We start from the raw sequence: 54,352 nt of genomic DNA on the forward strand, positions 1-54,352 counted from the left end.
TCTGGGCCCGCCGCATCCGAAGCCGTCCCTCAAACCGGTGAAACAGAATGGAAACAGGACACCGAAGCCGCCGCCGTCCGCAGCGGCGACAAAGTCTTTTTCGCCGGCGACTCGCTGATGCAGGGCGTTGCCCCCTTCGTGCAAAAAAGCCTGAAACAGCAATACGGCATCGAATCCGTCAACCTCAGCAAACAAAGCACGGGGCTTTCCTACCCCTCATTCTTCGACTGGCCGAAAACGATTGAAGAAACCCTAAAAAAACATCCCGAAATCAGCGTGCTCGCCGTCTTCCTCGGCCCGAACGACCCGTGGGATTTCCCCGTCGGCAAGCAATACCTCAAATTCGCTTCCGACGAATGGGCGCAAGAATACCTGAAACGCGTCGACCGCATCCTCGAAGCCGCCCGCGCGCACCACGTCCAAGTCGTCTGGCTCGGCATCCCCTACATGAAAAAAGCCAAGCTCGACGGGCAGATGCGCTACCTCGACAAACTGCTTTCGGAACATTTGGAAGGTAAAATCATCCTGATTCCCACCGCGCATACCCTGAGCGGCGGGGAAGACCGCTACACCGACTCCGTCAACGTCAACGGCAAACCCGTCCGCTACCGCAGCAAGGACGGCATACACTTTACCGCCGAAGGGCAAAAACTGCTGGCGGCAAAAATAATGGAAAAAATCGTTTTTGAACCAAGTACGCAACCATCAAGTACACAGCCATGAACCCCAAACACCTCATCGCATTTTCCGCCCTGTTCGCCGCCACGCAGGCAGAAGCCCTGCCCGTCGCCTCCGTCAGCCTCGACACCGTTACCGTTTCCCCGTCCGCCCCCTACACCGATACAAACGGGCTGCTGACCGACTACGGCAACGCCGCCGCCTCGCCTTGGATGAAAAAACTCCGATCCGTCGCACAAGGCAGCGGCGAGACCTTCCGCATCCTGCAAATCGGCGACTCGCACACCGCCGGCGACTTCTTTACCGACAGCCTCCGCAAACGCCTGCAAAAAACTTGGGGCGACGGCGGCATAGGCTGGGTTTACCCCGCCAACGTCAAAGGGCAGCGCATGGCGGCCGTCCGCTACAGCGGCAACTGGCAAAGCCTCACCAGCAGGAACAATACCGGAGACTTCCCGCTCGGCGGCATCCTTGCCCGGACAGGCGACAACGGCAGCATGACCCTGAGCGCATCGGACGGTAAGACCGGCAAGCAGCGCGTTTCCCTGTTTGCCAAACCCCTGCTTGCCGAACAAACCCTGACCGTCAACGGCAACACCGTCTCCGCCAACGGCGGCGGCTGGCAGGTACTGGATACGGGCGCGGCACTGCCCCTGACCATACACACCGAAATGCCGTGGGACATCGGCTTCATCAACATCGAAAATCCCGCCGGCGGCATTACCGTTTCCGCGATGGGCATCAACGGCGCACAATTGTCCCAATGGTCGAAATGGCGTACCGACCGTATGAACGACCTCGCCCAAACCGGTGCCGATTTGGTTATCCTTTCCTACGGCACCAACGAAGCCTTCAACAACAACATCGACATTGCCGACACCGAACAAAAATGGCTGGATACCGTCCGCCAAATCCAAGACAGCCTGCCTGCCGCCGGTATCCTCATCCTCGGCGCGCCCGAATCCCTGAAAAACACGCTCGGCGTATGCGGCACGCGCCCCGCCCGCCTGACCGAAGTCCAACAGATGCAGCGGCGCGTCGCCCGTCAGGGGCAGACGATGTTCTGGTCTTGGCAAAACGCGATGGGCGGCGTTTGCAGTATGAAAAACTGGCTCAATCACGGATGGGCCGCCAAAGACGGCGTACACTTCTCCGCCAAAGGCTACCAACGGTCGGCGGAAATGCTTGCCGACAGCCTCGAAGAACTCGTCCGCTCCGCCGCAATCAGGCAATAATCGGACAGGGTTCGGACGGTATTTCCACAACAGGGGGATGCCGTCTGAAACGCATACCTTCACATTGCTTCAGACGGCATTCGCCTCAGACATCGGAAGGACGGGGGCGAACCTCCGGCATACGGCGCAAAGGCGGCGTTCGATATGCCGTCTGAAGGCAAAGATGATAAACTGCCGCCTTCCGTTTTCAGACGGCATATTGTTTTCAAATAAGGGCGTTCGCCGTCCGCAACCATAAAGGAAGTTTCATGAACCGGACTTATGCCAATTTCTACGAAATGCTCGCCGCCGCCTGCCGCAAAAACGGCAACGGCACGGCAGTGTTCGACGGCAAGGAAAAAACCGCCTACCGCGCGCTCAAGCAGGAAGCCGAAGCCGTTGCGGCGTATCTGCAAAATATCGGCGTGAAGTTCGGCGACACGGTCGCGCTGGCGGTTTCCAATTCCACAGAATTTATTACCGCCTATTTCGCCGTGTCCGCCATCGGCGCGGTCGCCGTGCCGATGAACACATTTTTGAAAAACAGCGAATACGCGTATATCCTGAACGACTGTAAGGCGCGCTTCCTGTTCGCCTCGGCCGGCCTGTCCAAAGAATTGGCGGGCTTGAAGGTGCAAACGCCCGTCGAAAAAATCATTTGGACAGGCCAAAGCCGGCCGGCCGGCGAAACGGCGGAAGGCGATGCCTTTTTTGAAGACGTGCGCCGCTTCCCTGAAAAACCCGACTTGGGCCGCCAACCCCGAATAAATGATTTGGCACACATCATCTACACCTCCGGCACGACGGGGCATCCCAAAGGTGCGCTAATCAGTTACGCCAACCTGTTCGCCAACCTGAACGGCATCGAACGCATCTTTAAAATCTCCAAGCGCGACCGCTTTATCGTTTTCCTGCCGATGTTCCACAGCTTCACGCTGACGGCTATGGTGCTGCTGCCGATTTATATGGCGTGTTCGATTATTTTGGTCAAATCCGTTTTTCCGTTTTCCAACGTTTTGAAACAGGCCCTGCTCAAACGCGCGACCGTGTTTTTGGGCGTGCCCGCGATTTACACCGCGATGAGCAAGGCGAAAATCCCCTGGTATTTCAGATGGTTCAACCGCATCCGCCTGTTTATCAGCGGCGGCGCGCCTTTGGCGGAACAAACCATCCTCGATTTTAAAGCCAAGTTCCCCCGCGCCAAATTGCTGGAAGGCTACGGACTGAGCGAAGCCTCGCCCGTTGTCGCCGTCAATACGCCCGAACGGCAAAAAGCCCGCAGCGTCGGCATCCCCCTGCCCGGTTTGGAAGTCAAAGCCGTCGATGAAGAATTGGTCGAAGTGCCGCGCGGCGAAGTGGGCGAACTGATCGTCAGGGGCGGTTCGGTGATGCGGGGCTACCTCAATATGCCTGCCGCCACCGATGAAACCATCGTCAACGGCTGGTTGAAAACGGGCGATTTCGTTACCATAGACGATGACGGCTTTATCTTTATCGTCGACCGCAAAAAAGATTTGATTATTTCCAAAGGTCAAAATGTCTATCCGCGCGAGATCGAAGAGGAAATCTACAAACTCGATGCCGTCGAAGCCGCCGCCGTCATCGGCGTGAAAGACCGTTATGCCGACGAGGAAATCGTCGCCTTCGTCCAATTGAAGGAAGGTATGAATCTGGGCGAGGACGAAATCCGCCGCCACCTGCGTACCGTGCTGGCAAATTTCAAAATCCCCAAACAGATCCACTTTAAAGACGCGCTGCCGCGCAACGCTACGGGCAAAGTATTGAAACGGGTGCTGAAGGAGCAGTTTGAAGGAAACAAATGAACGCCGTGCCGTCCGAAGCCCCGTCCGGCAAAAAAAATGCGGTGAATCTGATTCACCGCATTTTTTTGGCAAACGCCGGAGAAAAGGCATTTACTCTGCCAATTCCACCTGCTCGTGCGCCATCAGTTCCTGACCGACATCATCCAACAACATCAAATAACGTTCGTAATTTTTCAAAATGTCGGCAATCAGCTCGTCCTTGTTCATATACTGCACATCATACCCGACGCGCCCGTCGAAAAAATAAGCGTAGGGTTTGTAAGTTGTCTGATGCAGGATATGCGGCAGCTTGCCGTCGTTAATCAACTGGTCGGATACATCCTGCCCGACAGACTTAATCCCGTACATAAAATCGCGCATCGTCTCTTTCCGAATGACGAACTCGATTGCGGGCTCGTCCTGATGAAACATCTTATCGACCCGGACGCTCAAGCCGTATTCTTCCGAAAGCTCCCGTTGCAACTCGTGCATAGCGGGCGATGCGGTATGTTTGAGGAATTTTAAAATATCCTGCTCCTGCGTCTGGCTCATTATCCGCACCAGCCGTTCTTTCCACTTGCCGCCCGTCCAAAATACACTGGTAGGGTTAACCCGGGTCTCAAAATATTTCTTATCCGCACTCAAGCCTTTCCACAGGCTGAAACACATTATCAGCATCAGTAAGGCAAACGGCAGGGAAACAATCAGGGTCATAGACTGCAGGTTGCCGAGTCCGCCCGAGCGCATCAGCAAAACGGCAACGGCAGACATCAGCACGCCCCACATAACCGCCTGCCACCGTGGCGCGCTCAAGCCTTTGTCCCGAGAGGTAATATTGTTCAGGACATAAATCCCAGAATCGGCAGAAGTTACAAAAAACAGGGAAATGACCAGCAGGCTGACGATGCTCGTCAATTCGGGCAGGGGGAGGTAATTAAAGAATTTAAAAAGCAGCGTTTCCGGAGAGGAGGTCATCTTTTCGAGCATTCCCCCCGCAACCCCGTCATTCAGCCAAATCGCCGTATTGCCGAAGACGGTAAACCACAAAACGCCGAACAGGCCGGGGATGAGCAAAACCCCGAAGACAAACTCGCGGATGGTGCGCCCCTTTGAAATGCGCGCGATAAACAAACCCACAAACGGCGCCCAAGAACACCACCACGCCCAATAAAGCACCGTCCAAGATTCAAACCACGGCTTGTGTTCCCGTTCGTACGCATAAGTTTTAAAACTGAGGCGCACCAGATTTTCGAGGTAGTTCCCTATGTTGTCGCCGAATGCCGACAACAGGTAAACAGTGGGGCCCGCCGCCAAAACAAAAAACAGCAGCAAAAACGCAAGGCCCAGGTTCAACTCGCTCAACACCTTCACGCCCTTCCCCACCCCGGATATTGCCGAAACGACGGCGAGGGACATGACGGCGGCGATAATCAAAACCTGCACGCTGAAGCTGTTTTCGGCAATCCAGCCCATTTCCTGCAATCCGGCGCCCAGTTGCGAAGCCCCGAACCCCAATGTGGTGATGATGCCGAAAAAAGTAGCAAGCAACGCCATAATATCAATGGCATCGCCGAACCTTCCGGAAATTTTTTCTTTCAACAGGGGGTAAAAACAAGAACGCAGGGCAAGCGGCAGCTTGTAGCGGAAACCGAAATAAGCCAAAGCCAATGCAATCGTACCGTACACCGACCAGGCGTGAACGCCCCAATGGAACACCGTGTGCAGCAATGCCTGCTGCTGCCTGTGTTCCGGCGCGCCGGCCGTAATGTCCGAAAAATAATGCATCAACGGTTCTGCCACGCCGAAAAACATCAGGCCCACGCCCATCCCGGCCGCAAACAGCATCGCCAGCCACGACAGGAAGCCGAATTCCGGCACATCTTCATCCCGTCCGAGCCTGATGTTTCCCAAACTGCTGACCGAGAGTATCAGCAGGAAACCCAGAAAAATGGAAAACGTTAAAACATAAAACCAGCTGAACTCGGTAAAAATGATTTCTTTTGCCCGATCGAGCCACATCTGCACCTGATCCGGCACGGTTAAAACCAATACCACCAAAACACACACGAAAAACAAAGTCGTCAAAATAACCATCGGATTAAATGACGTTCGGCTTTCTATAAATTCAGACAGGGACAAACCTTCTCACTCCTTTGTTAAAAACAGACAAACCCGGTCATCAGGCAAAGCGGTCAAAACCTGCCGGCAAAATACCGGCTTCCGGATGACGAAATGCACAAACCGGCCGAAATTGTTATAATCGAAAAAATTAAAAATCAATACGGATTACTCTATCAGATTGATTTATCGATATTTATTATATCATTAATATAGTTTGATTTCAAACCGGCGGAAAATGCGCCGCCCGCCGCAGGCGTGCCCTCCCCGCCATCGGGGCGTTTAACGCCGGATTGCCGATGCGGTACAATGGCTGATATGAAGAAAATTACCCCTCAAAACCTGCGCCCCCTGCTTTCGGAAAGCCTCGGACATACCGATTTTGTCAACGTCCTCAACGCATTGATTAAATTTTTGCGCCGTGGCGGCAAAAAATACGCAGGGGAGCGTTTCGACCTGATCATCGACACATTCAAACAAAACAGGGAATTGCTGTCCCGCTTCAGCCGGTGTTTTTACATCTGGCTCGCGCAAATACACATTTATCCGGCACTTATCAAACTCGGCATCTTCTCACGCCACAGCTTTGCCCGGGAAATGGGCATACGCATCTACGAACGCTTCAGCCCGTCATATAAAGATTTTGCCAACTTGGGCGAAGTCTTCCTTTATCTTTTCCATTCCGAAAACGACGACAAATGGCTGCAAACGCTCAATATCCGCCAATGGCTGGTTTTATACGAACTCATCCGGAGCCACGCCGAACCGTCCAAATTGCAGACGGCAGGCATCCGCCTTGCCGATGCCCGTTTGCGCGCCATCGAAATGCTGTCTGTCTGGACGGCATCCGAAGCCATCGAACCCGACCTCATCCGCATCTCCCCGCGCCTGCTGGAAGCCGATTCTTCCTTCGTCGCCCTCCAGCGCGAAACCGCCAAACTGGTCGAACACTACCGCAACGGCACCGCGCCTTACGACACCGCCCACCTCGAAGTGATGTTCGACCAATGTTTCAGCCAGATTGACTATTTGCGCCGCAAAGGGACGGGTGCCGGCTCCGGTTCGTCGGTCAAAGTCGCCCACCTGCTCGAACGGCTCCGGCAGACCGTAGGCCGTCTGAAGCTGCTCACCGACATCCAAACCGGTGCCGGCAACAGCAACCGCCTGACCATCGCCCTGATGAACTCCCTCATCTACGCGGCGGTCGAACAATACAGCACCCGCCACCTGCGCCGCAGCAGCATCCGTATGCTTGCCCGCAGCATTACCGAAAACAAAAGCCACCACGGCGAACACTACATCACCCGCAACCGCAAAGAATATTTCAAAATGTTCTACTCGGCGGCAGGCGGCGGCATCATCATCGCCCTGATGGCGTTGCTCAAAATCCGCATCGGCACACTCGGCCTCAGCCCCTTCCTCGCCTCCTTGTCGGCGGGGTTCAACTACGGCATCGGCTTTATGATTATCCATATACTGCACTGCACCGTCGCCACCAAACAGCCCGCGATGACTGCCGCCAGCTTTGCCGAACAGGTCGATCTCAACGAAGGTGGCAAAGCGGTGGACAACAAACTCGCCAAGCTCCTCATCGACGTATGCCGCTCCCAAAGCGTCGCTGTCTTCGGCAACGTTTCCATCGCCATCCTTTTGGCGTGCGCCATATCGTTCGGCTATGCCCATCTGTACCGGCAGCCCATACTCGATGCCCACACCGCCGCCTACCAGTTCAAATCCATAGACATCATCGCTTACCCGACGCTGTGGTATGCCGCCATTGCAGGCCTGTGGCTGTTCTGCTCCGGCATCATCGCAGGTTTTTTCGACAACCGCGCCGACTACCTCAACCTGCGCCAACGCCTGCCCTTCAACCCCTTGCTGCGTAAAATCATGCGCCCCGGCCCCCGCCGCGTCCTCGCCGCCTATATCCACAAACACTACGGCTCGCTGGCAGGCAACTTCATTTTCGGGATGCTCTTGGGTATGACCGGCTATTTCGGACACCTCCTCGGGCTGCCACTGGACATCCGCCACGTCGCCTTTTCCTCCGCCAACCTCGGCTATGCCGCCGTCAGCGGCAACGTCGGTTTGGGCACGTTCGTACTCGGCATTTTCAGTGTCCTCGCCATCGGCTTGGTCAACCTCTGCGTCAGTTTCAGCCTCGCCCTCTTCGTCGCCCTGCGCTCGCGCGGCACGAAAATCGGCAGTATCCGCAATCTGATTAAGAGTTTTTGGAATCAGATTAAAAGCAATCCCTGCATACTTTTCCTCCCGCCCGCCAAAGGACAGGGACACCCTCCTTCGGACAAGCCTTGACCGGCAATGCCGTCTGAAGCGGGCTTCGCCCCGAATACCGCCCTGATGCGGGAAATCTCCATAAAAGGATGCAAAAATGCCGTCTGAACCGAAACGTGGTTCAGACGGCATTTTAAAAAACATTACAATCCCGGGCCGCCGAGCGAATTGGCAATGTCCCTGACCGCCGTTACATACATCCGGCTGTGGTTGTACTGCCATACCGTATAAAAATTGTTCAAGCCCAAATAATATTCAAACACGCCGGGTGCGGTTTCCAGTTTGAACAAAACTGCCTTTTCATCATCTGCAAGCTCTTCGCCGGGGATGATGCCGTACGCCTTCAAATCCGCCACCGTCCGCGTCAGGGCGGTTTTTTCGCCAATGATTGCCTGAACATCCGCACCCGGCGCCAATGTTGCAGACACCAGCATTTTACCGCCCGTGCGCCAACCGTGCTGCTTCATATAATTGGCAACCGATGCCGCGACATCGCCGACGTTGCCCCATATGTCCCGATGTCCGTCTCCGTCATAATCCACCGCCCATTTCCGGTAGCTCGAAGGCATAAATTGCGGCATACCCATTGCGCCCGCATAGCTGCCTTTAAAGGCGAAAACATCGCCGCCCTCTTCTTTTGCCAGCTTTAAAAGCTCGACCAATTCTTTTTGGAAGAACCCGGAGCGGCGGGGGTAATCGAAGCCTAAAGTCGCCAATGCGTCCGCCACACGGAAACTGCCCGTATTTTTGCCGTAATTCGTTTCAATCCCGATAACCGCCACGATAAGCTCGGCAGGTACGCCGTATTTTTGCGCCACATCATCGATAAGCGCGCGGTTTTCCGCATAAAACCGGCGCGCGCCGCGAAATTTCGCCTCGCCCGAATTTCCCGTGCGGAACACATACCACGGACGCGATGTGGAGGGGCGGTACATAATCTTGACGATGTCCGCCTTGTAAGCCGCTTTGTCAAAAAAATCCTGCCATTCCGCCCGGGAAAAATCCCCTTTCCCGACTTCATCGTCCACAAAACGGCGGACATTTGCATTGGCGGCAAACCCGCTGTCGGATACCGGTACGGCTGCCGCGTCAAACGCGGGGCGGCTTTCTTTTTTCATTTCATCCGCGCGGGGGGCTTGGGCTTCATCTGCCCGGGGCGGCGGCGCTTCCATTGCCGTACAGGCAGACAAAGCCGCCAAACAAATTACCGGGAGCAGTATTTTTCTCTTTTTCATAAATATGTTCCGAACAAATAGGGTAAGTGGGAAAGGCGGCACAAGGGTGCGGCGCGAAATGCGGCATCCGCCGCAATCGGCGGCTTTGCGGAATGCCGCGCGTTGCCTCTTGCACCGCCCGAAATCCGTATGCCGCCGCCGGCAATGCCGTATTTGCCCGCTATCCGCAATATCGGCAGTCCAATATGTCTTTGCGAATATCGTTTGACAAGAAAGCTGCGGTGTCTTCGTGTTCCGCCTGAACAAAGGTGAAAAGTCGGGCGATAATTTTGCCGATGAAGACTTTTTGTAGGGCGCAGGCATCGGTCAGGGTGCGTTCCTGCAGGAAGCTGCGGATGTCTTCGGGCAAAGTGTAGTCGCGGGCGACGGCGGCAAAGCGGGCATCGGTTTGCAGGCGGTCGAGCAGGGTTTGGTTTTTGTCCAACTTAATGCCTGCTTCTTTTTCTTCGGCGGTGGCGCGGACGAACTGGTCGTAAATTTCGGCATAAAGCATATCGTTCGGGCCTTCAAAAATCGTGAAGGGGCGGATGTCGATAGCGATATTGCCGGCGGTGTGTCCGCGTTCAAAACCCTTCGCGCCCAAGAGTTTTTGCAACATTTGCGCGGCGGCGTAAGTGTATTCCGTGGCAAGGGTTTTGATGATGTTTGCCTCCATCAGCTGATGGGCGACGGGAGCGACGGGCGAAACGGAATGGCAGACGTAGCGGTAAAGAATCTCGGAAACCTGATGACGGCGTTGGATTTCGCGGCGTTCGTAATCGACGAATCTGATGTCGTTGCGGACGTATCGGTTCAGGTTTTCAAGGATGTATTCCATAATGCCGTGCGTCATGCCGATCAGTTGCAGGCGGCTGCGGATAAAGATGTTTTGGAACGCGCGCAAACCGGCCGCGTCGCCCTGAGAGAGTTTCATCACGGCGGTTGCAGGCATTTCGGCATCGATGCGGTTGACGGCGTAACGGACGGCGCGCAGGCCTTCGGATGCGAGGGTTTCGCAGCGGATGTATGTTTTGGGGACGAGCAGCAGGTCGATGACTTTGGCGAGTTTGCCGTTTTTGCGCTCTTTGGCGGCAACGAGGAGGAAGTCGCTTTGCGAGTTGCCCTGCCAGTATTTCGCGGCGTTGACGTAAATGGTTTGTCCGTCGGTATATTCGTAGTAGGACTGCATTTCGCGTGCAATCGCCGCGCCGGAGGTTTCGGGTTCGGTAACGCCCAAACCGCCGCCCTCGCCTTTGAAAACCATGTCCAAACCCTGCGCGATTTGCGCTTCGTCGCCGAATTCTTGCAGGGGCTGCAACACCAGCGCGCCTTCGATGCCGGTACGCAGGGTAACGGGTACGCCGTAATGCCCCGCAATCCGCAAGACTTCCTGAATTTCAAACTGGCTGCCCTTGCGGCCGCCGTGTTTCTTGTCGAGGAAGGGCAACAGCAAACCAGCCTGCTTCAAGGCCAGCCATTTGTCTTCGGGCAGGTATCGCATCAGGTCGATGCCGTCTGAAAAAATGCGGCGGAATGCGGATTCGATGTGCTTTAAAAAAGCAGCCGTGTCCATGGTTGACGGCTGCGCGCTCGGTTCGGTGTGTATCATCGGCTTCCTCTGTCGGTTCCCATTAATCGGCGGCCGGTCAAACCGCCTGCCACGGTTTAGAGTTAATTTTCTAAGTTTTATACCATAAACTTACCTAAGCAACAATGATTATCGGACAGCTTTAATAACTCACAACGTAGCAGCTACAGCCATTTCCAAATTTAATTATGAAATATTAAAAGATAACATATTGATTTTTAATAAAAATTAATTATTTACATTATATATATATATATATATATAATGGGATTCTTAATGCTTTATTGAATCTTTCTAACCAATACTATGGAGTCTTAAATGCTGAATAAAAATCACTCAGTTGACCAAAAAATGCCTATTAACCACCCATTACTTTCTCGATTGATTAAAGAAGTTGAGAATGAGCAGAAAACAGCGATGATGTTCAAATATGACCGCACGCACAACCGTCATAATCGTGGTCAGTAATATCAGATTATGATTGATACTGTTTTATTGAAAGTCGCCAGTAGGTGCAATCTGAATTGCACCTACTGTTATGTGTACCATTTAGGCGATGACGGTTGGAAAGATAATCCAAAACTGCTTAGTGAAAAGAGCATTGACGATATTGAGAAATCTTTGTTTGACTTATACTCTTTTCAAGGAAAAAGTTTTGCAATTGTTCTTCATGGAGGCGAACCCTTTTTATTGCCAAAACATCGGCTTGAATATTTATTGAAAAAATTGCGGCATCGATTACCTGAATACACTACTGTTTCAATTCAAACTAACGGGCTTCTTCTTACAGAAGAATTGATTACACTTTGTTATACATATAACGTAACCATTTCTATCAGCTTGGACGGTCCGCAAAACATCAATGATGAAATGAGGCTGGATCATTTAGGACGTGGTTCATTTTACCGCATTATGGATAGTCTTCGCCTAATAAAAAATCATCCATTTTCAAATCAAGTTTTTACTGGTTGCTTGGCTGTTATTAACCCTTTAAGCAACCCTAAAGAGGTTTATAATTTTTTTAAAAAATTAAATATTCCAAGTGTTAATTTCTTAATGAGAGACGGCAATCATGACCGATACCCTTTTGGAAAATCAAGTTTTGAATCATTAGAATATGGAAAATGGCTGGAATCTTTATGGAATTTATATTTTTATGACCCCAACCCTATCCCTATAGCATTTTTTGATAACTACGTCAAACTGCTGATTGGAGGATTTAGTTCGAAAGAAGGGACGGGAACTGAAACTTCAGGCATTTTGATTATTGATACAAATGGAGATATTACCAAGAACGATACCCTAAAGAGTACAAAAAATCGGGCAGACAGATTCGAGTTTTCGTGGAATGTATCCAAGAATAATTTAATAGAACTAATCCAATCTAATGAATTTAAAGATTACCTGAAACTTCAAAATCCGATATCAAAAGAATGTAAAAATTGTCGATATTTATCAATCTGTGGCGGTGGGATGCCCCTATATCGTTGGAGTGATAAAAACGGATTTGATAATCCATCCGTATTCTGCCAAGACCACATACATATCATTGAAACCATATCAAGCACATTAGAAAAATACCTATGAAGATAAATACAAATAATATTCAATGCAATAAAATACCTTTTCCTCATGCTTTTTCTAAAAATTTTTTAGACGGGCAACAAGCAAAAGATATTTTAGAATGGTTGGAAATTGCCCCTTGGCATTTAACTATTACAGATTTCTACAGCCAGTACGAATTTTTACTTGATATACAGAATGTACCAAAAAACCTACAATTCTTGATTAGCGATGAAACAAAGCAAAGATTAAGGAATTTAATGGAGAATTTATTTTCATGTCAATTAAAGGATACTGTCGAGATAGTTGCCCATCGCTTATTAGACAATCAAATCATCAAAATTCACAATGATTACATTGAAGAAGCTGATTTTGAAACTGAATCGCATCGCCTGCTTATTCAACTAAACCACGGCTGGCCTGCTGATAATGGCGGATACTTAATGATTTTTAACAGCGAAGATCCACAGGATATAGCTAATATAATTTTACCGGAGCATCGAAGTATGTTCGCATTTGAAATATCAAGGGAATCTCATCACGCCGTTAGCAAAATTTATGCCGGTTGCCGCTACACCCTGATTTTTAATTTCTACAGAAATAAATAAATCTTATTTGATAAAACATGTTTCAACAAACAGGACGGCACATAAAAGCGTCGCCCTGTGTGCCGTCCTGAATGGGGGGCACTTTCACATCCGATTAGATTCTATTGCCATAAGTGGCAAGGCTTCAACCCAAAGCACTCCTTCCGATGAGGCGTAATATATAAGGAGTTGAGATAAAGATTATCTTCCCCCTTGATACTAATAATGCCGACATATTTTATATTTTCGTTTCTTAACCTCACTTTGCCTTGCCATTTGAAAAGCTGAAACTTACTATCCGGTAGCAAAGGTAGCGTTTTACACATCCTTTTTTCCCATAAAATCAAGTTTTCTTCGAGATACAAAAGCCGTTTAAAAAACCAGGCAAGTATCCTGTTCTTAATCTGTTAAAATTCCATCTATACAGCCTGACTAACCCCGAAGCGGCTCGAAATTTTTTCCGGCTGCCGCAAGCCATTATCCCTACGCCATGACCTACCCCATCCCCAAACCCCGTGAAAAATCCCGTTGGCTCAATCTTTCGCAAGGCTCGCTGCCCTTGGCTTTGGCGCGTTATCTGCCGCATAAGCGGCTCAAAGTCGTGCTGACCCAAGATGCGGAACAGGCGTTGCGCCTTCAGACGGCATGGCGGTTTTTCCGCCCGCACGACACGGCGGTGTTCCTGCCGGACTGGGAAACGCTGCCTTACGAGCGTTTTTCGCCGCATCAGGATTTGGTGTCGGAGCGGCTGTCGGCGTTGTGGCAGATTAAAAGCGGCGCGGCAGACGTGTTGTTCGTACCGGTTGCCACGGCGATGCAGAAGCTGCCGCCCGTGCCGTTTTTGGCGGGACGCACGTTTTGGCTGAAAACGGGGCAGACTCTGGATATAGGCCGTCTGAAAACCGATTTGGTGGATGCGGGTTATAACCATGTTTCCCATGTTGTCGCCGCGGGCGAGTTTGCCGTGCGCGGCGGCATTGTCGATTTGTTCCCGATGGGCAGCGAAATGCCGTACCGCATCGATTTGTTCGACGATGAAATCGACAGCATCAAAACTTTCGATACTGAAACGCAGCGCACCATTTCCCCCGTTTCCGAAATCCGCCTGCTGCCGGCGCACGAGTTTCCCACCGACAGCGAAGCACAAAAAATCTTCCGAAGCCGCTTCCGCGAGGAAGTCGATGGCAATCCGAACGATGCCGCTGTGTACAAAGCCGTCAGCAACGGACACTTCGGCGCGGGCGTGGAATATTATCTGCCGCTGTTTTTTGAAAACGAGCTGGAAACGCTGTTTGACTATATCGGCGAAGACGCGCTGTTTGTCTCTTTGGGCGACGTTCATGCCGAGGCAAACCGCTTTTGGAGCGACGTCAAATCGCGTTGCACCATGGCGCAGGGCGACGAAACCTATCCGCCTTTGCTTCCACAGCATTTGTATCTCTCTGCCGATGTGTTCGCAGGTCGTCTGAAAAACTACGGACAAGTGCTGCCCGATGTTTCCGGCAAGGAACACACCCTGCCCAACCTTGCCGTCAACCGCCAATCCGACGAGCCGTTGCAGGCATTGAAGGATTTTCAGACGACCTTTGAAGGACGGATTTTGCTGTGCGCCGAAAGTTTGGGACGGCGCGAAACTATGCTCGGTTTCTTGCAGCAAAACGGTTTGAAAGCCAAACCTGTGTCCGACTGGCAGGGCTTTTTATCGGCGCACGAGCCGCTGATGATTACAGTCGCGCCGTTGGCATACGGATTCAAACTGGGCGGTTCACAATCTCCGAGCCAACAGCAACCTACTCCCGCCGCCGAGGAAAAAGGCAAAACGGTTGCCGACCAAACCAAATTTCCCGCAGCCGCAACAAACCCTCTCCCTAGCCCTCTCGCTCAGGAGAGGAAACAAAGTGCAGCCGCCGTTTCAGATGGCTTGAAAGCAGCCGCCGTTTCAACCGAAAGCAGCCTGCCCCTCAGTACAAGTAGTCTGCACGGGCAAATCCAACAGCAACCTGCTCCCTCCCCCGTAGGGGAGGGTTGGGGAGAGGGCAAAGCAGTTGCCGCTCAAACCGAATTTTCCGCAGCCGCAACAAACCCTCTCCCTAGCCCTCTCCCACAGGAGAGGGAACAAAGTATCGCCGCCGTTTCAGACGGCCTGAAAGCAGCCGCCGTTTCAATCGAAAGCAGCCTGCCCCCCGGTACAAGTAATCTGCACGGGCAAATCCGACAGCAGCCTACTCCCTCCCCCGTGGGGGAGGGTTGGGGAGAGGGCAAAGCGGTTGCCGCTCAAAGTGCCATCGCCGTTATCACCGAATCCGATCTCTACCAATACATCGCCCATTCGCGCATCCACAACCGCCGCAAGAAACACGCCGCTGTTTCAGACGGCATGTTGCGCGACCTTGCCGAAATCAATATCGGCGACCCCGTCGTGCACGAGGAACACGGCATCGGCCGATATATGGGCTTGATAACAATGGACTTGGGCGGCGAAACCAACGAAATGATGTTGCTCGAATACGCGGGCGAAGCGCAGCTTTATGTGCCTGTTTCACAACTGCATTTAATCAGCCGCTACTCCGGCCAAGCGCATGAAAACGTCACCCTGCACAAGCTCGGCAGCGGCGCATGGAACAAGGCGAAACGCAAGGCCGCCGAAAAAGCGCGCGACACCGCCGCCGAGTTGCTCAACCTCTACGCCCAACGCGCCGCCCAATCGGGACACAAGTTTGAAATCAACGAGTTGGACTATCAGGCGTTTGCCGACGGCTTCGGCTACGAAGAAACCGAAGACCAGGCCGCCGCCATTGCCGCCGTGATTAAAGACCTGACGCAGGCGAAGCCGATGGACCGCCTCGTGTGCGGCGATGTCGGTTTCGGCAAAACCGAAGTCGCCCTACGCGCCGCGTTTGTGGCGGTGATGGGTGGCAAACAGGTCGCCGTACTCGCCCCGACTACGCTTCTGGTGGAGCAGCACGCACAAAATTTCGCCGACCGCTTCGCCGATTTCCCCGTGAAAGTTGCCAGCCTTTCGCGTTTCAACAACAGCAAAGCTACCAAAGCCGCGCTGGAAGGCATGGCGGACGGCACGGTCGATATCGTTATCGGCACACACAAATTGGTACAGGACGACATCAAATTCAAAAACTTAGGTTTAGTGATTATCGATGAAGAACACCGCTTCGGCGTGCGTCAGAAAGAGCAGCTCAAACGCCTGCGCGCCAATGTCGACATCCTCACCATGACCGCCACGCCGATTCCGCGCACCCTCAGCATGGCGCTCGAAGGACTGCGCGACTTCTCGCTGATTACCACCGCGCCGAGCCGCCGCCTTGCCGTGAAAACCTTTATCAAACCGTTCAGCGAAGGCAGCGTGCGCGAAGCCGTATTGCGCGAACTCAAACGCGGCGGGCAGGTATTTTTCCTGCACAATGAAGTGGATACGATTGAGAATATGCGCGAGCGGCTGGAAACCCTGCTGCCCGAAGCCCGCATCGGCGTGGCGCACGGACAACTGCGCGAGCGCGAACTGGAGCAAGTCATGCGCGACTTTTTGCAGCAACGATTCAATGTGTTGCTCTGTTCAACCATCATCGAAACCGGCATCGACATCCCCAACGCCAACACCATCATCATCAACCGCGCCGACAAATTCGGGCTGGCGCAACTGCACCAGCTTCGCGGGCGCGTCGGCCGCAGCCACCACCAAGCCTACGCCTACCTGCTCACGCCCGAATACATCACCAAAGACGCAGAAAAACGCCTCGACGCCATCGCGGCGGCAGACGAACTCGGCGCAGGTTTCACCCTCGCCATGCAGGATTTGGAAATCCGCGGCGCAGGCGAAATCCTCGGCGAAGGGCAGTCCGGCGAAATGATACAGGTCGGCTTCACGCTCTACACCGAAATGCTCAAACAAGCAGTGCGCGACCTCAAAAAAGGTCGCCAGCCCGACCTCGACGCGCTATTAGGCATTACCACCGAAATCAAGCTGCACAGCCCGGCATTATTGCCCGAAAATTACTGCCCTGACATTCACGAGCGCCTCGTCCTCTACAAACGCCTCGCCGTCTGCGAAACCGTGCAGCAAATCAACGCCATACACGAAGAACTGGTCGACCGCTTCGGCCTGCCCGAGCAATCCGTCAAAACCCTTATCGAAAGCCACCACTTACGGCTTATGGCAAAAGAATTGGGTATCGACGCCATTGATGCGGCCGGCGAAGCCGTAACCGTTACCTTCGGCAAACACCACTGTATCGACCCGACGGAGATTATCCTGCTGATTCAGACGGATAAAAAATACCGGCTGGCAGGGGCAGACAAATTGAGGTTTGCAGCGGAAATGGAAAACATCGAAGTCAGGATCAACACCGTCAAAACCGTGCTAAAAACCCTGCAAGGCAAACGCCTGCCCAAAGGAAATTGATGTAACGATGCCGTCTGAAGAACACCGTTCAGACGGCATACAATCCCCCCAATCCTCACCAAAAGGAACAATCATGTCGATTTTTCACCCCTATTTCCGACAACTGTCCACCGAAGGTTTTGACGGAGAAGAAGATGTCCTCTGGGAAGACGAGCTGACCGTCAAAGGCAATCTTGTCGAGGTATCCCTGTGGGCAGAAAATGAAAACCGCCTGCCAACCGAAACATTGGATGCATTTGCCGCCTTCCTGTCCGAATTGGAAAAAGCCGACGACGCTGCACGCGCCGCACTGACGGAATATTTGAAACGGGACAGCCGCTATATCGACTTTCACACCGAAGATACCCAAACAAGCCGCGATGCGGCAAAGTTTGTCCGCACAATGCAGTTGACCTATATCAGCCTATGGGCAGAAAGTCCGGCTTTTGCCGTTATGGATTATATGCCCGCCAATATGGAAAGCGACGGAATCCTTGCCGTCAAACTGCATTTGGACGGCAGCATTTTCTCAATCGATTGGGAGAGTTGAGCCGGATTGCCAATCGGCAAAAATAAAATGCCGTCTGAAAACAGCTTCCCTGCCCGAAGCCTTGCCATTATGAATTTGAAGGAAACTCCACTATAATACGGCATTCAGATTTTCAGACGGCATCCTGTCCGTCAGACCGCACACAAACCAAAAGGAAATACATGTTCCGTACTATGCTTGGCGGAAAAATCCACCGCGCCACCGTAACCGAAGCCGATTTGAACTACGTCGGCAGCATTACCGTCGATCAAGACCTGTTGGACGCGGCAGGCATCTATCCCAACGAAAAAGTCGCCATCGTCAACAACAACAACGGCGAACGTTTTGAAACCTATACCATTTCAGGCAAACGCGGCAGCGGCGTGGTCTGCCTGAACGGGGCGGCGGCAAGGCTGGTACAGAAAGGCGACATCGTCATCATTATGTCTTATATCCAACTTTCCGAACCGGAAATCGCCGCACACGAACCCAAAGTCGTCCTGGTGGACGGAAACAACAAAATCCGCGACATCATCTCCTATGAGCCGCCGCACACCGTACTGTAATCCCGCAACGGACATCGATTATGGATATTAAAATCAACGACATCACCCTCGGCAACAACTTGCCCTTCGTCCTATTCGGCGGCATCAACGTTTTAGAAGATTTGGATTCTACCCTCCAAACCTGCGCGCATTACGTCGAAGTTACCCGAAAACTCGGCATTCCCTATATCTTTAAAGCCTCTTTCGACAAGGCAAACCGTTCCTCCATCCATTCTTATCGCGGCGTAGGCTTGGAAGAAGGCTTAAAGATTTTCGAAAAAGTCAAAGCGGAATTCGGCATCCCCGTCATTACCGACGTACACGAACCCTATCAGTGCCAACCCGTTGCCGAAGTGTGCGATGTCATCCAGCTTCCCGCATTCCTTGCGCGGCAGACCGATTTGGTGGCTGCAATGGCGGAAACGGGCAATGTCGTCAACATCAAAAAACCGCAGTTCCTCAGCCCTTCGCAAATGAAAAACATCGTGGAAAAATTCCGCGAAGTCGGCAACGGACAAATAATCCTGTGCGAACGCGGCAGCAGCTTCGGCTACGACAACCTCGTTGTCGATATGCTCGGCTTCGGCGTGATGAAACAAACCTGCGATAATCTGCCGGTTATTTTCGACGTTACCCATTCCCTGCAAACCCGCGATGCCGGTTCTGCCGCATCCGGCGGTCGTCGCGCACAGGCTTTGGATTTGGCACTTGCAGGCATGGCAACCCGCCTTGCCGGCCTGTTTCTCGAATCGCACCCCGATCCGAAACTGGCAAAATGCGACGGCCCCAGCGCGCTGCCGCTGCACCTTTTAGAAGATTTTTTAATCCGCATCAAAGCATTGGACGATTTAATCAAATCACAACCGATTTTAACAATCGAGTAACACGGTTTCGCCTTATGATGCAGACTTTCCGAAAAATCAGCCTGTATGCCGCAACCTTGTGGCTCGGTATGCAGATTATGGCGGGTTATATCGTCGCACCGGTGCTGTTCAAAATGCTGCCCAAAATGCAGGCGGGCGAAATTGCCGGCGTATTGTTCGACATCCTCTCTTTGAGCGGGCTTGCCGTTTGGGGCGCGGTACTGGTTGCCGCCTTTGCCGTCCTGACCCGGCTGCAAACCGCCCTGCTGATTTTTTTATTGTCCGCCCTTGCCGCCAACCAATTTTTGGTTACTCCCGTTATCGAGGCACTGAAATACGGACATGAAAATTGGCTGTTGTCGGCTTTAGGCGGATCTTTCGGAATGTGGCACGGCATTTCCAGTATTGTTTTTATGGCGGCCGCCCTACTTTCGATTTACTTAAGTTGGCGGCTCTACGGCAAAAATGCCGTCTGAAGCCTACCGTTTTACCTCACGTCACTTTAATTTGGAGAACATTCATGAGCGCAATCGTTGATATTTTCGCCCGCGAAATTTTGGACTCACGCGGCAACCCCACCGTAGAATGCGACGTACTGTTGGAATCCGGCGTAATGGGACGCGCAGCCGTACCAAGCGGCGCATCAACCGGTCAGAAAGAAGCTTTGGAACTGCGCGACGGCGACAAATCCCGCTATTCCGGCAAAGGCGTATTGAAGGCGGTCGAACACGTCAACAACCAAATCGCCCAAGCCCTCATCGGTATCGATGCCAACGAACAATCTTATATCGACCAAATTATGATTGAATTGGACGGTACTGAAAACAAAGGCAATTTGGGTGCAAATGCGACTTTGGCGGTCTCTATGGCGGTTGCACGCGCCGCTGCCGAAGACTCAGGCCTGCCGCTTTACCGCTACTTGGGCGGCGCAGGCCCGATGTCCCTGCCCGTACCGATGATGAACGTCATCAACGGCGGCGAACACGCCAACAACAGCCTGAACATCCAAGAATTTATGATTATGCCTGTCGGCGCAAAATCTTTCCGCGAAGCGTTGCGCTGCGGTGCGGAAATCTTCCACGCTTTGAAAAAACTGTGCGACAGCAAAGGCTTCCCGACTACAGTCGGCGACGAAGGTGGTTTCGCCCCCAACCTGAACAGCCACAAAGAAGCCCTGCAACTGATGGTCGAAGCGACTGAAGCCGCAGGCTACAAAGCAGGCGAAGACGTATTGTTCGCCCTGGACTGCGCATCCAGCGAATTCTACAAAGACGGCAAATACCACTTGGAAGCCGAAGGCCGCTCCTACACCAACGCGGAATTTGCCGAATACCTGGAAGGCTTGGTTAACGAGTTCCCCATCATCTCCATCGAAGACGGCATGGATGAAAACGACTGGGAAGGCTGGAAACTGCTGACCGAAAAATTGGGCAAAAAAGTTCAATTGGTCGGCGACGACTTGTTCGTAACCAATCCGAAAATCCTTGCCGAAGGCATCGAAAAAGGCGTGGCAAACGCACTATTGGTCAAAGTCAACCAAATCGGTACTTTGAGCGAAACATTGAAAGCCGTCGATCTGGCAAAACGCAACCGCTACGCCAGCGTGATGAGCCACCGCTCCGGCGAAACCGAAGACAGCACCATTGCCGACTTGGCAGTGGCCACCAACTGCATGCAGATCAAAACCGGCTCCCTGTCCCGTTCCGACCGCATGGCAAAATACAACCAACTGCTGCGTATCGAGGAAGAATTGGCGGAAGCCGCCTACTACCCCGGCAAAGCCGCATTCTACCAACTGGGCAAATAAGAAAAGGTTAAGGTATGAAGTGGGTAACTGTCGTTTTATCCTTCGCACTTGTCTGTTGCCAATACAGCCTGTGGTTCAGCAAAGGCAGCATCGGACGCAACAGCAGTCTGAGAGAACAGATTGCCGTTCAAGAAGAAAAAAACCAGACGCTCGCCCTACGCAATCATTCCCTTGCCGCCGAAGTCTATGATTTGGAAAACGGTCAAGAAGCCATTTCGGAAATCGCCCGGGTAGAACTGGGTTATATCCAAGACGGCGAAACCTTTTACCGACTCATCAGGCATAACCGGTAATACCGTCAAAAAGCCGTCCGAACCAATGTTAAGAAAAGGTTAAGGTATGAAGTGGGTAACTGTCGTTTTATCCTTCGCACTTGTCTGTTGCCAATACAGCCTGTGGTTCAGCAAAGGCAGCATCGGACGCAACAGCAGTCTGAGAGAACAGATTGCCGTTCAAGAAGAAAAAAACCAGACGCTCGCCCTACGCAATCATTCCCTTGCCGCCGAAGTCTATGATTTGGAAAACGGTCAAGAAGCCATTTCGGAAATCGCCCGGGTAGAACTGGGTTATATCCAAGACGGCGAAACCTTTTACCGACTCATCAGGCATAACCGGTAATACCGTCAAAAAGCCGTCCGAACCAATGTTCGGACGGCTTTTATTTCAGCAAACTGTCAGACAGCACCTCATCCTCCCCCGCCAAACCGCAATCCAGCCTGACATCCTCCTCGACGTAACAGCAGCACGGCAGTATCTCGTCCCGCCCCAAAAAAGCCAAAGGCGGCTCCCGATAAGTAACGCTTCCCTCCAAAATCTTTACCCGGCACGATCCGCAATATCCGCTTCGGCACTGATATTCCACCATATGCCCCGTCCGTTCCAAGCCTTCCAACAGAGTCTCGCCCTCCAAGAGTTCAAAAAAACCCTTATTCGTACCAATGCGCGCCATTTCCGACCAATCAAAAATAAAAGGAACAATAACCGATCCTACCCGCTGTTTTTCCCATCATACAACATACAAATGCCGTCTGAAACATCCGGCTTCAGACGGCATTTTTTCAAAAAACATTTACAACTCAAAATCGCCCAAATCATCCGTATTCACTTCAGAATCTATCTGACCGATCAAATAAGAGGATATTTCCACTTCCTGCGGCGCGACCTGTACGTTGTCGGACGACAGCCACGCATTAATCCACGGAATCGGGTTTTGATTTGCGCCTTCAAATCCGGCCGGCAACCCCACCGCCTGCATACGCAGATTGGTAATATATTCGACGTATTGGGATAAGATTTCTTTGTTCAAACCGATCATCGAACCGTCCTTAAACAAATATGCCGCCCATTCTTTTTCCTGTTCCGCCGCTTTTTTGAAGAGTTGGAAACATTCGTACTGCAACTCGGCGGCAATCTCCGCCATTTCAGGATCATCGACACCCGAACGCATCAGATTAAGCATATGCTGCGTGCCGGTCAGGTGCAGGGCTTCGTCGCGGGCAATCAGTTTGATGATTTTGGCGTTGCCTTCCATCAACTCGCGCTCGGCAAAAGCAAACGAGCAGGCGAATGAAACGTAGAAACGGATGGCTTCCAACACGTTGACGCACATCAGGCAGAGATAGAGTTTTTTCTTCAACCCGCGCAAAGATACGGTAACGGGTTTTCCGCCGACATTGTGCACCCCTTCGCCCAACAGATTGTAATACTGGGTGTATTCGATTAAGTCGTCGTAATAGCAGGCAATGTCTTCGGCGCGGGCGGTAATGTATTCGTTTTCGACAATATCATCAAACACGACCGACGGATCATTCACAATATTGCGGATGATGTGGGTGTAGCTGCGCGAGTGGATGGTTTCGCTGAAGCTCCACGTTTCAATCCACGTTTCCAGCTCGGGAATCGAAACCAAAGGCAGCAAGGCAACATTCGGACTGCGCCCTTGGATGGAATCGAGCAGTGTTTGGTATTTCAGATTGCTGATGAAAATATGTTTTTCGTGTTCAGGCAGGTTGGCGTAGTCGATACGGTCGCGCGACACGTCGATTTCTTCCGGCCGCCAGAAGAAAGACAATTGTTTTTCAATCAGTTTTTCAAATACCTCGTATTTCTGCTGGTCATAACGGGCGACATTTACCGGCTGACCGAAAAACATCGGCTCTTTCAGCGCATCGTTTTTGGTTTTGGGAAAGGTGCTGTATGACATAGTTAAGTGTTCGCAGGACATAATCTATTCTCTATATTAATTAAAAATGATCTGTAAGTTTTAACTAACCTGCTGAGACTTTATATATTTAATAAAATTTTCTAAAGTTAAAACATGGGTTTTCCCAAAAGTTCCAAATGTTTTTACGGATTCTTTAGGGACAACTAAGGTTAAATTCTCATCACTCATTTCCTGAATTTGAGTATCAGATATACCTTCTTGTAGAGTAAATAAATGCTTATGAGGAATTCGATCTGCTTCATTTAAAACTTGGCGCCAGCGATCCTTACAAGTAGTCTTTGAACCTAGCATTGTCAGCTTTTCAGTTTGAAATATGAAATTCCCTGATTCATCCATCGCATGGTACTCTTCACTTCCAGGAAATAAAAAATCTGGTTTCTTTTTCCCTTCTGTCTTCGCTTGCGTCTCAAATTTTAAGGAAAATTCGTCAAATATTCTTGATAAATGTAACTCTAAAGATTTTCCTGCTCTTGCTTTTCTGCGATTTGTAAAAGAATGTGCAAAATTAATGAAGCTATCCAAATCAGTAATTTTTGATTTAATAATTTCAAATTCACGTTTTTCAAAAATGGAAAATAATTCATATTCCTTTGAAACCCATTGTTTTAACACATTACTAACGTTAGTTTTATTTAATGCAATATTTTCCCTTGCCAAAACTGCCATTTCTTCAGTTTTGGGGAAGTTAGGAAATAGTGAAAATAATTTTGTTAGGTTATCCTCTACTTCTTGTTTTTTAGGTAAATATAAACTTCCTGGCAAAATGTTAGTTTCTGCGATAAATATTTCAATATCTTCATCTGAAGATAAAACAAAAGCATGGAATAATAAATCTTTATAACAAGCTCTGCACAATACCAATAAGGAACCACTATATTTATCACTTAAAAATTCAAAATTCTTGCCAAAACCCGTAATTCTCGCCTCATTTCTCGTGCCTTGGCCGTAATATTTAAAATTGCTATTAGTGACGCTTCCATCTTGCCAATTAATTTTGATTGAAATAGTTTTATTTGTTCCCTTTTGGCAAACTACATCAAAGAGGTCGTCTGAAAAATGTTTTTGAATATAAAATCCTGATTGGTGACTACCAGTAGTACCAACATCATTGGGACGAATATAACGACAGTATACTGCAATTGATTTATTTGCTGTCTGTATTGCTGAAGCTACTAAGTCATCGGATTTATTTACTACTTGTATTGTCTGAGCTGCCAAGTCATTCATTTTTTAACTCATTTATAATTTGTTTAGCAATAGCTTGAACCAACGGTACAGCAATTGAATTGCCAAACTGCTTGTATGCAGCTGTCTTGGATACTGCATCAATAACAAAATCTTTAGGAAATCCCATTAAACGCGAGCACTCCCTAGGTGTCAGCTTCCTAGGATTTTTTCCTTTCTGAGGGATGAGTATTTCGGAACCATCTTTGTAATATCGTGCAGATAGAGTTCGTGATATTCCATCTAAATCAACTAATCCAAAACCAAATCCATTACCCTTTGCCTTATGTTTTTTAGCGTAATTTTGAAGGTAAAGCCATAAGTTATCAGAAAGAGTAAAAGAATTATCTACATCATCTTCCAAAATTTGCTTTAATTTTGGTTGTGATTCTGGTGGGGAAGGAAAATTGAAATTTATTTCCTTATTAAAATATTGTCTATCAAAACCTACAATAAAAATACGCTCCCTATTTTGAGGAACATAATATTTTGCATTCATAACTTGATAAAATATCTGATAGTCAAGCTCTTCTAAAGTCCCTTTAATTACTTTAAATGTATTTCCTTTGTCATGCGAAACAAGGTTTTTCACATTCTCTAAAAGAAAAATTTTAGGTCGATGTTTTCCAATAATTTCAGCAACGTCAAAAAATAGAGTTCCCTGCGCCTTATCTAAGAAGCCTGTTTCTCGTCCTAGGCTTTTTTTCTTTGAAACACCAGCTATAGAGAATGGCTGACACGGGAATCCTGCTGTTAATACATCAAACTTACTTGGAATAGCTGCTTTGGTTTCCTTTAATGTAATATCTCCATAAGGAATATCATTAAAATTTACTTGGTAGGTTTGACGGGCTTTATCATCCCATTCACTAGAAAATACACATCGCCCACCAACATTCTCCATTGCAATGCGAAAACCACCTATTCCCGCAAATAAATCAATAAAAGTAAATTTCTCATTATTTAAGGTAACTATATTATCTAATTGATTTTGTATCTTATTTTTCATATTTTATATTTCAGATGATTTATTAATCTAAAGGCCATCTGAAAACTCCCCCTTTTCATCAAATCTTACAAGCCCCGCCCGCGCAGCCGTCATCCTGAATATCGGCCTGCGTATCGTCCGCGCCGTCGCGGGTGTTGTGGTAGTACAGGGTTTTGACGCCGTATTTGTAGGCGGTCAACAGGTCTTTGAGCATTTGTTTCATAGAAACTTTGCCGCCTTCGAATTTGCCCGGGTCGTAGGCGGTATTGGCGGAAATCGATTGATCGACGAATTTCTGCATCACGCCGACAAGTTTCAGGTAGCCTTCGTTGCCGGGAAGCTGCCACAGGGTTTCATAGGCATTTTTCAGGGTTTCAAACTCCGGCACGACTTGTTTCAAAATGCCGTCTTTCGATGCTTTGACCGTTACCAATCCGCGCGGCGGCTCGATGCCGTTGGTGGCGTTGGCGATTTGAGAGCTGGTTTCAGACGGCATGAGCGCGGTCAGAGTAGAGTTGCGCAGGCCGTATTTGACGATGTCGGCACGCAGGCTTTCCCAGTCGTAATGCAAAGGCTCGCCGCAGACGGCATCCAAATCTTTTTTGTAGGTATCGATGGGCAGTTTGCCTTGCGAATAAACGGTTTGGTTAAAGAGCGTACACGCACCGTATTCTTTGGCAAGGTTTGCCGATGCTTTGAGCAGGTAATACTGTATGGCTTCAAAGGTACGGTGGGTCAGACCGAGCGCGGAGCCGTCGCTGTAGCGGACACCGTTTTTCGCCAGATAATAAGCATAGTTAATCACGCCGATGCCGAGCGAACGGCGGCCCATAGTGGAGGTACGCGCGGCTTCTACCGGATATCCCTGATAATCTAAAAGTGCATCGAGCGCGCGAACGGTCAAGTCGGCAAGCCCTTCCAATTCGTCCAAGCTGTTTAATGCGCCCAAGTTAAAGGCAGACAGTGTACACAGGGCGATTTCGCCGTTCGGATCGTTGATATTGTCCAGAGGTTTGGTCGGCAGTGCGATTTCCATGCACAGGTTGGACTGGTGCACGGGGGCGACACGCGGATCGAACGGGCTGTGCGTATTGCAATGGTCGACGTTTTGGATGTAGATGCGCCCGGTTCCGGCACGCTCCTGCATCAGCGTGGAAAACAGGTCGGCAGCCGGAATAATGCGCTTGCGTATATTCGGGTCTTGCTCGTATTTCGTATAGAGCCGCTCAAATTCGTCTTGGTCGGCAAAAAACGCTTCGTACAACCCCGGAACCTCGTTGGGCGAAAACAGCGTAATATTGCCGCCCTTAATCAGGCGGGTATAGAGCAGGCGGTTGATTTGCACGCCGTAATCAAGCTGGCGGATACGGTTGTCTTCCACACCGCGGTTGTTTTTCAACACCAGCAGGCTTTCGGCTTCGATATGCCACAAGGGGTAGAACAAGGTTGCCGCGCCGCCGCGCACGCCGCCTTGCGAACAGGATTTGACCGCCGCCTGAAACATTTTGAAAAACGGGATGCAGCCGGTATGCCGCGCTTCGCCGCCCCGGATTTCGCTGTCCAAACCGCGGATACGTCCGGCATTGATGCCGATACCCGCGCGTTGGGAAACATATTTCACAATCGCGCTGGTAGTGGCGTTGATGGAATCCAGGCTGTCGTCGCATTCAATCAGCACACAGCTTGAGAACTGGCGCGTAGGCGTACGCACGCCGCTCATAATCGGCGTGGGCAGCGATACTTTGAATGTGGAAACGGCATCGTAAAACCGTTTGACGTAACCCAAGCGTGTCTCTTTCGGGTATTTGCTGAAAAGGCACATCGCCACCAAAACATATAAGAACTGCGGCGTTTCGTAAATCTGGCGGGTAACGCGGTTCTGTACCAGATATTTGCCTTCGAGCTGTTTGACGGCGGCATAGGAAAAGGACATATCGCGTTCGTGGTCGATATAGGCGTTCAGCTCGTCAAATTCTTCGCGGCTGTAATCCTCAAGGATATGCCTGTCGTATTTTCCGGCATCGGTGAGCTTTTTAACGTGGTCGTAGAGATGGGGCGGTTCAAAATCGCCATAGGCTATTTTACGCAGATGGAAAATCGCCAAACGCGCGGCAAGGTATTGGTAGTCCGGGGTATCTTCCGAAATTAAATCGGCAGCGGCTTTGATGATGGTTTCGTGGATGTCGTCGGTGCGGATGCCGTTGTAGAACTGGATGTGCGATTTCAACTCGACCTGCGACACGGAAACATTTTCCAATCCTTCCGCCGCCCAAGTAACGACACGGTGAATCTTATCCAAATCAATGGCTTCCAATCTCCCGTCTCGTTTGGTTACTTTCAAATCAGTCGGTGTATTCATCGCTTCCTCTTCCACTCTTGATATTCAAGACACGGTCTTTTCAAATAAATTAAGGCAGACAATATAGTGGATTTTTGGCATTTTCTCCAGTCTTGACAACGGTTGCATTTTTCAGTTTCAGGCAATGCGCGATAAAACCCGCCTGTCGTATTTTTCCTATAATATTTGTTTTATCTGATAATTCTTTACCGATAAAAAACGGGTAAATTTTTTGCCTTTTGACCGGCTCTGGCTACAAGGCGATGAAATAAGGATTTTCCGACGAAAAAGGAAAGCTTCCGGTTTTCTGCCCTTGTAAATTGTTAAATTTTGTAAAGTATGATTTTACCGCGCCGCCGCCGACAAATTCCATTTTCTTACCGATTGGAATTTATTATTGAGATTAATGTGTTATTTGAATCTGTATATCAAACGGCAAGTTTTGCCGGGTCAACGAGTCTGAAACTGCCGACAGTTTGCCCGTTCCATCCTTCCATCCTATACTGGAAAGAATTGCAAACTGAAAGGATCGTCATGTCTGTCAAAAAAATGCTTGCCATACTGTTGTCTGCAATATTGGGACCGGTATCGGCAACTGCCGCTGCCGGTACGTCAGAACCCGCCCACCACCATACCAAACATATCCGCAAGGCAAACAAGCAGATGCTGCACCCCGAATGCAGGAAATATTTGGAACGCCGTGCCGCGTGGTACCGATTGCAAGGCAACGTGCAGGAATTGCGAGAAAACAAAAAGGCGCGCAAAGCATTCCGCTCCCTGCCTTATAAGGAACAGAAAACCCAATGCCGGGCGGCTTATGAGGCTTTCGATGATTTCGACGGCGGCAGATTCCGCCGTTAATCCCATATAAAATATGCCGTCTGAACACAGGTTCAGACGGCATTTTCCATAGATACAACAAACCGTCCTTACGCCATTTTGTTTGAGGTACTCCCGTTGCCGCAGCCTTAATATAGTGGATTAAATTTAAATCAGGACAAGGCGACGAAGCCGCAGACAGTACGGATAGTACGGCAAGGCGAGGCAACGCTGTACTGGTTTAAAGTTAATCCACTATACATCCGCAAAAGCGAATCATACCGCCATATTCCGGCAATCGGTTTCAGACGGCAACATCCGCATCGCCGGCGACAACGGCACGGATGCTTTCTTCGATTTTATCTTTTAAAGCATAACGGTCTTCGCTTTCCGCCGCGTCCGCCACGCAAACGAAATCGACTTTGATGGTCAGTTTTTTCATAGACACGATGCGCCACAGGCAGGTCGGCAAACCGACATCGGCATACGACGGACGGGCCGTCCTTTTTCCCGTTTCGTCATAATAACGCAGCGCGACCGCCAAAACCTTTGCCCCCGCATCGATGGCAGATTGGAACAGCGCGGCTTTAAACGGCAGGAGCCCCAAGCCCGAAGAAGTCCGCGCCTCAGGGAAAAAACTGACGTTTTGACCGCGTTGCAAGGTTTCGCAGACGGCGCGGTTAATCGGTTCGATGTCGCGTCGTGAATTGCGGTTGATAAACACCGTTCCCGCGTTCTGCCCCATCTTGCCCAATACCGGCCAGCTTTTGATTTCCTGCTTGGCGATAAAGCTGCTCGGATAAACCGCGCTCATGGCAAAAATATCCAGCCAAGACACGTGGTTGGCGGCAACCAAGACACCGTTCGGATGTTCGGGTGCGGGCCTGCCCACCTCCAATCCGATATCCAAAGCCGCCAAAGCCCCCCTGCCCAATTCGATTACCGCCCGATTGCGCGACTCTGGACAGCCGCCGTCAATACCGCGCAGGTTTTTGCCGGTTTTGAACAGCCAGACCGTCAAGCGGCACAAGCGGCGCAGACGTGTAAAAAATGAAGCTTTATTTGAAGACATGAGCAATTCTTTCCCGATAATCGGTGTTTGTTGTTGAAACGTTCGGACGGCATACCGATAAAATGCCGTCTGAAACCGTGTTCCGCCCTATTTCTGACAGTTCGGGCAATAAAACGTGCCGCGCTGCCCCAAAGTTTCTTTCACAATCAAGCCGCCGCACCGGGGGCACGGCTGATTGTGCCGCCCGTACACCGTATATTCCTGTTGGAAGTAGCCGCTTTTGCCGTCGCTGTCCACAAAATCCCTCAAGGTGCTGCCGCCCGTTTCAATGGCACGCCGCAACACCGCTTTGACGGTTTCAACCAAAAGCGCGCACTCTTTCTTTTTCAGGCGGTTGGCAGGACGGCGGGGCGAAATGCCCGCCCTAAACAGGCTCTCGTTGGCATAAATATTGCCCACGCCGACCACGACGGCATTGTCCATCAGGGCAAGTTTGACCGCGCGTTTTTGCGCCTTCAGCCCCGCATACAGATAATCCGTGCAAAATGCCTCCGACAAAGGCTCCGGCCCCAGTTTTTCCAACAGCGGATGACGTTCTTCGATTCCCTCATACCAAAGTATCGCGCCAAACTTTCGCGGATCGCGGTAACGCATGACCGTGCCGTCTGAAAACACAATATCGACGTGATCGTGCCTGTCCGGCCTGCCGATACGTCCGTCCGACGGCGTAAAAATCCGCAAACTGCCCGACATCCCCAAGTGAATCAGCAGTACGCCCGTTTGAAAGCGGATAAGCAGGTATTTCGCCCGTCTGCCGCAGGACAAAACCTGCCGGCCGGACAAAATCTCCCCCAAATCGGGATTGACCTGCCAGCGCAGCTTCGATTGGCGCAATATCACGGTTTCCACCGTTTTCCCTTCAATATGCGGCGCGATGCCGCGCAACGTCGTTTCCACTTCCGGCAATTCAGGCATAACCCCTCCCGACATTTCTTCTGACAGATGCCGTCTGAAAGACGGCCGTCCCTTAATCCGCAACCCTTGCCGCACCCGCCGCAAGGGCTTTGCCGCCCAAATACCCGTCCCACGCGGGCAGGGGCGTTACGTCCGCCGCCCTTTTGACCAAAACCAAACCGTACACTGCGGCACACTGCGGCCACCAACGGTCGCCCGCCTTTTCCATAAACCGCCAAAAGCGTATTTGCCCGAGCGACGAAACAGGCGGCAGATACACCATAAATTTCCCAAATTCAATATCGAAACCGACATCCGCAAGCTGCCTTTTCAACCCGGGCAGCGGCAGACAAAACCGTTTTTCCGGCAGACGGACACCGTCAAACCAACGTCCGAATCCCCAGAGCGAATAAGGATTGAAACCCGTCAGCACCAAGCGTCCGGACGGTTTCAATATCCGGTGCGCCTCCGACAGGATTTGCGAAGGAACACCGCCTTCAAGCGTATGGGGGAAAAGCAGCATATCCGCAGAAACATCCGCCAAAGCCATATTCTCCGCCGACATCGACATATCTCGCGGCACACAGGCAATGTCTTCAGACAGGCTCAGCCACGGACCGCCCACCTGAACCGCACACATTCCCGAAAAACGGTATGACTCCACATACCGATTAAAGAAATCCTGTTCCAATTTTGCAACATACCGCCCCATCGCCGTATCTTCAAACCATGCATCCATATTGCGTCCGTTTCAAACAGATTGCCTGCCGATATTCTATTCCAAACAGGATTTCTGTCAAAAAACACATCGGCCGCCCATTTCCGAATCCGCATAAAGTTCCTGTAAAACTTGACGCTTTTTCAGTCAAACAGTACCATCGGACGATAAAATATGTTTATTCCGCCGATATAAATCATGTCCAAACTCAAAACCATCGTCCTGACTGCCTCGGGCCTCTCCGTCTGTTCCGGCTCACTATACGCTCAAAACACCTCTTCACACCAAATCGGTTTGGCGATTATGCGCTTAAACTCTTCAATACTCGACCTGCCACCGACAAAACAATATTTCCAATCCGGCAGCCTGTGGGGCGAGCTGCGCCAAGGCTTCCGGATGGGCGAAGTCAATCCCGAACTGGTACGCCGCCACGAAAGCAAATTCATCGCAAGCCGCAGCTATTTTGATAGGGTCGTCAACCGGAGCCGACCCTATATGTACCATATTGCCAACGAAGTCAAAAAACGCAATATGCCCGCCGAAGCCGCCCTGCTTCCCTTCATCGAAAGCGCGTTCGTTACCAAAGCCAAATCACACGTCGGCGCATCGGGATTATGGCAGTTTATGCCCGCTACCGGCAGGCATTACGGCTTGGAAAAAACACCGGTTTACGACGGCAGGCACGACGTTTACGCCGCCACCGATGCCGCACTCAACTACCTGCAATACCTCTATGGACTGTTCGGCGACTGGCCGCTCGCCTTTGCCGCCTACAACTGGGGTGAAGGCAACGTCGGACGCGCCATCAACCGCGCCCGCGCCCAAGGGCTCGAACCGACCTACGAAAACCTGCGTATGCCCAACGAAACGCGCAACTATGTTCCCAAGCTGCTCGCCGTGCGCAACATCATTGCCGCCCCCCAATCTTTCGGCATGAATATCAGCGAAATAGACAACAAACCCTATTTTCAGGCAATCGAACCGGACCGCCCCATCGATAACGAAGCCATCGCCCGGCTCGCCGGCATCACGCAAAGCGAGCTGCTCGCCCTGAATCCGGCATTCAACGTCCCCGCGTTCATCCCCAAAAACAAACGCAAACTGCTGCTTCCCGCCGCATCCGCCCAAACCTTCCAACGCAACTACCGCGCCGCCGCACCCGACAGCCTGTTCTCTTGGGAAATCTATACGCCACCGGTACAAACCGCCGTATCCGATATTTCTTCCGCAACCGGTATGAGCGTTGCCGACATCAAACGCCTCAACAACCTGAACGGCAACCTTGTCAACGCAGGACGCAGCATCCTTGTCGCCAAGAACGGCAAGACCCTTCAGACGGCATCGGAATCCGTCGTTTCCATCGACATCGACAATACGCCCGACACCTACCGCTCCAATATGCCGGCAGGGATGATGAATATCAGCCTTGCCCAAACACGGCTCGCCGCCGCGCAGACGGCGGACATTACCGTCGCACCTTTGCCGCAGGAAACCGTCCGTACGGAACCCAACCCCCTTGCCCGCATTGCCGAACCCGCCCTTGCAACAGCCGCAGTGCAACCTCAAACCGAAAAACAGACCGCCATGCCGTCTGAAACCCAAACCGCAACACTCGCGCAGATCGTCCCCCAAAACGACATGCAGGCGGCAGACGAACTCATGCAGCTTGTTGCCCGAAACAACCTGCGCCGGCAGGCTGAAGAAACCATCTCTGCCGTCATCGGCACGCCTGACACAGTTGTCGAACACAAAATTTCCGCATCTCCGCAACATACCATTGCCGCCGACGGCAAACGCCGGGTACGTTTGGAAACGCGCGTAGCCAAAGCTGCCGATGGCGAAGCCGAAACCTCCCCGCTCCATGCCAGCATCCACCGCGTTGTAGAAGGCGACACCCTGTTCAACATTGCCAAACGCTACAACGTCAGTGTCGCCGACCTGATTGTCGCCAACAACATCAAAGGCAACACCATCCAAAAAGGACAGGTACTCCGCCTGGCTCAGGCAGCCCCCGCCCAAACCCGTATTGAAAAAGTATCCTACACCGCGCGCAAAGGCGACACTTTCAAAAGCATCTCCGCACGCTTCAATATCAATATCGACGACATCCGCAGACTCAACCCCGATTTGAATACCATCAACCCGGGACAGAGAATCAAACTGATCGGAAGCTGATTCAAGCGAAGTACATGACAGGGTCTGACGACCCTGTCATCACCTACATTTTCAAATACCGTCATGAAACTTATCAAATACCTTCAATATCAAGGCATAGGAAGCCGAAAACAATGCCAATGGCTGATTGCCGGCGGTTATGTTTTCATCAACGGCACTTGTATGGATGATGCCGATGCGGACATTGATTCAGCCTCTGTCCATACCTTAGACATAGACGGTAAAGCAGTAACCGTTATTCCCGAACCTTATTTCTATATCCTGCTCAACAAACCCGCAGATTACGAAACTTCACACAAACCGAAGCACTACCGCAGCATATTCAGCCTGTTCCCCGACAATATGCGCAATATTGACATGCAGGCAGTCGGCAGGCTGGATGCAGATACGACCGGCGTATTACTGATTACCAACGATGGCAAACTGAATCACAACCTTACCTCTCCGAGCCGTAAGATTCCCAAATTATACGAGGTAACACTCAAGCATCCTGCTGACGGAATGCTCTGTGAAACGCTAAAAAACGGTGTCCTGCTTCATGATGAAAATGAAACCGTTTGCGCCGCCGATGCCAACTTAGAGAGCCCGACCACATTATTACTAACCATTACGGAAGGCAAATACCATCAGGTCAAACGGATGATCGCCGCCGCCGGCAACCGCGTGCAGCACCTTCACCGCCGGCAATTCGCACATTTGGAAACAGGAAACCTCAAACCCGGGGAATGGAAATTTATCGGATGCCCCAAATTCTGAAAAAAATCCATTACTTCCTTATATTCAAATACATACCTTTAAAATGAATAATTTAACCGAAATTAACTCAAAAACAGCCGGTTTGCGATATAATTCTCATGTCTGAGCAATGCCTGTGCAAGCAGGCTTATGAGTAAGACGTTTTCCCCGTAATGTGTTTGACCATCTATACTTCTCGGTATAGATGGTTTTTTTTATTTCAAACTCTCTCTTCCATTACCATTAAAATACTATCGTTAATATAATCAACAAAATTTCACTTCCGTACACCGATGTATAAGAATAACAAATTAATCTGTTCATAAACTTCGATTCTTCCTTATCGGTTTATACTTATCAGAAATACTCACTGAAATATATGCCTTTTTCAGGAAAAATCACTAGACAGTTGAAAAACATTCAGTCAATTTCTGTTAAGAATCACGTGTAAAATTTCCGCTTTATTTCAATCGGACACGGTTTCAATATGTCTTCCCCTTCAAATACCAACCGTCAAACCTGGTCCAGCCGTTTGACTTATATCCTTACCGTTGCCGGCGCGACTGTCGGTTTCGGCGCGACGTGGCGTTTCCCGTATTTGGTCGGTGAAAACGGTGGCGGCGCGTATGTATTTTTATTCTGTATCGCCATGCTGGTTATCGGCATCCCGATGATTTTGGTAGAAAACGTCATCGGGCGGCGCAAAGGTGTGAACGCACTGGATGCGTTCGGCGGCTCTATGAACGGCAAACCCGTTGCCAAAATTTGGAAACTGGTCGGCTGGATGGGGCTGCTCGGCGCGTTCGGCATTATGGCTTATTACATGGTACTCGGCGGCTGGGTCATCAGCTATATCGTCAACATTATCGGCGGCAATCTGGACATTTCCAGCCCCGTTGACGGTGTGGTTACAAAAGGCTTTTTTACCGAACACATTGAAAACAGCCCTTGGGAAATTGCGTTCTACACTTTCTTGTTTGTCGTTGTGAACCAATGGATTTTGGTCAAAGGCGTTATCGGCGGTATTGAAAAAGCAGCGAAATACCTGATGCCGCTGTTGTTTTTGTTCCTGATTGCCATGGTCGTCCGCAACGTTACCCTGCCTGGTGCAATGGAAGGGATTACTTTCTATCTGAAGCCTGATTTCAGCAAGATTACCGCCGAACTGTTCGTCTTCGTTTTGGGACAGGTATTTTTTGCCCTGAGCTTGGGTTTCGGCGTGATGATTACCTTGTCCAGCTATTTGGATAAAAACGAAAATCTGGTGCAAACCGCAGTCATTACGGCAATTACCAATACCATCATCGCCGTACTTGCGGGCTTTATGATTTTCCCGTCGCTCTTCAGCTTCGGCGTCGCGCCCAATTCCGGCCCGACTTTGGTATTCCAAAGCCTGCCGATTGTGTTCTCACATATGTGGGCAGGACCCGTGTTCGCCGTCATTTTCTTCTCGCTGCTCCTGATTGCTGCGTTGACAACTTCGCTGACGATTTATGAAGTGTTGATTACGACCATTCAGGAAAAAACCAAAATCCGCCGTACCGCCGCAATCACGATTGTATTGTCCGCCATCTTCATCTTCGGCAATATTCCGTCCATTCTGAGCTATGGCCCGTGGAAAGATGTTTCCATATTTGGCAAAAATATTTTCGATGCCTTCGACTACATCAGCGGCAACATCTTGTTTATGCTGACTGCGCTCGGCTCTGCACTGTTTGTCGGTTTCGTGATGAAGGACGAAGCGAAGGAAGAATTGCTTTATAAAGGCAACCATACGACGGTCAATATCTGGTTTGCCTATGTGAAATACCTCGTGCCGCTGGTGATTTTGCTGATTTTCGTCAGCAACCTGTTTTAATCCGCAGCAATCGATGCCGTCTGAAGGTCATACCTCTTTCAGACGGCATTGCATTGATACCCGCCACAATACCCGCAACGCCGGAATCCGAACCGGCTTGCCGGCTTCTGTCGGACGCTTTCCGGGCAGGCGGCGTTCCGTCTGCTTAGACAATCGTCCTTTAAAACAGGTAGAATCCGCCCCAACGGGAAACACACTCTTCAGACGGCAAAACCCATACCCCAAACCATCAGGAATCCCCCTTATGAACAAACAAAAAGTCATCGCCATCGACGGTCCGGGCGCATCCGGCAAAGGCACGGTCGCCGCCCGCGTCGCCGCCGCATTGGGATACGATTATCTCGACACCGGCGCGCTCTACCGCCTGACCGCCCTATATGCACAAAAACAAGGCGTGGAATGGCACGATGAAGAAAACGTTTCCGCGCTTGCCGAAAAACTGCCCGCCGTATTTTCAGGCAGCCGCATCCTGCTCGACGGCGAAGACGTTTCAGACGGCATCCGGACAGAAGCCATCGGTATGGGCGCATCCGCAGTCGCGCAATGGCCCAAAGTCCGCGCCGCACTGCTGCAACGCCAACGCGATTTTCTGACCGAAAAAGGACTGGTTGCCGACGGACGGGATACCGGATCGGTCGTCTTCCCCCAAGCCGAACTCAAAATTTTTCTGACGGCCGAATCCAAAATCCGTGCCGAACGCCGCGCCAAACAAATCGGCATCCCCTGCGAAGGTTTGGCATTCGAGCGCATCCTGTCCGACATCGAAGCCAGAGACGAGGCAGACCGAAACCGCACGCTCGCCCCCCTGAAACAACAGCCCGATGCCCTGCTTTTGGATACGAGCCGTCTGACTATAGAAGAAACTGTAAAAAAAGTGCTTGATTGGTATCGTAAAGTTTAAATTTTCAGGTATAATTGCCCACATTACGTTTCAGACGGCATAAAAATCCCCCATATGCCGTCTGAAACCTTATGTACCCATCTGCCCTGCCAAGGACGGCAGACATCCACCAACCCACCCCGCACCCCTTGGCGGTGTACCGAAAAGAGTTATATATGTCTATGGAAAATTTTGCTCAGCTGTTGGAAGAAAGCTTTACCCTGCAAGAAATGAACCCGGGTGAGGTGATTACCGCTGAAGTAGTGGCAATCGACCAAAACTTCGTTACCGTAAACGCAGGTCTGAAATCAGAATCCCTGATTGATGTAGCTGAATTCAAAAACGCTCAAGGCGAAATTGAAGTTAAAGTCGGCGACTTCGTTACCGTTACCATCGAATCCGTCGAAAACGGCTTCGGCGAAACCAAACTGTCCCGCGAAAAAGCCAAACGCGCAGCCGATTGGATTGCCCTGGAAGAAGCGATGGAAAACGGCGACATCCTGTCCGGCGTTATCAATGGCAAAGTCAAAGGCGGCCTGACTGTTATGATCAACAGCATCCGCGCATTCCTGCCGGGTTCTTTGGTTGACGTACGTCCCGTTAAAGACACTTCCCACTTTGAAGGTAAAGAAATCGAATTCAAAGTCATCAAACTGGACAAAAAACGCAACAACGTCGTGGTTTCCCGCCGCGCCGTTCTGGAAGCCACTTTGGGTGAAGAACGCAAAGCCCTGCTGGAAAACCTGCAAGAAGGCTCTATCATCAAAGGTATCGTTAAAAACATTACCGATTACGGTGCATTCGTTGACTTGGGCGGTATCGACGGTCTGCTGCACATCACCGACTTGGCATGGCGCCGTGTGAAACACCCGAGCGAAGTTCTGGAAGTCGGTCAAGAAGTAGAAGCTAAAGTCCTGAAATTCGACCAAGACAAACAACGCGTTTCTCTGGGTATGAAACAACTGGGCGAAGATCCTTGGAGCGGCCTGACCCGTCGTTACCCGCAAGGTACCCGCCTGTTCGGTAAAGTATCCAACCTGACCGACTACGGCGCATTCGTCGAAATCGAACAAGGCATCGAAGGTTTGGTACACGTCTCCGAAATGGACTGGACCAACAAAAACGTACACCCGAGCAAAGTTGTACAACTGGGCGACGAAGTCGAAGTCATGATTTTGGAAATCGACGAGGGTCGCCGCCGTATCTCTTTGGGTATGAAACAATGCCAAGCCAATCCTTGGGAAGAATTTGCCGCCAACCACAACAAAGGCGACAAAATCTCCGGTGCGGTTAAATCCATTACCGATTTCGGCGTATTCGTCGGCCTGCCCGGCGGCATCGACGGTCTGGTTCACCTGTCCGACCTGTCCTGGACCGAATCCGGCGAAGAAGCCGTACGCAAATACAAAAAAGGCGAAGAAGTCGAAGCCGTCGTATTGGCAATCGACGTGGAAAAAGAACGCATCTCCTTGGGTATCAAACAACTGGAAGGCGATCCTTTCGGCAACTTCATCAGCGTGAACGACAAAGGTTCTTTGGTTAAAGGTTCCGTGAAATCTGTTGATGCCAAAGGTGCTGTTGTTGCTCTGTCCGACGAAGTAGAAGGCTACCTGCCCGCTTCCGAATTCGCCGCCGACCGCGTTGAAGACTTGACCACCAAACTGAAAGAAGGCGACGAAGTTGAAGCCGTCATCGTTACCGTTGACCGCAAAAACCGCAGCATCAAACTTTCTGTTAAAGCCAAAGACGCCAAAGAAAGCCGCGAAGCACTGAACTCCGTCAACGCAGCCGCTACTGCAAATGCCGGCACCACCAGCTTGGGCGACCTGCTGAAAGCCAAACTCTCCGGCGAGCAAGAATAAGGTTGTAGACATGACAAAGTCTGAGTTAATGGCTCGCTTGGCAGAAGTATTTGCCGCCAAAAACGGCACGCATCTTCAGGCAAAAGACGTAGAGTACAGCGTAAAAGTCCTGGTTGACACCATGACCCGATCGCTTGCCCGAGGTCAACGCATCGAAATCCGCGGTTTCGGCAGCTTCGATTTGAACCATCGTCCTGCCCGCATCGGTCGCAATCCCAAAACCGGCGAGCGTGTGGAAGTACCTGAAAAACATGTACCCCACTTCAAGCCCGGTAAAGAATTGCGCGAGCGGGTCGACTTGGCTTTAAAAGAAAATGCCAATTAAACCTTAGCATCAAAACGCCGCTTCCAAGCGGCGTTTTTTCTGTGGTTTAACTTCATCCGCTGCTTCAATACCTTGAGCCAAGCAAGCAACGGATTAAAGCGTGGATTTTTTTACCATTGCTTACAATCCGCTTTTTAAACAACAAATTGTTGATTTCTAGTACGAACAGGACAAAAATCCTGTTTGTTGCACTAAAACTAAGCCGTTTCAGGAATTTGCGGCAAATTTACGGCTTTTACCGAACCTAATGCTTTCGCTTTTTGGTAAAACGCCAATTTGTATTCAAGCAAATCTAAATAGCGTTTTAATTCGGCAATTTGACACTTCACATTTTCTATTTGATTTTCAAACAAGGAAAGGCGTTCTTCAATGGTATCGTCGCCAATGACGGTACATTCCGCAAAGCGTTTGATGTCTTTTAAGCTCATTCCCGTATTTTTCAAGCATTGCAATAAGCCCAACCATTGCAAATCGTTATCGGTAAAACAGCGGTTACCGTATTCATCACGTCCGATATTAGGCAACAAGCCTTCTTTGTCGTAAAAACGTAGGGTGTGGGCGGAGATGCCTATTTTTTCGGCAGCTTTGGCAGTGGTATAAGTCATTTTCCCTCCCTCTAAACAAAAAACGGTAAAAAACACTTGCCTTAGAGTGAACTCTAAAGTGTAAACTGTTGCTATGTTGCTCAGGCAAGGCTGTTTTGTCAATGAATTAAGAGGAAAGGCAATGAAAATGAAACAAACCGATTCAACCATCAAATCTCGTGCGGCGGTGGCATTCGCTCCAAATCAACCCTTACAAATTGTGGAAATCGACGTAGAAATGCCGCGCAAAGGCGAGGTGTTAATCCGCAATACCCACACTGGCGTGTGCCATACTGATGCGTTTACGTTATCAGGAAGCGATCCTGAAGGTGTGTTCCCTGTGGTGCTTGGACACGAAGGTGCGGGTGTGGTCGTTGCTGTGGGCGAAGGTGTGTCAAGCGTAAAACCGGGTGATCACGTCATTCCGCTTTACACCGCTGAATGTGGCGAATGTGAGTTTTGTCGTTCGGCTAAAACCAACTTATGCGTTTCAGTGCGTGATACGCAAGGTAAAGGCTTAATGCCTGATGGCACGACGCGTTTTTCTTATCAAGGTCATCCAATCTATCACTATATGGGCTGTTCGACCTTCAGCGAATACTCTGTTGTTGCCGAAGTTTCACTGGCGAAAATCAACCCAGAAGCGAATCATGAACAAGTATGCTTGCTCGGCTGCGGCGTTACTACAGGTATTGGTGCAGTGCATAACACAGCAAAAGTACAAGAAGGCGACTCTGTTGCGGTGTTTGGCTTGGGGGCGATTGGTTTGGCTGTGGTGCAAGGTGCGCGTCAAGCCAAAGCGGGTCGCATTATCGCCATTGATACCAATCCCGCAAAATTCGAGTTGGCAAAACACTTCGGTGCAACTGATTGTTTGAACCCGAACGATTACGATAAACCGATCAAAGATGTGTTGCTAGATATCAACAAATGGGGTATTGACCATACCTTTGAATGTATCGGCAACGTAAACGTAATGCGCCAGGCATTAGAAAGTGCACACCGTGGCTGGGGACAATCCATTATCATCGGCGTAGCGGGTGCGGGACAAGAAATTTCAACTCGTCCGTTTCAGTTGGTAACAGGTCGTGTTTGGAAAGGCACGGCATTTGGCGGCGTGAAAGGCCGCTCTGAACTTCCGAAAATGGTGGAAGATTCAATGAAAGGCGACATTCAGTTAGAACCATTTGTGACTCACACAATGACACTTGATCAAATCAATGAAGCCTTTGAGTTAATGCACGAAGGTAAATCGATTCGCGCTGTTATTCATTACTAAGGTACGCGATGAAACTGATTGAACAACATCAAATTTTTGGTGGTTCGCAACAAGTTTGGGCACACCATGCCCAAACGTTGCAATGCGAAATGAAATTTGCCGTCTATTTGCCAAATAATCCGGAAAATCGACCGCTTGGCGTGATTTATTGGCTTTCCGGCTTGACGTGTACGGAACAAAATTTCATTACTAAATCAGGCTTTCAGCGTTACGCGGCAGAACATCAAGTGATTGTGGTTGCCCCCGATACCAGCCCTCGCGGAGAGCAAGTGCCGAACGATGCGGCTTACGATTTAGGGCAAGGTGCAGGCTTTTATTTGAATGCGACCGAGCAACCTTGGGCGATGAATTATCAAATGTATGATTATATTTTGAATGAGTTGCCCCGTCTGATTGAGGAGCATTTTCCTACCAATGGCAAACGTTCCATTATGGGGCATTCAATGGGCGGACACGGCGCATTGGTATTGGCATTGCGAAACCGGGAACGTTATCAAAGTGTTTCTGCCTTTTCGCCCATTTTGTCGCCAAGCCTAGTACCTTGGGGAGAAAAAGCCTTTACTGCTTATTTAGGCGAAGATCGTGAAAAATGGCAGCAATATGATGCCAACTCACTCATTCAACAAGGCTATAAGGTGCAAGGTATGCGTATCGATCAAGGCTTGGAAGATGAGTTTTTGCCAATACAATTGCGTACCGAAGATTTTATCGAAACCTGTCGTGCGGCAAATCAAACGGTCGATGTGCGCTTCCACAAAGGATACGATCACAGCTATTACTTCATCGCCAGTTTTATTGGCGAGCATATTGCTTATCACGCCGCATTTTTGAAGTAAACCGAAGAGCGGTCAGTATTCAAAGCAGTTTGGGATAGCCGGCACAAGGGCGGTAAGAAGTGCCGGCATAAACGTATGCCGTCTGAACCTGAAGAAGCCGGCCCTACGGATTACCAAACCCTGCCCTTGATTTGATCAGTATCATTTTTGAGCTTAAAACCTGATTGGTCAAACATTAAAATCGCCCGTATTTCCTACTTCACTTCCAAGCTTCGCATTATTCGTTGCCGAATTTGCATAAGCAACCTGTTCCTGTTGTGTTTTCGCCTCCTCCAAGCTGACAGGGCGTAACAGCTTCGCGATTTACCATCTGTTTCATTTGTCCTCCTTCAATATTAAAACGCAGCCTGAAATAAAAGGCATTTGGGCTCATATCTGCACCATATTGAAACGCCGCCTTTGCTCATACCCCCCTTGTGCGCGTCATTATTCTTTTCCACTGAAAACGCCAAGTTTGAAGGAAATCATTTATAATACCGACGGTAAGCATTTTCTTTCTTAGCCGCAAGAAGTATAACAAGGTTAAATATGAGTAATAGAGACCAACTTTTTAAAGCCCCGCCGTTTGAAAACCACAGCCCGCTGACCTGGTATCAAGCCGCCTCACAACTGCCCAACTTTATCCGCGACGACGCACAGGCTGCCGCCATCGAACACCTCGATCGGCTTTGGACCGAATTGATGATGTTCAAACGCAAAAGAAACCGTTTTTTAGGCAGGAGTTTGCGTTCCCCGCAAGTCCCCAAAGGGCTTTATTTCTATGGCGGGGTCGGACGCGGCAAAAGCTTTCTGATGGACGCTTTTTTCGGCTGCCTCCCTTACCGCCGCAAACGCCGCGTCCACTTTCATGCCTTTATGGCAGAAATCCACCGGCGGCTGAAAGCCCTGAAAAGCGAAAGCAACCCGTTGAAATCCGTTGCCGCCGAGATTGCCAAAGAAACCCGAGTATTGTGTTTTGACGAATTTCATGTCAGCGATATTGCGGACGCAATGATTTTAGGCCGTCTGCTGGAAAACCTGCTTAACGAGGGCGTTGTTTTGGTGGCGACTTCAAACTACGCGCCTTCCGAACTCTACCCACAAGGTCAAAACCGGAGCAGTTTTCTTCCCACAATCGCGCTCATCGAGTCCAGCCTGACCGTCTTAAACGTTGACGGCGGGGAAGACTACCGGCTGCGTACCCTCCGCCCCGCCGAGATTTTCTTTACGCCTGCCAACGAAGAAAATGAGGCAAAACTGGCAAAACTGTTCAAAGAAATGACAGGCATTACCGATTTGAACCCCGGCATCAGCACCATCCACGGTCGGGAGATTCCCCACAAAGCCGAGTCCGGCCGTGCCATATGGTTTGATTTCCGCGCACTGTGCTTCGGCCCCCGCTCACAGTCCGACTATCTGTATTTGGCCGAACATTATGAAATGGTTTTTGTTTCAGGTTTGGAACAACTCTCACCGCAAGAAAAGGCAGAGGCGCGGCGGCTGACTTGGCTGATTGACGTGCTCTACGATTTCCGAGTCAAACTGTGTGCCACCGGCGCGGTAGATGTCAACCATATCTACACGGAAGGCGATTTTGCCGAAGAATTTACCCGCACCGCCAGCCGGATGGTCGAAATGCAGTCCGAAGTTTATTTGGAACAGCCGCACCTGACCCTGTCTCCCAAGGCTTCAGGCGGATAAGTTATTTTTTTGGTAGAATACCGATTTGATTCTTCTTAAGTAAAAATAAGGATATAGCATGGCGATTGAACGCACCATCTCCATCATCAAACCCGATGCCGTCGGCAAAAACGTTATCGGCAAAATATACAGCCGCTTTGAGGAGAACGGTCTGAAAATCGTTGCCGCTAAAATGAAGCAGCTTACCTTCAAAGAGGCGCAAGAATTTTATGCGGTTCATAAAGACCGCCCCTTCTACGCCGGATTGGTTGAGTTTATGACCGGCGGTCCGGTTATGATTCAAGTACTGGAAGGCGAAAACGCCGTCCTGAAAAACCGTGAACTGATGGGGGCAACCAATCCCGCCGAGGCCGCCGAAGGCACGATACGCGCGGACTTTGCCACATCGGTCAGTATCAATGCCGTACACGGTTCCGACAGCGTGGAAAATGCCGCTTTGGAAATTGCCTACTTTTTCAGCCAAACCGAAATCTGCCCCCGTTGATACAATACACCGCCCAACTCCTCTTCAGACGGCATAAAATATATCCATGCCGTCTGAAAACCCTGTTGCAAAAGGCTTCAAATCAAACTTGCCTGCCCTGCAATTTTTTATTTGAAGCCTTAATTTAAGAAAAACACAAACACATGAAAACCAATCTGCTCAACTACGACCTCCAAGGGCTGACCCGACATTTTGCCGATATGGGCGAAAAACCGTTCCGCGCCAAACAGGTTATGCGTTGGATGCACCAATCTGGCGCGCAAAATTTTGACGAAATGACCGATTTGGCAAAATCGTTGCGCCATAAACTGAACGAACAGGCAAGCATCGAAATTCCCAAGCTGATGATGTCTCAAGAATCTTCAGACGGCACTCGAAAATGGCTGCTAGATGTCGGGACGGGGAACGGGGTGGAAACCGTCTTCATCCCCGAATCGGATCGCGGCACGCTCTGCATTTCCTCACAAGTCGGCTGCGCTTTGGAATGTACATTTTGCTCGACCGGCAGGCAGGGCTTCAACCGCAACCTGACCGCTGCCGAAATCATCGGACAGTTGTGGTGGGCAAACAAAGCGATGGGCGTTACACCGAAAAACGAACGCGTAATTTCCAATGTAGTGATGATGGGCATGGGCGAGCCGATGGCGAACTTCGACAATGTCGTTACCGCCTTGAGCATCATGCTGGACGACCACGGCTACGGTTTGAGCCGCCGCCGCGTAACGGTTTCCACTTCGGGTATGGTTCCCCAAATGGACAGGTTGCGCGATGTCATGCCGGTGGCCTTGGCGGTTTCCCTCCACGCTTCCAATGACGAAGTCCGCAACCAAATCGTACCGTTGAACAAAAAATATCCCTTGAAAGAACTGATGGCGGCCTGCCAACGCTATCTGGTCAAAGCACCCAGGGATTTCATCACTTTCGAATACGTCATGTTGGACGGAATAAACGATAGGGCGCAACATGCGCGCGAACTGATCGAACTGGTCAAAGATGTTCCCTGCAAGTTCAATCTGATTCCGTTCAATCCCTTTCCAAACTCCGGATACGAACGCTCCAGTAATGAGAACATCCGTGTGTTCCGCGATATTTTGCAGCAGGCAGGATTTGTCGTTACCGTACGAAAAACGCGCGGCGACGACATCGATGCCGCCTGCGGACAGTTGGCAGGTCAGGTTCAGGATAAAACGCGCCGCCAACAAAAATGGCAGCAGATTTTAATCGGACAACAGGGGTAATTATGCCTTTTAAGCCATCCAAACGAATCTCTTTATTACTCGTTCTTGCCTTGGGCGCGTGCAGCACTTCCTACCGCCCCTCGCGGGCAGAAAAAGCCAATCAGGTTTCCAATATCAAAACCCAGTTGGCAATGGAATATATGCGCGGTCAGGACTACCGTCAGGCAACGGCAAGTATTGAAGATGCCCTGAAATCTGACCCTAAAAACGAACTTGCCTGGCTGGTCCGTGCCGAAATCTATCAATACCTGAAAGTTAACGACAAGGCGCAGGAAAGTTTCCGGCAAGCCCTATCCATCAAACCCGACAGTGCCGAAATCAACAACAACTACGGCTGGTTTCTGTGCGGCAGGCTCAACCGCCCTGCCGAATCTATGGCATATTTCGACAAAGCCTTGGCCGACCCCACCTACCCGACCCCTTATATTGCCAACCTGAATAAAGGCATATGCAGTGCCAAACAGGGGCAATTCGGATTGGCGGAAGCCTATTTGGAACGCTCGCTCGCCTCGCAGCCGCAGTTCCCCCCCGCATTTAAAGAACTGGCGCGCACCAAAATGCTGGCCGGGCAGTTGGGCGATGCCGATTACTACTTTAAAAAATACCAAAGCAGGGTAGAAGTCCTTCAGGCCGATGATTTGCTGCTTGGCTGGAAAATTGCCAAAGCCCTCGGCAACGCGCAGGCGGCATACGAATATGAAGCACAATTACAGGCAAATTTCCCCTACTCGGAAGAATTGCAAACCGTCCTCACCGGTCAATAAACAGATTCAAACCATATGAACACACTCCAACGCCGCAGGACGCATCAAGTCCGCATCGATCATATTACCGTCGGTTCAGAAGCACCCGTCGTTATCCAATCTATGACCAACACCGACACTGCCGATGCAAAAGCCACCGCATTGCAGATTAAGGAATTGAGCGACGCTGGCTCGGAAATGGTGCGTATTACCGTCAACAGCCCCGAAGCCGCGTCCAAAGTTGCCGAAATCCGCCGCCGCTTGGACGATATGGGCTATGCCACACCACTGATTGGCGATTTCCATTTCAACGGCGAACGCCTGTTGGCGGAATTTCCCGAATGTGGAAAAGCCCTGTCCAAATACCGCATCAATCCCGGCAATGTCGGCAAAGGTGCAAAAGGCGATGAAAAATTTGCCTTTATGATTCGGACTGCTGCCGAAAACGATAAAGCCGTCCGCATCGGCGTAAACTGGGGTTCTTTGGATCAGAGCCTCGCCAAACGTATGATGGATGCCAACCTCGCTTCTTCCGCGCCGAAACCGCCCGAAGAAGTGATGAAGGAAGCACTGATTGTCTCCGCTTTGGAATCTGCCGAAAAAGCCGTTCTATTGGGACTGCCCGAAGACAAAATTATCCTGTCGTGCAAAGTCAGTGCGGTTCAAGACCTGATTCAGGTTTACCGCGAACTGGGCAGCCGTTGCGCCTATCCGCTGCATTTGGGTTTGACCGAAGCCGGTATGGGCAGCAAAGGCATTGTCGCATCAACGGCAGCATTATCCGTCTTGCTTCAAGAAGGAATCGGCGACACCATCCGCATTTCACTCACTCCGGAACCGGGTAGCCCGCGTACTCAGGAGGTTGTCGTCGGGCAAGAGATTTTACAGACTATGGGTTTGCGCTCGTTTACGCCGATGGTTACCGCCTGCCCGGGATGCGGACGCACCACCAGTACCGTTTTTCAAGAACTGGCTCAAGATGTGCAAAACTACCTGCGCCAAAAAATGACCGTATGGCGCACTGCTTATCCCGGTGTGGAATCCTTGAATGTCGCCGTGATGGGCTGTGTCGTCAACGGCCCCGGAGAAAGCAAATTGGCCGACATCGGCATCAGCCTGCCCGGTACGGGGGAAACACCCGTCGCACCGGTTTATGTAGATGGTGAACGTAAAGTAACGCTGAAAGGCGACAACATTGCAACGGAATTTCTGGCTATTGTTGAAGAGTATGTCAAAACCAACTACGGCGAAAACGGCTCCAAACGCAACCAGAACAAAATCATCCCGATACAGTCCCTATAAGACAAATGCCGTCTGAACTGTTTTCAGACGGCATTTGTCTACTTCACAAGGTTTAAAGCTGCAAAGAAGCGCGGTTTTCCAAAACTTGGTCAATCAAACCATATTCTTTTGCCTCTTCGGCAGACATGAAATTATCACGGTCGGTGTCGCGCTCCAAATCTGCCAAATCGCGGCCGCAGTGTTTCGCCATCAGGCGGTTGAGTTTTTCTTTGATTTTCAACAACTCGCGTGCATGAATTTCAATGTCGGATGCCTGACCGCCCAAGCCTCCGCTGATTAAAGGCTGGTGAATCATGATACGGCTGTTGGGCAAGGCAAAACGTTTGCCTTTCTCGCCTGCCGACAGCAGGAATGCACCCATGCTTGCCGCTTGCCCCAAGCACAAAGTCGATACATCGGGCTTGATGAAATTCATCGTGTCATAAATCGACATACCGGCCGTTACCGAACCACCGGGGGAATTGATGTAGAAGAAAATATCTTTGTCCGGATTTTCACTTTCCAAAAACAACAGCTGGGCAACCACCAAATTGGCGGACTCGTCGGTTACCGGGCCGACCAAAAATACGATGCGCTCTTTCAAAAGGCGCGAGTAAATATCAAATGCACGCTCGCCGCGGCCGCTTTGTTCGATAACGGTAGGAACGAGGTAATTATTGAAATCGAAGGACATTCTTGTCTCCTGTCAATGTTACGAAAGCACCAAAGGGACGCTTTGGTGCTTTCAAGTTGCCTGTTTCAGACAAACCTTTGAAGATGATTAGGCTTGCGCGCCCATCACTTCGTCAAAAGACAAAGCTTTTTCGGTCACTTTGGCTTTGCCCAAAACGAAATCAACAACGTTGCTTTCTACTGCCAAAGAAGTCGGGGCTTGCAGGCGGGAAGGCTCTGCGTAGTACCAGTCGATTACTTCTTGAGGATCTTCGTAGCTTTCTGCGAAGTTGGCGACAACGGCTTTGATTTGTTCTTCAGTCGGCTCGAGTTTGTTCTCATCGACCAGTTTGGCCAAAATCAGACCCAAAGATACGCGGCGTTCGGCTTGTTCTTTGAACATATCCAAAGGCAAATCCAAGTTCGCGGCATCGGCCATACCTTGGTTGACGAAGTTTTGTTTCATTTCGTTTGCCAGGCGGGCGGCTTCTTCATTGACCAAAGCAACCGGAACTTTCAACTCTACGGCTTTAATCAGCGCGTTCATTACAGATTCTTTGGTTTGTTCGTTTACGCGGCGTTCCACTTCGCGGCTTACGTTTTTCTTCACTTCTTCGCGCATTTTGGCAACGTCGCCGTCAGCGATGCCCAATGCTTTTGCAAAATCTGCATCAACTTCGGGCAGAGTTGCTTCGGAAACGTTGTTCAGCGTAATGGTGAACACGGCAGTTTTACCGGCAACGTCTTTACCATGGTAGTCTTCAGGGAAGTTGACGGTAACGTCTTTGCCCTCGCCTGCCTTCATGCCGACTACGCCGGCTTCAAATTCGGGCAACATTTGACCTGCGCCCAATACGAAGGCGTAGTTTTTGGATGCGCCGCCGGCAAAAGGTTCGCCGTCGATTTTACCTTCAAAGTCGATGATGACGCGGTCGCCGTTTCGGGCTTCGCGTTCGACATGGTTGAAGCGGGTGCGTTGTTTTCGCAGGATCTCTACGGTTTGATCCACTTCGGCATCGCCGACGGAAGCGGTTACTTTTTCGACCTCTTGTGCAGACAAATCGCCGATAACGACTTCAGGGAACACTTCGAAAATCGCAGCAATTTTCAGGGATTCTTTATCATCTTGTTCTTCAACGCCTTCGAAACGCGGATAGCCTGCAACTTTCAATTCTTGGGCAACGGCAACATCGTAGAAGCGGCGTTGTACCATTTCGTTGATGACATCGTTTTGCGCGCTTGCACCGTACATTTGGGCAATCATTTTTAAAGGTGCCTTGCCCGGACGGAAACCGTCGATTTTGGCACGGCGTTGGGTTTGTTTCAATTTTTTATCGGTTTCTGCATTGATTTCGGACCAAGGCAGGGACAACACTACTTTGCGTTCCAGATTTTCTAAAGTTTCAACAGTTACGCTCATCATAAACCCTTAAATTTGTTGTGTTGATAAAATGACACCCCTTCCCGGCAACGGAAGGCCGGCGCGCGGCGGATACTGGGATTTGAACCGCATTGCCGCAAAGGGAAAATTTTAGCTGGCAAGTATATCACAATGTTCCTCCCGAAACATAATATGCCGTCTGAAACGCCAATTCCGCCGTTCAGACGGCATTTTGCGACACGGGCTACAAATGATCCTTACGCGCCAAAATTTTACGGCTGCCGTTCAAATCGGACGGCGAAACCACACCCGCATTTTCCAGTGCCTCCATCAGGTTTGCCGCGCGGTTATAGCCGATACGCAACTGCCGCTGCAAAGACGAAATGGAGGTTTTTTTGCTTTCCAAAACATAGGCGACTGCCTGATCGAACAATTCGTCGCTGTCTGCATTGGGGCTGACGATATTTGCCGTTTCCTGTGCCGCTTCGCCTGTAAGCAGCCCTTCTACATAATTTGCCGGTGCCTGCTCCTTGACGAAAGCGACGACGCGGTGGACTTCATCATCGGAAACAAACGCGCCTTGCAGGCGGGTCGGTTCGGCACTGCCGGGCTGGAGGAACAGGGAGTCGCCGTATTTCAGCAGTTCGTCCGCGCCTATTTGATCGAGGATGGTTCGGCTGTCGATTTTGCTTTGCACGGTAAACGCCATACGGGTCGGTATGTTGGCTTTAATCAGGCCGGTAACGACATCGACACTGGGACGTTGGGTGGCGACAATCATATGTATGCCGGCGGCGCGCGCTTTTTGGGCGAGGCGGGCGATTTGTTGCTCGACGGCTTTGCGTTCGGTCATCATCAGGTCGGCAAGCTCGTCGATAACGACCACAATCATCGGCAGTTTTTCCAGCGGCTCGGGATCGTCCGGATTCAGGCTGAACGGGTTTGGCATGGGTTTGCCCGATGCTTTGGCGGCTTCGACTTTTTGGTTGAAGCCTTCCAAGTTGCGCACGCCGGCGTGGGAAAGCAGGCGGTAGCGTTTTTCCATTTCGGCGACACACCAGTTCAACGCCTGCCCTGCTTCGCGCATATCAGTAACGACCGGGCAGAGCAAGTGCGGAATGCCGTCGTAAATGCTCAATTCGAGCATTTTCGGGTCAATCATGATGAAGCGGACTTCGTCGGGCGTGGCTTTGAAAAGCATGGACATAATCATGCCGTTCACGCCGACGGATTTACCCGAACCGGTCATACCGGCGACCAAAAGGTGCGGCATTTTTGCCAAATCGCCGACGACGGGCGTACCAGAAATGTCTTTGCCCAGCGCGACGGTCAGCTTGGATTTGGCTTCGGTAAACACGGGTGAAGAGAGAATTTCGCTCAACATCACGTCTTGGCGTTTGTCGTTGGGCAACTCGATGCCCATCGTGTTTTTCCCGGCGATGGTTTCGACGATACGCACGGATTGCAGCGACATCGAGCGCGCCAAATCTTTCGACAAGGCGACAATTTGACTGCCTTTGACACCTTGCGCGGGTTCGATTTCGTAGCGCGTGATGACGGGACCGGATGTGGCGGATACGACTTGCACGCCGATACCGAATTCTGCCAGTTTGGATTCGATCAGTTCGGCTGTATTTTCCAATTCGGCGGGATTGATGCTGACCGGCTCGCTGTCGGGAATCCGCAACAGGTTCAATGCAGGCTTGTGGTATTCGCCGTTCTGCTGTACTTCATTGTCTTCAAACAGCGAAGGTTGGATTTTAGGCGGCGGCGCAACGGAAACCGCGACGGATTTGCGGTTGCTGCTGCTGCCTTCGAGGGGAATAACAGGTTTGGCGGTGATGTTTTTGGCTTCTTTCACCATGCGCCGTGTGTTTTGGGTATCGACACCGTCTGTTTTGGTATTCGGCCGGCGTTTTCCCAAAGCCATGACCTTGCCGAATAAAGCATTCAGACGGTTTTGAACCACCCTGCCCGTACCGTTCAAAAATTCCAGCCATGAAATCTGCACCAGCAGGGACAACGACAACAGCAGAACAACCAGGATAATCAGCAGGCTGCCCGATTTCCCCAGCAGCCACGCAAACACTGCGCCGACGCGTATGCCGACCATACCGCCGGCTCCGACAGGCAGGGAGTCGGCATATTTTCCGCCCAGCACAAAATACTCCAAGACGGGGCTGAAGACCGTCAGGACAAACAGCGCGGCGGCAGCGATTTTGTGGTTGTATGCCTCGTTTTCCGTCTGTTTTGCGTGCAGACGGAAATTTTTATACAGCACGACGCAGGCAGCCGCTATCCACCACCAGAACGACCAGCCGAAAAGATAATAGCCGACATCGGCAATATACGCGCCGAACAGTCCGCCCCAATTGGCGGCATCTCCGGCAAGCGGCGAACTGTGCGACCAAGACGGATCGCCCATATCGAAACTAATCAGGGAAATCGCCAAATACAGGGTTGCCGCCAAACCCATCAGCCACAATGCGTCGGCAATCAGGTTGACGACATGTTCGGGACGCGCCTTTTTGGCTTCGGTTTTCTGCAGCTCTTTGACCGCCTTGAGCCGCTCGGAAACTTTATTGCCCCGTGCGCCGTTGTCGGCTTTCTTGTTGCGTGCGGACGTTGGGGACGGGCTTCCCGCCCTGCCTTTTGCTGTTTTTTTATGGGATTTTTCTGTCATGCCGTATTACCGGAAAATGCCGTCTGAAATAAGAGTGCGGGACGGCTTGCGGATTGAATATGAAAAGTGTCGGATTATACTCCATTTCTCCTGCTTTCATCCTGCAACAGACAGACGTTGCCTTTCAGACGGCATATCTTTGCCCGACGTATGTATTTTTACGCAGACCCTCGGCAAACCAGTATAATCCGTGCCGTTTGAACCGATTGAAAGAAGATGGTATGAACCAACTGAAACTTGCCGTTTCCGGCGCGCAGATTTTATTTGTGGCATTCGGCGCAATGGTGCTGGTCCCCCTGCTGACCGGTCTAAATCCGGCTCTTGCGCTTTTGGGCGCAGGCTTGGGAACGCTGCTGTTCCAAATCACAACCAAACGCAAAGTGCCAATTTTTCTCGGCTCTTCGTTTGCCTTTATCGCGCCGATTATCTACTCCATCGGCGAATGGGGGCTGCCTTCCACCATGTTCGGACTGTTTGCCGCCGGCTTTATGTATTTTGTGTTTGCCGCGCTGATCCGTTGGCGCGGACTGGCGGCGGTACACAAACTGCTGCCGCCGGTCGTCATCGGCCCCGTCATCATGGTCATCGGTCTGTCTGTTGCCGTGGCGGCAAGCAGCATGGCAATGGGTCAGGCTGACGGCAAACAGGCCATCGACTATACCGATTCACTGATTCTTTCCGGCTTTACCTTTGCCGTTACCGCCATCATATCGGTTTTCGGCAGCAGGATGATGAAGCTGATTCCCATCTTGATCGGTGTCGCTTCGGGTTATGTTTTGGCACTGCTGATGGGACTGGTGGATACGGCAAGCATTGCACACGCGCCCTGGTTCGCCGTTCCCCATTTTGAAACGCCGCAAGTCAACTGGCAGGCGGCACTGTTTATGCTGCCCGTTGCCGTCGCCCCCGCCATCGAACACATCGGCGGCATTATGGCAATCGGCAATGTAACGGGAAAAGACTATACGAAAGACCCGGGCTTGGACAAAACCCTTGCGGGCGACGGCTTGGGCGTGTGCCTTGCGGGTCTGATCGGCGGCCCGCCGGTTACGACCTACGGCGAAGTAACGGGTGCGGTGATGATTACCAAAAACAGCAACCCCGTCATTATGACTTGGGCAGCAGTTTTTGCCGTCTGCATGGCGTTTTTCGGCAAATTCAATGCGTTTTTGGCTTCCATTCCGATGCCCGTGATGGGCGGCATCATGCTGCTGCTGTTCGGTACGATTGCCTCTTTGGGTATCAAAACACTGATTGATGCCAAAGTCGATTTGATGCTGCCGAAAAACCTGGTCATCGTCAGCTCGGTACTGACCACGGGCATCGGTGGCATGACGCTCAAACTGGGCAGCTTCAGCTTTGCCGGCGTGGGCTTGTGCGCCGTACTCGCCATCGTATCGAACAGCCTGCTGCCCGATTCAAAAGAATCCTGACCGTCGATATGGAAATGCCGTCTGAACATCTTTCAGACGGCATTTTCCGTTTTATTTGAGATTTTGAATCAAAGAGCGCACAGTCCCACCGTAATAAGAAGAAGACGTGCAATACACTGTTTCCAAAGCACATTCTCTCTCCACACCATATTTTTTGATACATTGATTGAGTGCGACCTGATGAACGCTCGTAAAACGCGGAGAAGTAATCACGACGGCGTTTTCAACGCTCATCGCTCCCAAGGCTTTCGGGTATGCCAGCGCGACACAGGTATTGTTCAGCGACACGACCGAGCGACACCCCGTCGCCTGATCGCCGCCTATGCCTGCAAGCGTATCCTGCCCTTTGCAAAAAGCCTCCAATTCGGCAAGCGCCTCGTTTTGCGTCGAATCTTCTTTTGTGGTTTTAACCTGCAAAACATCGTTTGCATCCTGCGGATTCTGCCAAACGGCGAGATAGCCGTAAGTATCGGCAGCCTGTGCCGCCGCAGTCATCAGGCAGAGTACAGATACTGCCGCCATCCTTTTTATCATCATAAACTCCTGACGGTTCGTCCAAATTCTGTCGCATTATAAACAAAAAACAGGATAAGTCCCGCCTTATCGGCTTATCCCTCCCCGCAGATGGCACCTCCGGGGCATGGCAAACCGGTTTCGGCAACGCAAATCCGCATACTGCCGCCTTAGCGGCAAGCCGTTGTTTTCAGAGGGCATTACGGGCAACCTTTGCGGCGGGGGGAAAAACCT

At 50.7% G+C, this 54,352-nt stretch carries 47 protein-coding genes and 1 pseudogene; 32 read left to right on the forward strand and 16 right to left on the reverse strand.

Annotated elements, in window-relative coordinates; genetic code table 11:
• From Q9J79_RS07805 to Q9J79_RS07820, 4 genes are all read left to right on the forward strand, one after another.
• On the forward strand, positions 1-723 hold a 723-nt coding region (locus Q9J79_RS07805), incomplete at its 5' end, for an SGNH/GDSL hydrolase family protein (protein ID WP_304717643.1).
• A complete protein-coding gene (locus tag Q9J79_RS07810) occupies positions 720-1,913 on the forward strand; it encodes an SGNH/GDSL hydrolase family protein (RefSeq protein ID WP_301912521.1) in 1,194 nt (397 codons plus the stop codon). The genes Q9J79_RS07805 and Q9J79_RS07810, both read left to right, overlap by 4 nt.
• A gap of 37 nt (positions 1,914-1,950) precedes the next feature.
• Positions 1,951-2,151, forward strand: coding sequence for a hypothetical protein (locus tag Q9J79_RS07815; RefSeq protein ID WP_301912522.1), 201 nt, complete (start codon positions 1,951-1,953; stop codon positions 2,149-2,151).
• Positions 2,152-2,161: 10 nt separating this feature from the next.
• Positions 2,162-3,715 (forward strand): fatty acid--CoA ligase, encoded by a 1,554-nt coding sequence (locus Q9J79_RS07820; protein ID WP_301912523.1) that lies wholly within the window; start codon positions 2,162-2,164, stop codon positions 3,713-3,715.
• Positions 3,716-3,805: 90 nt separating this feature from the next.
• Here Q9J79_RS07820 and Q9J79_RS07825 read toward each other — a convergent pair whose 3' ends face one another.
• Entirely contained in the window at positions 3,806-5,833 is a 2,028-nt protein-coding gene (locus tag Q9J79_RS07825; RefSeq protein ID WP_301912524.1) for a BCCT family transporter, read from the reverse strand.
• Between the two features lie 297 nt (positions 5,834-6,130).
• Here Q9J79_RS07825 and Q9J79_RS07830 point away from each other — a divergent pair, with 297 nt between their 5' ends.
• Entirely contained in the window at positions 6,131-8,128 is a 1,998-nt protein-coding gene (locus Q9J79_RS07830) for a transporter-like protein (protein ID WP_500797196.1), read from the forward strand.
• A gap of 122 nt (positions 8,129-8,250) precedes the next feature.
• On the opposite strand, the gene mltB is transcribed toward Q9J79_RS07830, so the two are convergent.
• Both mltB and Q9J79_RS07840 read right to left on the reverse strand, forming a co-directional pair.
• On the reverse strand, positions 8,251-9,342 hold the full coding sequence (gene mltB / locus Q9J79_RS07835; RefSeq protein WP_301912526.1) for a lytic murein transglycosylase B: 1,092 nt from the start codon (positions 9,340-9,342) through the stop codon (positions 8,251-8,253).
• Between the two features lie 160 nt (positions 9,343-9,502).
• Positions 9,503-10,930, reverse strand: coding sequence for an acyl-CoA dehydrogenase family protein (locus tag Q9J79_RS07840; RefSeq protein WP_301912527.1), 1,428 nt, complete (start codon positions 10,928-10,930; stop codon positions 9,503-9,505).
• A gap of 297 nt (positions 10,931-11,227) precedes the next feature.
• Here Q9J79_RS07840 and yhhA point away from each other — a divergent pair, with 297 nt between their 5' ends.
• From yhhA to ftsB (Q9J79_RS07895), 11 genes are all read left to right on the forward strand, one after another.
• Positions 11,228-11,377, forward strand: a complete 150-nt coding sequence (yhhA, locus tag Q9J79_RS07845) for a YhhA family cyclophane-containing RiPP (RefSeq protein ID WP_003713099.1) — start codon at positions 11,228-11,230, stop codon at positions 11,375-11,377.
• Between the two features lie 9 nt (positions 11,378-11,386).
• Positions 11,387-12,496, forward strand: coding sequence for a cyclophane-forming radical SAM/SPASM peptide maturase YhhB (yhhB, locus tag Q9J79_RS07850; protein WP_096108726.1), 1,110 nt, complete (start codon positions 11,387-11,389; stop codon positions 12,494-12,496).
• Positions 12,493-13,080, forward strand: a complete 588-nt coding sequence (yhhC, locus tag Q9J79_RS07855) for a cyclophane-containing peptide 2OG-Fe(II) oxygenase YhhC (protein WP_301912529.1) — start codon at positions 12,493-12,495, stop codon at positions 13,078-13,080. The genes yhhB and yhhC overlap by 4 nt, the downstream gene beginning before the upstream one ends.
• 469 nt (positions 13,081-13,549) lie before the next feature.
• On the forward strand, positions 13,550-17,476 hold the full coding sequence (mfd, locus tag Q9J79_RS07860; protein ID WP_301912530.1) for a transcription-repair coupling factor: 3,927 nt from the start codon (positions 13,550-13,552) through the stop codon (positions 17,474-17,476).
• A gap of 7 nt (positions 17,477-17,483) precedes the next feature.
• Positions 17,484-18,005, forward strand: coding sequence for a DUF2004 domain-containing protein (locus Q9J79_RS07865; protein WP_301673233.1), 522 nt, complete (start codon positions 17,484-17,486; stop codon positions 18,003-18,005).
• 161 nt (positions 18,006-18,166) lie between these two features.
• Positions 18,167-18,550: an aspartate 1-decarboxylase gene (gene panD / locus Q9J79_RS07870; RefSeq protein ID WP_003752675.1), complete on the forward strand. Its 384-nt coding sequence runs from the start codon at positions 18,167-18,169 to the stop codon at positions 18,548-18,550.
• A gap of 20 nt (positions 18,551-18,570) precedes the next feature.
• The gene (gene kdsA / locus Q9J79_RS07875) at positions 18,571-19,413 is read left to right on the forward strand and encodes a 3-deoxy-8-phosphooctulonate synthase (RefSeq protein ID WP_301673232.1); all 843 of its coding nucleotides are present in this window, start codon (positions 18,571-18,573) and stop codon (positions 19,411-19,413) included.
• Between the two features lie 14 nt (positions 19,414-19,427).
• Positions 19,428-19,868, forward strand: coding sequence for a DUF4149 domain-containing protein (locus Q9J79_RS07880; protein WP_301673231.1), 441 nt, complete (start codon positions 19,428-19,430; stop codon positions 19,866-19,868).
• A 44-nt stretch (positions 19,869-19,912) separates the two neighbouring features.
• Positions 19,913-21,199, forward strand: a complete 1,287-nt coding sequence (eno, locus tag Q9J79_RS07885) for a phosphopyruvate hydratase (RefSeq protein ID WP_301912531.1) — start codon at positions 19,913-19,915, stop codon at positions 21,197-21,199.
• Between the two features lie 14 nt (positions 21,200-21,213).
• Positions 21,214-21,492, forward strand: a complete 279-nt coding sequence (gene ftsB / locus Q9J79_RS07890) for a cell division protein FtsB (RefSeq protein WP_107818950.1) — start codon at positions 21,214-21,216, stop codon at positions 21,490-21,492.
• Positions 21,493-21,538: 46 nt separating this feature from the next.
• Positions 21,539-21,817, forward strand: a complete 279-nt coding sequence (ftsB, locus tag Q9J79_RS07895) for a cell division protein FtsB (RefSeq protein ID WP_107818950.1) — start codon at positions 21,539-21,541, stop codon at positions 21,815-21,817.
• A 40-nt stretch (positions 21,818-21,857) separates the two neighbouring features.
• On the opposite strand, the gene yfaE is transcribed toward ftsB (Q9J79_RS07895), so the two are convergent.
• The 5 genes from yfaE to nrdA all read right to left on the reverse strand — a co-directional run bounded on the left by yfaE (position 21,858) and on the right by nrdA (position 27,994).
• Positions 21,858-22,148, reverse strand: coding sequence for a class I ribonucleotide reductase maintenance protein YfaE (gene yfaE / locus Q9J79_RS07900; RefSeq protein ID WP_301912532.1), 291 nt, complete (start codon positions 22,146-22,148; stop codon positions 21,858-21,860).
• A gap of 120 nt (positions 22,149-22,268) precedes the next feature.
• The gene (gene nrdB, locus Q9J79_RS07905; RefSeq protein ID WP_301912533.1) at positions 22,269-23,402 is read right to left on the reverse strand and encodes a class Ia ribonucleoside-diphosphate reductase subunit beta; all 1,134 of its coding nucleotides are present in this window, start codon (positions 23,400-23,402) and stop codon (positions 22,269-22,271) included.
• Between the two features lie 60 nt (positions 23,403-23,462).
• Positions 23,463-24,650 carry a type II restriction endonuclease gene (locus tag Q9J79_RS07910; protein WP_002213380.1) on the reverse strand — a complete coding sequence of 396 codons (1,188 nt, stop codon included), beginning with the start codon at positions 24,648-24,650 and terminating at the stop codon, positions 23,463-23,465.
• Positions 24,643-25,656, reverse strand: coding sequence for a DNA (cytosine-5-)-methyltransferase (gene dcm, locus Q9J79_RS07915; RefSeq protein WP_002222381.1), 1,014 nt, complete (start codon positions 25,654-25,656; stop codon positions 24,643-24,645). The genes Q9J79_RS07910 and dcm overlap by 8 nt, the downstream gene beginning before the upstream one ends.
• Positions 25,657-25,714: 58 nt before the next feature.
• Positions 25,715-27,994: a class 1a ribonucleoside-diphosphate reductase subunit alpha gene (gene nrdA / locus Q9J79_RS07920; protein ID WP_301912534.1), complete on the reverse strand. Its 2,280-nt coding sequence runs from the start codon at positions 27,992-27,994 to the stop codon at positions 25,715-25,717.
• A gap of 528 nt (positions 27,995-28,522) precedes the next feature.
• Between nrdA and Q9J79_RS07925 the strand changes: the two genes are divergently transcribed.
• Together Q9J79_RS07925 and Q9J79_RS07930 are read left to right on the forward strand one after the other, a co-directional pair.
• On the forward strand, positions 28,523-28,834 hold the full coding sequence (locus Q9J79_RS07925) for a stress response protein (protein ID WP_301673255.1): 312 nt from the start codon (positions 28,523-28,525) through the stop codon (positions 28,832-28,834).
• Between the two features lie 111 nt (positions 28,835-28,945).
• Positions 28,946-29,056: pseudogene (locus tag Q9J79_RS07930) on the forward strand (IS5/IS1182 family transposase); the annotation flags it as partial.
• A 40-nt stretch (positions 29,057-29,096) separates the two neighbouring features.
• On the opposite strand, the gene Q9J79_RS07935 reads toward Q9J79_RS07930, so the two are convergent.
• The 3 genes from Q9J79_RS07935 to Q9J79_RS07945 form a co-directional block, all read right to left on the reverse strand.
• On the reverse strand, positions 29,097-29,864 hold the full coding sequence (locus Q9J79_RS07935; protein WP_301673227.1) for a 1-acyl-sn-glycerol-3-phosphate acyltransferase: 768 nt from the start codon (positions 29,862-29,864) through the stop codon (positions 29,097-29,099).
• 87 nt (positions 29,865-29,951) lie between these two features.
• On the reverse strand, positions 29,952-30,779 hold the full coding sequence (mutM, locus tag Q9J79_RS07940) for a DNA-formamidopyrimidine glycosylase (protein ID WP_301912535.1): 828 nt from the start codon (positions 30,777-30,779) through the stop codon (positions 29,952-29,954).
• 52 nt (positions 30,780-30,831) lie between these two features.
• Positions 30,832-31,497 carry a class I SAM-dependent methyltransferase gene (locus Q9J79_RS07945; RefSeq protein WP_301912536.1) on the reverse strand — a complete coding sequence of 222 codons (666 nt, stop codon included), beginning with the start codon at positions 31,495-31,497 and terminating at the stop codon, positions 30,832-30,834.
• A 177-nt stretch (positions 31,498-31,674) separates the two neighbouring features.
• Here Q9J79_RS07945 and Q9J79_RS07950 point away from each other — a divergent pair, with 177 nt between their 5' ends.
• The 6 genes from Q9J79_RS07950 to Q9J79_RS07975 all read left to right on the forward strand — a co-directional run bounded on the left by Q9J79_RS07950 (position 31,675) and on the right by Q9J79_RS07975 (position 39,311).
• Positions 31,675-33,651, forward strand: coding sequence for a lytic transglycosylase (locus Q9J79_RS07950; RefSeq protein WP_301912537.1), 1,977 nt, complete (start codon positions 31,675-31,677; stop codon positions 33,649-33,651).
• Between the two features lie 63 nt (positions 33,652-33,714).
• On the forward strand, positions 33,715-34,407 hold the full coding sequence (locus Q9J79_RS07955; protein WP_301912538.1) for a 16S rRNA pseudouridine(516) synthase: 693 nt from the start codon (positions 33,715-33,717) through the stop codon (positions 34,405-34,407).
• Between the two features lie 466 nt (positions 34,408-34,873).
• Positions 34,874-36,244 carry a sodium-dependent transporter gene (locus tag Q9J79_RS07960; protein WP_301912539.1) on the forward strand — a complete coding sequence of 457 codons (1,371 nt, stop codon included), beginning with the start codon at positions 34,874-34,876 and terminating at the stop codon, positions 36,242-36,244.
• A gap of 244 nt (positions 36,245-36,488) precedes the next feature.
• Positions 36,489-37,145, forward strand: coding sequence for a (d)CMP kinase (gene cmk, locus Q9J79_RS07965; RefSeq protein ID WP_301912540.1), 657 nt, complete (start codon positions 36,489-36,491; stop codon positions 37,143-37,145).
• Between the two features lie 155 nt (positions 37,146-37,300).
• Positions 37,301-38,986, forward strand: coding sequence for a 30S ribosomal protein S1 (rpsA, locus tag Q9J79_RS07970; protein ID WP_301912547.1), 1,686 nt, complete (start codon positions 37,301-37,303; stop codon positions 38,984-38,986).
• Positions 38,987-38,996: 10 nt separating this feature from the next.
• A complete protein-coding gene (locus Q9J79_RS07975; protein WP_107818963.1) occupies positions 38,997-39,311 on the forward strand; it encodes an integration host factor subunit beta in 315 nt (104 codons plus the stop codon).
• Positions 39,312-39,508: 197 nt separating this feature from the next.
• Here the strand turns inward: Q9J79_RS07975 and Q9J79_RS07980 are convergent, their stop codons facing one another.
• On the reverse strand, positions 39,509-39,916 hold the full coding sequence (locus Q9J79_RS07980) for a MerR family transcriptional regulator (RefSeq protein WP_002213348.1): 408 nt from the start codon (positions 39,914-39,916) through the stop codon (positions 39,509-39,511).
• 121 nt (positions 39,917-40,037) lie between these two features.
• Between Q9J79_RS07980 and Q9J79_RS07985 the strand changes: the two genes are divergently transcribed.
• From Q9J79_RS07985 to ispG, 7 genes are all read left to right on the forward strand, one after another.
• Positions 40,038-41,174, forward strand: coding sequence for an S-(hydroxymethyl)glutathione dehydrogenase/class III alcohol dehydrogenase (locus Q9J79_RS07985; protein WP_439652295.1), 1,137 nt, complete (start codon positions 40,038-40,040; stop codon positions 41,172-41,174).
• Between the two features lie 8 nt (positions 41,175-41,182).
• Positions 41,183-42,010, forward strand: coding sequence for an S-formylglutathione hydrolase (fghA, locus tag Q9J79_RS07990; RefSeq protein WP_301912541.1), 828 nt, complete (start codon positions 41,183-41,185; stop codon positions 42,008-42,010).
• A gap of 528 nt (positions 42,011-42,538) precedes the next feature.
• Positions 42,539-43,690, forward strand: coding sequence for a cell division protein ZapE (zapE, locus tag Q9J79_RS07995; protein WP_301884560.1), 1,152 nt, complete (start codon positions 42,539-42,541; stop codon positions 43,688-43,690).
• A 58-nt stretch (positions 43,691-43,748) separates the two neighbouring features.
• Positions 43,749-44,174, forward strand: coding sequence for a nucleoside-diphosphate kinase (gene ndk / locus Q9J79_RS08000; RefSeq protein ID WP_301912542.1), 426 nt, complete (start codon positions 43,749-43,751; stop codon positions 44,172-44,174).
• Between the two features lie 143 nt (positions 44,175-44,317).
• On the forward strand, positions 44,318-45,412 hold the full coding sequence (gene rlmN, locus Q9J79_RS08005) for a dual-specificity RNA methyltransferase RlmN (RefSeq protein WP_301912543.1): 1,095 nt from the start codon (positions 44,318-44,320) through the stop codon (positions 45,410-45,412).
• Positions 45,413-45,414: 2 nt separating this feature from the next.
• Entirely contained in the window at positions 45,415-46,176 is a 762-nt protein-coding gene (gene pilW / locus Q9J79_RS08010; protein WP_301667186.1) for a type IV pilus biogenesis/stability protein PilW, read from the forward strand.
• A gap of 15 nt (positions 46,177-46,191) precedes the next feature.
• Entirely contained in the window at positions 46,192-47,457 is a 1,266-nt protein-coding gene (gene ispG, locus Q9J79_RS08015; protein ID WP_301912544.1) for a flavodoxin-dependent (E)-4-hydroxy-3-methylbut-2-enyl-diphosphate synthase, read from the forward strand.
• A gap of 52 nt (positions 47,458-47,509) precedes the next feature.
• On the opposite strand, the gene clpP is transcribed toward ispG, so the two are convergent.
• The 3 genes from clpP to Q9J79_RS08030 form a co-directional block, all read right to left on the reverse strand.
• Positions 47,510-48,130, reverse strand: coding sequence for an ATP-dependent Clp endopeptidase proteolytic subunit ClpP (gene clpP / locus Q9J79_RS08020; protein ID WP_301884565.1), 621 nt, complete (start codon positions 48,128-48,130; stop codon positions 47,510-47,512).
• A gap of 87 nt (positions 48,131-48,217) precedes the next feature.
• Entirely contained in the window at positions 48,218-49,528 is a 1,311-nt protein-coding gene (tig, locus tag Q9J79_RS08025; protein ID WP_301912550.1) for a trigger factor, read from the reverse strand.
• A gap of 205 nt (positions 49,529-49,733) precedes the next feature.
• Positions 49,734-52,172, reverse strand: a complete 2,439-nt coding sequence (locus Q9J79_RS08030; RefSeq protein ID WP_301912545.1) for a DNA translocase FtsK — start codon at positions 52,170-52,172, stop codon at positions 49,734-49,736.
• A 221-nt stretch (positions 52,173-52,393) separates the two neighbouring features.
• On the opposite strand from Q9J79_RS08030, the gene Q9J79_RS08035 reads away from it, so the two are divergent.
• On the forward strand, positions 52,394-53,605 hold the full coding sequence (locus Q9J79_RS08035; RefSeq protein ID WP_301912546.1) for a uracil-xanthine permease family protein: 1,212 nt from the start codon (positions 52,394-52,396) through the stop codon (positions 53,603-53,605).
• 51 nt (positions 53,606-53,656) lie between these two features.
• On the opposite strand, the gene Q9J79_RS08040 is transcribed toward Q9J79_RS08035, so the two are convergent.
• A complete protein-coding gene (locus tag Q9J79_RS08040) occupies positions 53,657-54,139 on the reverse strand; it encodes a DUF4189 domain-containing protein (protein WP_301912551.1) in 483 nt (160 codons plus the stop codon).
• Positions 54,140-54,352: the final 213 nt, after the last annotated feature.

Source organism: Neisseria viridiae (assembly GCF_962747995.1).
In the GTDB taxonomy this organism is placed as follows: domain Bacteria; phylum Pseudomonadota; class Gammaproteobacteria; order Burkholderiales; family Neisseriaceae; genus Neisseria; species Neisseria viridiae.

What these genes read in the sequence shown, in the direction of transcription:
- Q9J79_RS07810 (WP_301912521.1), top strand. Translation starts at nt 720, where the DNA reads ATGAACCCCAAACACCTCATCGCATTTTCCGCCCTGTTCGCCGCCACG.
- Q9J79_RS07815 (WP_301912522.1), top strand. Translation starts at nt 1,951, where the DNA reads ATGCCGTCTGAAACGCATACCTTCACATTGCTTCAGACGGCATTCGCC.
- Q9J79_RS07820 (WP_301912523.1), top strand. Translation starts at nt 2,162, where the DNA reads ATGAACCGGACTTATGCCAATTTCTACGAAATGCTCGCCGCCGCCTGC.
- Q9J79_RS07830 (WP_500797196.1), top strand. Translation starts at nt 6,131, where the DNA reads ATGAAGAAAATTACCCCTCAAAACCTGCGCCCCCTGCTTTCGGAAAGC.
- mltB (WP_301912526.1), bottom strand. Translation starts at nt 9,342, where the DNA reads ATGAAAAAGAGAAAAATACTGCTCCCGGTAATTTGTTTGGCGGCTTTG.
- Q9J79_RS07840 (WP_301912527.1), bottom strand. Translation starts at nt 10,930, where the DNA reads ATGATACACACCGAACCGAGCGCGCAGCCGTCAACCATGGACACGGCT.
- yhhA (WP_003713099.1), top strand. Translation starts at nt 11,228, where the DNA reads ATGCTGAATAAAAATCACTCAGTTGACCAAAAAATGCCTATTAACCAC.
- yhhB (WP_096108726.1), top strand. Translation starts at nt 11,387, where the DNA reads ATGATTGATACTGTTTTATTGAAAGTCGCCAGTAGGTGCAATCTGAAT.
- yhhC (WP_301912529.1), top strand. Translation starts at nt 12,493, where the DNA reads ATGAAGATAAATACAAATAATATTCAATGCAATAAAATACCTTTTCCT.
- mfd (WP_301912530.1), top strand. Translation starts at nt 13,550, where the DNA reads ATGACCTACCCCATCCCCAAACCCCGTGAAAAATCCCGTTGGCTCAAT.
- Q9J79_RS07865 (WP_301673233.1), top strand. Translation starts at nt 17,484, where the DNA reads ATGCCGTCTGAAGAACACCGTTCAGACGGCATACAATCCCCCCAATCC.
- panD (WP_003752675.1), top strand. Translation starts at nt 18,167, where the DNA reads ATGTTCCGTACTATGCTTGGCGGAAAAATCCACCGCGCCACCGTAACC.
- kdsA (WP_301673232.1), top strand. Translation starts at nt 18,571, where the DNA reads ATGGATATTAAAATCAACGACATCACCCTCGGCAACAACTTGCCCTTC.
- Q9J79_RS07880 (WP_301673231.1), top strand. Translation starts at nt 19,428, where the DNA reads ATGATGCAGACTTTCCGAAAAATCAGCCTGTATGCCGCAACCTTGTGG.
- eno (WP_301912531.1), top strand. Translation starts at nt 19,913, where the DNA reads ATGAGCGCAATCGTTGATATTTTCGCCCGCGAAATTTTGGACTCACGC.
- ftsB (WP_107818950.1), top strand. Translation starts at nt 21,214, where the DNA reads ATGAAGTGGGTAACTGTCGTTTTATCCTTCGCACTTGTCTGTTGCCAA.
- ftsB (WP_107818950.1), top strand. Translation starts at nt 21,539, where the DNA reads ATGAAGTGGGTAACTGTCGTTTTATCCTTCGCACTTGTCTGTTGCCAA.
- yfaE (WP_301912532.1), bottom strand. Translation starts at nt 22,148, where the DNA reads ATGGCGCGCATTGGTACGAATAAGGGTTTTTTTGAACTCTTGGAGGGC.
- nrdB (WP_301912533.1), bottom strand. Translation starts at nt 23,402, where the DNA reads ATGTCATACAGCACCTTTCCCAAAACCAAAAACGATGCGCTGAAAGAG.
- Q9J79_RS07910 (WP_002213380.1), bottom strand. Translation starts at nt 24,650, where the DNA reads ATGAATGACTTGGCAGCTCAGACAATACAAGTAGTAAATAAATCCGAT.
- dcm (WP_002222381.1), bottom strand. Translation starts at nt 25,656, where the DNA reads ATGAAAAATAAGATACAAAATCAATTAGATAATATAGTTACCTTAAAT.
- nrdA (WP_301912534.1), bottom strand. Translation starts at nt 27,994, where the DNA reads ATGAATACACCGACTGATTTGAAAGTAACCAAACGAGACGGGAGATTG.
- Q9J79_RS07925 (WP_301673255.1), top strand. Translation starts at nt 28,523, where the DNA reads ATGCTTGCCATACTGTTGTCTGCAATATTGGGACCGGTATCGGCAACT.
- Q9J79_RS07935 (WP_301673227.1), bottom strand. Translation starts at nt 29,864, where the DNA reads ATGTCTTCAAATAAAGCTTCATTTTTTACACGTCTGCGCCGCTTGTGC.
- mutM (WP_301912535.1), bottom strand. Translation starts at nt 30,779, where the DNA reads ATGCCTGAATTGCCGGAAGTGGAAACGACGTTGCGCGGCATCGCGCCG.
- Q9J79_RS07945 (WP_301912536.1), bottom strand. Translation starts at nt 31,497, where the DNA reads ATGGATGCATGGTTTGAAGATACGGCGATGGGGCGGTATGTTGCAAAA.
- Q9J79_RS07950 (WP_301912537.1), top strand. Translation starts at nt 31,675, where the DNA reads ATGTCCAAACTCAAAACCATCGTCCTGACTGCCTCGGGCCTCTCCGTC.
- Q9J79_RS07955 (WP_301912538.1), top strand. Translation starts at nt 33,715, where the DNA reads ATGAAACTTATCAAATACCTTCAATATCAAGGCATAGGAAGCCGAAAA.
- Q9J79_RS07960 (WP_301912539.1), top strand. Translation starts at nt 34,874, where the DNA reads ATGTCTTCCCCTTCAAATACCAACCGTCAAACCTGGTCCAGCCGTTTG.
- cmk (WP_301912540.1), top strand. Translation starts at nt 36,489, where the DNA reads ATGAACAAACAAAAAGTCATCGCCATCGACGGTCCGGGCGCATCCGGC.
- rpsA (WP_301912547.1), top strand. Translation starts at nt 37,301, where the DNA reads ATGTCTATGGAAAATTTTGCTCAGCTGTTGGAAGAAAGCTTTACCCTG.
- Q9J79_RS07975 (WP_107818963.1), top strand. Translation starts at nt 38,997, where the DNA reads ATGACAAAGTCTGAGTTAATGGCTCGCTTGGCAGAAGTATTTGCCGCC.
- Q9J79_RS07980 (WP_002213348.1), bottom strand. Translation starts at nt 39,916, where the DNA reads ATGACTTATACCACTGCCAAAGCTGCCGAAAAAATAGGCATCTCCGCC.
- Q9J79_RS07985 (WP_439652295.1), top strand. Translation starts at nt 40,038, where the DNA reads ATGAAAATGAAACAAACCGATTCAACCATCAAATCTCGTGCGGCGGTG.
- fghA (WP_301912541.1), top strand. Translation starts at nt 41,183, where the DNA reads ATGAAACTGATTGAACAACATCAAATTTTTGGTGGTTCGCAACAAGTT.
- zapE (WP_301884560.1), top strand. Translation starts at nt 42,539, where the DNA reads ATGAGTAATAGAGACCAACTTTTTAAAGCCCCGCCGTTTGAAAACCAC.
- ndk (WP_301912542.1), top strand. Translation starts at nt 43,749, where the DNA reads ATGGCGATTGAACGCACCATCTCCATCATCAAACCCGATGCCGTCGGC.
- rlmN (WP_301912543.1), top strand. Translation starts at nt 44,318, where the DNA reads ATGAAAACCAATCTGCTCAACTACGACCTCCAAGGGCTGACCCGACAT.
- pilW (WP_301667186.1), top strand. Translation starts at nt 45,415, where the DNA reads ATGCCTTTTAAGCCATCCAAACGAATCTCTTTATTACTCGTTCTTGCC.
- ispG (WP_301912544.1), top strand. Translation starts at nt 46,192, where the DNA reads ATGAACACACTCCAACGCCGCAGGACGCATCAAGTCCGCATCGATCAT.
- clpP (WP_301884565.1), bottom strand. Translation starts at nt 48,130, where the DNA reads ATGTCCTTCGATTTCAATAATTACCTCGTTCCTACCGTTATCGAACAA.
- tig (WP_301912550.1), bottom strand. Translation starts at nt 49,528, where the DNA reads ATGAGCGTAACTGTTGAAACTTTAGAAAATCTGGAACGCAAAGTAGTG.
- Q9J79_RS08030 (WP_301912545.1), bottom strand. Translation starts at nt 52,172, where the DNA reads ATGACAGAAAAATCCCATAAAAAAACAGCAAAAGGCAGGGCGGGAAGC.
- Q9J79_RS08035 (WP_301912546.1), top strand. Translation starts at nt 52,394, where the DNA reads ATGAACCAACTGAAACTTGCCGTTTCCGGCGCGCAGATTTTATTTGTG.
- Q9J79_RS08040 (WP_301912551.1), bottom strand. Translation starts at nt 54,139, where the DNA reads ATGATAAAAAGGATGGCGGCAGTATCTGTACTCTGCCTGATGACTGCG.